This window comes from Clostridium brassicae (assembly GCF_026738875.1).
Classification (GTDB): Bacteria; Bacillota; Clostridia; order Clostridiales; family Clostridiaceae; genus Clostridium_H; species Clostridium_H brassicae.
In genome coordinates, this window is sequence record NZ_JAPQFJ010000024.1 from 1 (window position 1) to 44932 (window position 44932).

Consider the following 44932-nt stretch of genomic DNA (forward strand, 5'->3'; position numbering starts at 1 on the left):
TTCTTAAAGCAACCTTTCTCAGTATGTCCACCTCATTTCAAGTTATGAGGTTTATTGTATACTAAAATTTATATTTGGGACATAATCACATGTGTTATATTAAGACATTATCATATATCAATCAGAATAAATATTCATAAATTTCCTTTTTATTGACTTAGCAGGTAAATGATGATATTATATCATAAAAAGAGAATTAGTACCTTTAACATTAGTCCAGAGAGACTGATAAGGTCGTAGAGATAGACTTAAATTCCACATTTATAAGTTTATAATTAATATAGAGATTTTTGCGACCTTTTATAGAAATATAAAAGGTCTTTTTTATTAATTAGAATAAACTTTAAATGAAAAATTGTACTAGTTCTCCTTAAAAAGGAGGAAAACTATGAGTAAAAAACAACACGTGGACAAAGATTATTCGCTTGAATCAGTGGCAGAAAAGGATAAACGAGGATTTGTTTCAATGTTCGTAGTTATGCTAGGATTTACATTTTTCTCAGCTAGTATGCTTACTGGAGGAACATTAGGAGCAGCACTGTCCATAAAGGAATTTGCTTTAGCAGTGTTTTTAGGAAATTTAATATTAGCAGTTTATACAGGGGCACTTGCATATATAGGAGCAGATACAGGGCTTTCGATGCATTTATTAGCAAGATATTCTTTTGGAGAAAAAGGGGCATACTTACCATCTTTCTTAACGAGTTTTACTCAAATAGGATGGTTTGGAGTTGGAGTTGCTATGTTTGCAATACCAGTAAGCAAAATAACAGGAATAAATATATATTTATTAGTAGCTGTATCAGGATTATTAATGACATCAACAGCGTATTTTGGAATGAAGTCTTTAACTATATTAAGTGCAGTAGCAGTACCAGCTATAACAATATTAGGATGTACATCGGTGTTTAAAGCAATAAATTCAGTAGGTGGTATATCACAGATATTAAATATACCATCAAGTGGAAAAATGGGATTAGTTACAGCATTGACTCTATGTGTTGGATCTTTTATAAGTGGAGGAAGTACAACGCCAGATTTTGTAAGATTTGCGAAGAATAAAAAAATTGCTGTAATAACAACAGTAGTAGCATTCTTTATAGGTAACTCTCTAATGTTTTTATTTGGGGCTGTAGGGGCGATGGCTACGGGACATTCAGATATATCAGATGTTATGATATCTCAAGGATTGATAATACCAGCAATATTAGTTTTAGGATTAAATATATGGACAACTAATGATAATGCTATATACACATCTGGACTTGGAATCTCAAATATAACAAAGATTCCTAAAAGCAAGGTAGTAATATTTAATGGGATATTAGGGACTTTAGGGGCTTTATGGCTATACAATAATTTTGTAAGCTTTTTAAGCTTATTAGGCTCAATGATTCCAGCAGTTGGAGGAGTAATTATAGCTGATTATTTCTTTGTAAGAAAAAGAGAATATGAAAATTTTAAAGAAGCAAATTTTAAAGTGATAAATTATAAGGCCATAGTAGCTTGTATACTAGGAATAATAGCAGGAAAATATTTAACTGTAGGAGTTCCATCATTGAACTCATTAATAGTAACAGGGGTTACACATACTATATTAGCAAAAGTTATTAAAGAAAAAATAGAAGAAAATACAGAATGTGGTGAAAAATTAGCTTAATATTAAGGTGATTTTAAAAAAAGGATTGGTGTATAAATTTAAGGCTATGTTTTAAGAGAATGCTGTTTTAAAATTTAAAATTAGCAATTTCTTATAACATAGCTAATTTTAAAAATAATTTCAAATTTAGTTATAATTTAAGTAAAGTTAATGGGGGTTGAGTATATATGTTAATAAAAAATATAAAGCTTAAAGATGAAAGTGATTTAGTTAATATAAGGATTGAAAAAGGCATATTTAAAGAAATAAAAAGCGATTTAAAGCCATATGAAAATGAGGAAGTTATAGATGGAAATGGTGCTTTAGCTCTTCCACCTTTCATAGAGCCACATGTTCATTTAGATACAACTCTTACAGCTGGGGAACCGAGTTGGAATGAGAGTGGAACTTTATTTGAGGGAATACAAAGATGGTCTGAAAGAAAGGCTTTGTTGACAAAGGAAGATGTAAAAGCAAGAGCTAAAAAAGCATTAAGTTGGCAAATAGCTAATGGTGTACAACATGTTAGAACTCATATTGACACCACAGATGAATCATTGTTAGCGTTAATAGCTATGTTAGAAGTTAAAGAGGAAATGAAAGATTATGTAGATTTACAAATAGTAGCTTTCCCTCAGGAAGGAATTTTATCTTATCCAAGAGGTTTAGAACTTTTAGAAGAGGCCTTGAAACTAGGGGCTGATGTAGTTGGAGCTATACCACATTTTGAGTTTACAAGGGAATATGGGGTAGAATCAATTAATAAAATTTTTGAATTTGCGCAAAAGTATAATGCACTAATAGATGTTCATTGTGATGAAATTGACGATGAACAATCAAGATTTTTAGAAACTGTAGCTACTAGAGCATTAGAAACGGGGATGAAAAACAAAGTTACAGCTAGCCATACTACAGCAATGCATTCTTACAATAATGCTTATACATATAAATTATTTAGACTTCTAAAAATGTCTGATATAAACTTTGTGGCAAATCCTCTTGTGAATACACATTTACAAGGAAGATTCGATACATATCCAAAGCGTAGAGGAGTTACTAGAGTAAAAGAATTAAAAGATGCTGATATTAATGTTTGTTTTGGACATGATGATATTTTTGATCCATGGTATCCACTTGGAACTGGTAACATGCTTCAAGTGTTACATTTTGGACTACATGTGTGTCAAGTTATGGGATATAACGAGATAAATGAATCTATTAAATTTATAACAACTAATTCAGCAAAAACTTTAAATATAGAAAGTAAGTATGGAATAGAAGTAGGTAAGCCAGGTAATCTTATACTTCTACCTGCTGAAAATGGATATGATGCTATAAGGCGTCAAGTTCCTGTCTGTTACTCTATAAGAGAGGGAAGGATAATAAGCAGTACGAAACCATCATTAACCAAAGTATATTTGGAAGAAGAAATTGACATAAATTTTTCAAAAAAATAAAAATGCAAAGTATGGTAAGAGGATATCTCAAAATGAATTTTAGACACAATATATTGAAGTTTTAATTTAAAATTAATTCATGTGTTGTGTAATCTTTATGTTTAGAGATATCCTCTTATTTACACTTAATAAATAATTTTTAACAAAAAAATTTATTAAATAGTATTTTATTAAAATAATCTTTCGATATATATAAGGAGGAAAAATGAAGTATATTACTGCTAAAACAATAGTTTCCCAATATGTTAAAGAAAATTCATGGTTTGGAATCAACTATAATATGTAAATTAATAAATGAATCAATTTATAGGCAATCAAATGGTAAAATAAGTAAAATTAAATTTGACATATAAATTAATTATTTAAATTATCAAAAAAATTGACAAAATATACATAATATAATATATTATAAGAGAAAAAAATAGAATTTTATGGGGGTAAAACATGAAAAAGGTAAAAAAAAGTTTAGTAGTATTAATGTGTTTATTATTTATTCCAGTGATGTTACTTGGATGTAGTAATAAACCAAAAGTAAGTGCTGAGGAGACAGCAAAAATCTTATTTAATTTTTATATTAAAGGTGACGAAAGTGGTCTATCAAAGATTTCAATGCCTGAAGATAAGGTAAAAGAACTTTCAGAGTTTCACAAAAAAACAATTAAGAATGGAATAAAAAACGAATTTTTAAAAGAAGGTTTAACGCTTAAAGATGATCAATTAGAGCAAATATATAATGCACGTATAGATGCTCTAAAAAAGGTAACAGTTACTACAGAAAAAATCTCAGAAGATGATAAAGAGGCAGAAGTTAAGATAAAATCAACATATTTTAATGAAGGAAAGCTAAATGAAGATGCAGCAAAGGCTGCAATCGAAGAAGTTAAAAAATTAAAGCTTACAAATCAAAAAGAAGCTTTAGATAAGTTATTAGATGCATATGTTAAAAAAGCAAAAGAAGCATATAAAAATGTGAAACCATCAACTGATACGAAAGAGAAAACTTTCAAATTTAATATAGTAGAAAAAGTTTGGATGCCAAAAGATATGAATAAATTCGCTACTGAGATAGGTTCTTTAAATTTATCAAAATAAAAATTAATTAGATTAAACAATAAGGTTACTCTATAATTTATAAATACAATAAATTAGGGGGTAACCTTATTATTCATTTTTAGTCACAGATTTTCTTATAACAAATTTAATGGCTATGCATTGTTTGGAAATAATGGATAGTATAACTCCAAAAAACACAGTATGTTTATTGTGCTTAAGTTTGATTGTGATATTAATAGTAATTATTAGTAGAAGATGGATAAAAGAAAAAGAGTTAGATATAATTAGTTAAGTATAAAGCTTTTATATAGATAGATGGTGAAAGGATAAAGTTCAAAAAATGAGGATAAATAAACTTTTAAGTAATTTAGGAATTTGTTCGAGAAGAGAAACTAATAGAATTATTGAACAAAATAGAATAATGGTAAATGGAGAGCTTTGCAAGCCAGGTCAGTGGGTAGAGATGGAAGATAATATTCTTATTGACAATAATCCTATTTCAGTTAAAGAAAAAGTTTATATTGCTTTAAATAAGCCTGTAGGTATTACTTGTACAGCGGCCAAGGAAGTAGAGAGTAATATAATTAAATTTATGAATTATCCAGAATATATTTTCCCTGTAGGGAGACTAGACAAGCCATCTCAAGGCCTAATATTAATGACAAATGATGGAGAATTAGCAAATAAAATTTTAGAATCAGAAAATAAACACGAAAAAGAATATATAGTAACAGTTGATAAACCTTTTGATGAGTTTTTTATCATAGGAATGTCTAAAGGGGTAGAAATCTGTGGAACAAAAACAAAACCTTGTGAAGTTATAAGGGTTAGTGAAAATACTTTTCGTATTATATTGACACAAGGACTTAATAGGCAAATTCGTAAGATGAGTAAAGTTTTTGGATATAAAGTTGTACGTTTAGAACGTATTAGAATTATGAATATAAAAATTGATGGTATAGATACTGGAAAATGGCGCAATCTTACGGAAAGAGAAATATTAGAATTAAGAAAAAGTTAATGAGATATATAAATTAATTAACAAAATTTTAAAAAAAATTGACAAATTATTCATGACATATTATACTATAAAAGGACAAATTAGAATTTAATGGGGGTATAACATGAAAAAGGTAAAAAAAAGTCTAGTAGTATTAATATGTTTGTTATTTATTCCAGTAATATTAATTGGATGCAGTAATAAACCAAAAGTAAGCGCTGATGAAACAGCGAAAATCTTATTTAATTTTTATGTTAAAGGAGATAAAAACGATCTATCAAAAATTTCAATGCCTAAAGATAAAATAGAGGAACTTTCAAAATTTCAAAAAGATACAATTATTAAAGAAATAAGAAATGGTTTTTTAAAAGAAGGTTTAACACTTAAAAATGATCAGTTAGAACAAATATATAAGGCGCGTTTAGAAGCTTTGAAAAAAGTAACAGCTACCACAGAAAAAATTTCAGAAAATGATAAAGAAGCAGAAGTTAAAGTAAAAGCAACATATTTTGATGAAGGTAAAGTAAGTGAAAAAGCAATGACTGATGCAGTTAAGGAAGTTGAAAAATTAAAGCTTACAAATAGACAAGAGATTGTATCTAAATTATTAGATGTTTATGTTAAGAATTTAAAAGTGGAATATCAAAATGTAAAACCATCAACTGATGTGAAAGAAGGAACTTATAAATTTATTATAAAAGAAAAAGTTTGGGTACCACAAGACATAAAGAAATTTGCTTCAGATATAGGTTCTTTTAATGCAGGAAAATAAAGATTAACTTTAACATATTTAGGTTTTGGATAAAATTAAAATAATATGTTTTAGAATGTGGTTAAATGTGTTTAAAAACACATTTAACCACATTCTTGTTTTTTAAAAGATTAATTTCTAAAAAAATCTGTGTAGAATATAATTTTTAGTAAATACTATATCGTGATAATTATATTTTACATAAAAGGAGAGGTTTTATGTCTAGTAAAACAGGTATAGTAAAATGGTTTAATCAAGAAAAAGGTTTTGGATTTATATCATGTAATGATGGAAATGATATTTTTGTACACCATTCACAAGTTAAAGAAAAAGGTACAGATAAAGATTTACATGAAGGTGAAGATGTAACTTTTGATATTGGAGAAGGTCAGAAAGGACCTATGGCTATAAATGTCCAGAAGTTATAATTAATTTAAATTATAAACTACAAAGCTCATGCTAAGCATGAGTTTTTATTAATTGGGGGAATTGTGTAATTTCCTCAATTAAGCTAAAAATATATGATTAATTGTTATATACTTATATTAGCTGATTTTTAATAATACTATGACACTAGATGATGTTTTTTAAGCTTCATGTGGAGTGGAGTAAAAATGCTAAAGAAGATTAGGGTAATCTTTATGACTCATGTAGATTTAAATTTTTAGTGGAAAAAATCAAGATATTTGTTTAAATTAAAGGGGGGAACTGTAGTGAGGGATATGTAATCTCTCATTAATTAGATGATAAATTTAAAAGAGTTGGAAAAAGTTATTTTAAGCCCATCTTCTGATTTAATGAGGGGGCTTGGAAAAGATGTATTCAAAAAAAATTTAGTTACTAATATTAGAGGTAAAAAAATAGATAATATGTACCATATTTATGGAAATGTATTAAATGAACTTAAAGCAAGAGAATTTAGCACTCATATAAAGATAGATTTAATAAATAAGAATGTTACTTTTGTAAAATGTAGTTGTGATCAATTTGAAGAGTTCTCTAAGAATAAAAAATTATTCATGTGTGAGCATTTAACAGCTACTGCATATAAATTTTTAAGTGTATATTATAAGAAAAAGGAAAAGAAAGACAGGTTATCTGAAGAAGTATATACTGTTAAGAACTATGGACAAAAGGGTGTCTATAAGAAGAACAATAATATTAATAAGGGTAATAGAGATATTAACACAAATATTAATGCCAATATAAATGATGATACTAATAAATCTCAGATTATTAATAGAAATAATGGTAAATTAAATAACAACAATAAGTTAGAGAGTATAGATAAAAAAGATAATATCCATGAAAAACTTGAAGTGAGCATTGATGTGAGATTGACTTATAAATCATGGAAAATCCCCAGTGACTATGAAGCAGAATTTTTTATAGAATTTGGTCGTAAGTATCTAATTAATGATTTTAAAAAATTCATTTCAGATTTAGACGCTAGGGAAAATATATTCTTTAGTAATAAATTTATATATAGTCCTACAAAATATAGAATTTCTAGCAAGGATACAAAAATTATAGGGTTTATTAAAGATTATATTTATAAAAATAAAGGGGAATTTTTTGAAAAGAGAAAATTAATAATTGAGGAAAGTAAATTAAGGGGATTTTTAGAAGTTATAGGGGAAAGAAAAATTCAGTTTAAATATAATGGGGTAGAGTATAAACCAATTATTAACAGAAAAAATTTACCTGTTAGTTTTACATTAAAAGATAGGGATGAGCATCTTGTATTGACTACGCACAAAAAGCTTCCTGTTCCTCTGAATAAAAATAAAGATGTTTATCTTTGGGATAGGAATATTTATTTGCCATCAAAAAATCAAACTGATAAATATAACTCTTTATATGATAGTTTTAAAATTAAAGGTGAGATTTTATATAAGAAAACTTTAGACAATTATAATAAAATTCTATCTCGCATAAGTGATATTTCAAACAATATTAATCTTTCAGAAGGCGTAAAAAGGTTTTTGGTTGATTGTTTTAAGTTGGAATTCTTAATTTATAAAGAGAAAGAAATTTATTGTATTCCAATAGGAATTTATTTTGATAAAAAGATTGATATGTTAAAGGATAAATTAGACGAAAAGCTAATTATAAGGGATTTAGATAGGGAAGAAAAAGTTCTTATGCAACTTGAACAATATAAGTTTAAAAAAGATAAAGATAAACTTATATTTATAGGAGGTGATGAGGAACTTTTTCATATTTTAAATAACAAAGGATATGGCATACATTCTTTAGGAAACGTTATTTTGGGAAAAGGATTTGAAGATATAAAAGTGTATAATTCAGATTTTATTGAGATGAATTTATACGAAGAAGAGGGTTATTTTAAGTTTAGCTATAACATCGGGAATGTTGAAAGAAGAGAATTTAGGAATATTCTCAAAAGTTATAAGGAAAATGATAGATTTTATAAAACAAAAGATAATAAATTTATAGACTTTGAAGAGGAGGGGATAATAAAATTTTTTAATTTAATTGAAATACTAAATCTTGATGAAAATATAGATGATGATTCTATAACTATAGAAAAGGGCAAAATTTTATATATAGAAGATTATGTTGAAAATAGTTGCATTAAATTTAAAGATGGCTTAAATTTATTAAAAGATATAAAGAATCAGTTATATATTATAGAAAATAAACCAGCACAAATACCAGAGGATTTAAATGCTACTCTAAGAGAATATCAAGTAAGTGGATTTAAATGGTTTAAAAATTTAAGTGAGTTGCAATTTGGGGGGATTTTATCTGATGAAATGGGACTTGGAAAAACAGTCCAAACAATAGCTTTTCTTTTATCAGAGAAAAACAAAAACTCTTTAATAGTTGCCCCAACTTCGCTAATATATAATTGGAAAGAGGAAATAGAGAGATTTGCACCTACTTTAAAAATTGGAATTGTTCATGGAAGAGGTAATAAAAAAGTAATAGAAAATTTTAAGGAATATGATGTGATTTTAACTACCTATGGAACTTTAAAAAATAACATTGAAGATTATAATGATATGGAATTTGACTATTTTATTATAGATGAAGCACAAAATATAAAAAATCCTTTATCACAAAATACAAAATCAGTTAAGAAAATTAAAGCAAAAGTAAAGTTTGCTTTAACAGGAACACCTATTGAAAATAATTTAACAGAACTTTGGTCAATATTTGACTTTATAATGCCAGGGTATTTATATTCTAAGGAAATTTTTAATGAGAAATTTGTTTTGAAAAGTGAAGCTAATTTGGAAAGCCTCAAGTTGTTAATTAAACCTTTTATTTTGAGGAGAACTAAGAAAGAAGTTATAAAGGACTTACCTGACAAAATAGAAAAGAAAATTTTGGTCGATATGACACCAACCCAAAAAGCAATATATGCTTCTTACATAAGGGATATAAGGTCAAAGATAAAAAGTAATGCTCAAGATAAAATAGAAATTTTGTCTTATTTAATGAAATTAAGGCAGATTTGTCTAGATCCTTCTTTAATATTTAAGCAATACAAGAAACAAAGTGGAAAGCTTAAGATTGCTATGAAATTAGTAGAAAAGCAAATAAAGGATAATGGGAAAGTATTATTATTTTCTCAATTTACTTCTGTTTTAAAGAAAATAGGTAAGTCTTTAGAGGAAAAAGGAATTGAATATTTGTATTTAGATGGTTCCACTCATTCTAAAGAAAGGATTAGACTAGTAAATGAATTTAATAATAGTGACGAAATAAGAGTGTTTTTGATTTCATTAAAAGCAGGAGGAACAGGGCTCAATTTAACATCAGCAAATTTAGTTATCCATTTTGATCCTTGGTGGAATCCAGCAGTAGAAAATCAGGCTACAGATAGAGCACATAGAATCGGTCAGAGAAATATAGTTGAAGTAATTAAATTGGTTTCTAGAGGAACAATAGAGGAGAAAATTATTTCCATGCAAGAAGACAAAAAAGAGTTAATTGATAGTGTCCTTACAGGGGAACTTAAAAATAGCAACAATTTAACAGAGTTATTAAAAGATCCTTCATTTTTATTTTAAAGATGAAGGATTTTTATATCAGCTTAAGGTACTTGTATTCCACGAAAACTGAGTTGTTTGCTAAAATAAAGAATAATCTATTATAGTGATATAGGAATTTGGATTTCAGTAATGAATTCTTCTTCTAAACTAGTTTCGTGAACATCTATTTTATATATTTCTATAGGGTTTGATATAATTTTATATTTATTTTTATTTATAAAGAAAAATAAGCTAGAAAGATATTGTTTGTTGTAAGAATAATTTCCTTTATAGGAGATGCTTGCATAATAACCTTTTTGTAATAATAAATCGTAATTAGTTTTATTATCTTCAAGTAAGCAAAATACAGATTGATACTCATTGTAGATTCCATTTTTCAAGCTATTTAAATTATATATAGCTCCTACTTTAGTATTACCTAAAAGATAGAAGTTATCTTTATGTTTTTTTTGGAGTTTTTTCATCATATAATCTATTTCTTCATCACTAGATATTTGGGCGTTTAATTTTAATGCCTTTCTTTCTTTAATATAGTTTACTTTTATAGTACTGAGTTCTGTTAAATTTTCAGCATAATTAATATTTTCTAGTCTTTTTAAGACATTTTGCTTTAAATGTGTTAGTTCCTCTAATTTTCTATCTATAAGAGAAACCTCTTCTTTTAACATACCTTGAGTAGTTTTTACAGTCCTATTGTTTATATATTCTTTTATTTTTTTTATAGAGAAATTAAAAGTTCTTAGTTCTTTAATTAAGTTTAATTTCCAAATATCATTCATTGTATAAAGCCTATATCCATTTAAATCTCGAATAGGAGTTAGAACACCAAGCTTTTCATAATACATCAAAGAGTCACGAGATATACCATATATTTTTGAGATCTCCCCTATTTTATAGTAATCTTTCATAAAACCCTCCCAAGTTAACTGGTTAAAAATAATTTGTAATTGACCTTAGTATTATACCAAGGTTTATACTTTTAATAAAGGGGTGATAGGCGTGAATTGTGAAACGCAAAATAATAATAGCATGAGAAAAAAATTCATAAGATATGTATTGCCATCTGTTATATCTATGTGGGTATATTCCTTATATACAATGGTAGATGGAATATTTGTTAGTTGGGGAGTTGGAACTATCGCAATAGCTTCAGTAAATATTTCAATGCCTTTTATTAACTTTATATTTGCTATATCCGTATTTTTTGCTACAGGAGCATCTACTCTTGTTGCAATAGCTATGGGAAAAAAAGATTTAAAAAAAGCCAATGAAATATTTACTATGAACTTTATTGTCATGGTAGCTTTGTCCATAATAATAGCTATAATAACTCTATTAAATTTAGAGAAAATAGCTACTTTTTTAGGTGCTAGTGAATTAACGATAAACTATGTAAAAAAATATTTAAGAATAATAATTATATTTAATGGATTTTTCATAGTATCATATTGCTTAGAAGTATTTACTAAAACTGATGGATTTCCTTATTTAGCTATAGTTGGTGTAGTGGCATCGGCAATAGTAAATATAGTTTTAGATTATTTTTTTGTAATGAAATTTCATTGGGGAATAAAAGGTGCAGCTTATGCTACAGGTATTTCTCAGTTTGTAGCAACATTAATTTATATAATTCACTTTAGTATGAAAAAATCAAGATTAAAATTTGTAAAATGTAAGGTTGACTTTTCTGTCATTAGAGAAGTACTATATATAGGATTACCAGATAGTTTAACTGAATTTTCTACGGGAGTTGTTATATATATTTTTAATCAAACTATATTGGAAAGTATTGGAGATAATGGAGTTGTAACTTACAGTATAATTTCTTATATAAATTTGTTAGTTTTAATGACTATGATAGGTATAACTCAAGGAATGCAACCTTTATGTAGTTTTTATTATGGTAAGGAAGATGAAAGAGCTGTTAACATCTTATTTAATATGAGTACCAAATCTATAACTATAATATCTTTAATAATATTTGCTATAATAAATATTTTTACTCCTAATATAGTTAAAATATTTATGGATAAAGCTTCTAATGAAGAATTATTTAATTATTCTATTAAAGCTATAAGAATATTCTCACTTTCTTTTATTATAGTGGGATATAATATTTTAATTTCTGGTTTTTTTGCATCTATAGCAAAACCTAAATATGCAACTATTATATCTTTAGCTAGAGGTTTAGTGATTATAACAATAACTTTGTTTATAATGACAAATGCTTTTGGAGAAACTGGTATATGGTTGTCTACAGCTATTTCAGAATTAGTAACAGTTATAATATCAGTGTGGATTTTGAAAAACAAACAAGATTCTTGTTTTCAGATGGAACTTTCCACTTCATCTAAGGTTTAGAAAATTTTATTTAGAGTTGTAACCTCACCTTAATAAGGTGAGGTTTTGAATTTTTAGAAAAACAATGTCATTTACTTTGAATTAAAATTGTGTAATAATAGAAAGTTGTAAAATGATATTTAAATTTATTATATAAAAGTATATTAACTAATTTAACTTTCCAACTAATGAATAATTATCCAAATAAGAGGAGCTTAAAGGAAGGCTATTTTGTGATGGAAAAGTTTAAAAATTTAATATATTAGCTGTAAAACATAGAAAAATGATTTTGGATAGTGAGGAGTAAAAAAATGAAAATAGGATTTGACCCTAAGAAGTATTTAGAAGAACAATCAAAGTATATTTTAGAAAGAGTTAATAATTATGACAAGTTATACTTAGAGTTTGGAGGGAAATTATTATTTGACCTTCATGCGAAAAGAGTTTTACCTGGATTTGATGAAAATGCAAAGATTAAGCTACTACATAAATTAAAAGAAAAAGTTGAGGTTGTAATTTGTGTATATGCTGGGGATATTGAAAGAAATAAGATAAGAGGAGATTTTGGCATTACTTATGATATGGATGTTTTAAGATTAATTGATGATTTAAGAGAATATGAACTTGATGTAAATAGTGTTGTAATAACTAGATACAATGGACAACCAGCAACAACTGTTTTTATAAATAAGCTTGAACGTAGAGGTATAAAAGTATATAAACATAGTTCAACGAAAGGATATCCTACAGATGTAGACACAATTGTAAGTGATGAAGGATACGGAAAAAATCCATACATAGAGACAACAAAACCTATTGTTGTTGTAACAGCACCAGGACCAGGAAGTGGTAAATTAGCAACTTGTCTTAGTCAACTTTATCATGAATATAAAAGAGGTAGAGTTGCAGGTTATTCAAAATTTGAAACATTTCCAGTATGGAATGTTCCATTAAAACATCCTTTAAATATAGCTTATGAAGCAGCAACAGCAGACCTTAAAGATGTAAATATGATAGATTCGTTCCATTTTGATGCCTACAATAAAATATCTGTAAACTATAATCGTGACATTGAGACTTTTCCTGTACTTAAAAGAATTATAGAAAAGATAACAGGTGAAGAAGCTGTATATAAATCTCCAACAGATATGGGAGTTAATAGAGTAGGTTTTGGTATTATAAATGATGATGTTATTAAAGAAGCATCTAAGCAAGAGGTAATTAGAAGATATTTTAAAACAAGTTGTGAATATAAAAAAGGTTATGTTGATAAAGAAACTTTCCATAGAGTAAAACTTATTATGGAAGAACTTAACTTAAAGCAAGAGGATAGAAAAGTTGTTATGCCTGCAAGAGAAAGATCAGCTAAATTAAAGGAAATGCGTGATAAAAATGAAATTTGTCCAGCTGTGGCAATAGAACTTGAAGATGGTACAATACTTACTGGTAAGAGTTCAGATTTAATGGATGCAACAGCTGCTGTAATGTTAAATGCTGTTAAGTACCTTGCAAATATATCTGATGATATTCATCTTATTTCTCCAGTTATACTTGAACCAATTATAAATTTAAAGTCAAAAACATTAAGAAGTAAAAGTACGGCTTTAAGTTGTGAAGAAGTGTTAATAGCACTTAGCATTTGTGCCGCTACAAATCCAACAGCACAAGTAGCTCTTGAAAAGTTAACAATGTTAAATGGATGCCAAGCTCATTCTACTACGATTTTAAGTAGAAATGATGAACAGACATTTGGAAAACTTGGAATAGATATAACATGTGATCCTGAATATCCTTCAGAAAGTCTTTATTATAATAATTAATTACTAACTATGTACTTATAGGGTAGTATTAGATTAGAAAATTAATTATTTTATTAACCAACTGTTACTATAATTGTGGCAGTTGGTTTTAATTTAGGTTCTATTTTGAGTGGTTTAATTTATTGTGATAAATGATTAAAAAATTTGAATATACTGAAATAAATTTTTAGGGAAATTTGTTATAAAAAATACAAAGTGTGGTATAAAGACTAGAGGCATTATATCGATAATAAAAAGACAAGCTTGTTACTATTATTTTCTATAATGAGATAATAGCTTGAATTATTAAATGTATTTTAAAACTAATTGCTCGAGTAAAATGTAATTGTTATATTTGTAGGAAATTAAATACAACAATTAGGAAAAAAATATAAAAATATATATTATTTGTAATATTGGGAGGAGTAGTATGAAGTTAAAGAAATTAGTGGCAGCATCATGTATAGCAACTATGGTGTTTGCTCTTAGTGGTTGTAATAAAGCATTAGATTTGAGCCTTAACCTTAAAAAAGGTGATAAATACAATATACATGTAGTAAATGATCAGAAAACTTCAGTAACAGCTGAGAATCAAGAAATTAAGTCATCTCAGGTTATGGATATGAATTTTTCTATTGACGTAAAAGATGTTGATAAAGACAAGAACACAACAGTTGATTATAAATACGATTCTATAAAAATGTCTGCAGAATCTAATGGTCAAAAGATGGAATATGATTCTAAGAAAAATGATAGTAATAATCCTCTAGGTGCTATATATGGAGGCATTATAGGAAAAGGATTTACTGTTAAATTAGATAAAAAAGGACAAGTATTAGATATAAAAGGAATGAATGAGTTATTAGACTCATTAGTTGAAAAAATCCCAGCAAGTGATCAAGAAAAGAAAGCAGTTAAAGATGCTTTAAAAGAAAATTTCGGTGATGAAGCTATAAAATCAATGGTTAAACAGACAATGAATTATTATCCACAAAAAAGCATCAAGACTGGGGATACATGGGAAAATAAATATGACATAAAAGCTATTTTCCCAATGAGTGTTAGTAATAAATGGAAACTTATAGGTGAAAAAGATGGAGCGCTAAATGTAGAGGTGCAATCAACTATAGCTGCTGATACTAAAAATAAGCCAATAGATTTTATGGGATTAAAGGCAAACATGAAGTTAGATGGTGATTGTAAAGGAACTATAGATATTAGTAAAGATAATGGACTTATTCAAAAAGGAAGTATGACTCAAAATATGAATGGAAATATGGAAATATTAGCAAGTAACGTAACTCCTAAAAATGTTAAAATGCCAATGAAAATAACATCAAAAATAACTTATGAAACTACAAAAAAATAATTAAATTTTATAAGACCTTACTAAATTTTTAGTAAGGTCTTATGCTGTTGATAAGTATGATTTATCAACAGCATTTTAATTTTTTGTATTAGGATGTTGTTTAAGGTGTTAATTAAATATTTAGATGTTTGGTGTATTCTTCGAATAAAGATTATCTTATTTAATAATTCTGTATTTGTATAAAAAAACTTACTTAACTAAAAATAATCTTACATAGTGATAAGATTATTTACTTAATTAGATAATTTTATTATTAGTAAAGTAGTTGTTGTTGTAATAGACATATGTAAGATTAACTAAAAAATATAAGGAGATGTTAAGGTATATGAATAAAAATAATAATGATAATGATAACGATAAATGCACTACTAAAAATAATGATGATGATAATTTTAATAATAAAAAAGTTAATATTGTAATGTTTAGTGGTGAGTATGACAAAGCGTTAGCGGCCCTAATAATGGCAAACTCTGCGAAAGAATTGGGAGCAGATGTAACAATGTTTTTTGCATTTTGGGGACTGTTTTTATTAAGAGATCCTAATAAACTTTCATCGGAGGACAAAACTGTATATGAGGAGATGTTTTCTAAGATAACGCCTAAAGGGCCAGAAGAATTACCTTTATCTAAAATGAACTTTATTGGTTTAGGAAAGGAAATGCTTTTAGAAATGATGAAGGATGATGAAGCTCCCCTTTTGATAGATTTTTTAAATGGTGCGAGGAAAAAAGGTGTGAAATTTTATGGATGTAAGTTATCTATAGATATAATGGGGTTTAAAAAAGAAGAACTAATACCAGAATTACAAATTGTAGATGCAAAAGAATATTTAAAGGATGCTATGAAATCAGATATGCAATTATTTATATGAAAGAGAAAATATTAAATAAATTTAATGAAAAACAAGGAAAATGCCTGAATATGCAGTAAAACCAAGGAATATTCATTTTTGAATTAGTATTCTTATGCAAACTTAAAAACAGCTATTTTACATGAGTTAAACACTAGATACAGCATTTGAATTAAATGATTTATATTGGTATAATTTACACATATTTGATAAGACCTATTATTAGATGCCAATTCATCTATAATAGGGTTTTTCATTATATAACAATATAAGAAATTATAAAAAATTAAGTAATTGGAAGAACTTAATTTTTTGTAATTTCTTTATTTTGTATTTAGAAAAAAGTATGAAATTTTGTTTGTATTTTATGGAGGATTATACCAATGAATAATAATAAGGTGGAATTACGTCAAGAAGTTTTTAAAACGGATGCTTGGAAAATTGTTGATTGGCTAGAAGATGAGAAAGTCACAGAATATTTAAATGAAAGACAAAATGTTGGTAAAAGTATAAAGCAAATAATATATAGAATTAATATGCCTATTCTAACCCATCTATTTAATCAAGATGGGAGCTTTTTTATGGTAACAACAACTAAAAAAGAATCAATAGGGTTTTTACGTCTTATTCCTAAACAGCAAGAATCGGCTGAGATGGTGGTAGCTATTGGAGATAGAGAAAAATGGGGAATGGGATTAGGACCTAATGCAATTGTAGAGGGATTAAAACATGCATTTTTTGAATGGAGAGTGGATGAAGTAATTGCAAAAATTAATTTCAAAAATGAACGTTCTAAAAAAGCATTTAAAAAGGTAGGATTTAAGGAAGATAAGGAATTATCTAATGAAATCCAATATTCTATATCTATAAAAGAGTTTTTAGAAAAGGTAGCTTGATTATATATAATAAGTAAAAGCATAAAGGCTTAGTTTATTAAATAAGTCTTTATGCTTATTTTATTTAGGATAAAAATTCTGTTTTTATATGAAATATTTATCAAATTTGAGTGATTAAAATTTTATTGAAAATTATATTTTAGAAATCTTTAGCTAAAACTTTTTCTAAGATTGTTAATGCTTCATCTATTTCTTTAAAGGAAACATTAAGAGGAGGAAGAAGACGAATAACATTTTCACCTGCACTTACTACTAAAAGACCCTCTTCAAAACATTTATTCATAAAATGTTTTGTATCAGTATCTATAGAAAAACCAATAAGTAGCCCCATTCCTCGTATATCTTTTATTAATGAATGTTTTTCTTTTAATTTTTTTAATTTATTTATTAAATAGTTACTTTTTTTATGGATGGAGGCTATTATTCCACCATCAATTAATTCAGTTAATACTGTGTAAGCTACAGCACAAGAAAGTGGATTTCCTCCAAAGGTAGTGCCATGATCGCCTGGTACAAAAATAGAAGCTTTTTTATTGGTAATTACAGCACCAATAGGGAAGCCGCCACCTAAGCCCTTTGCCATACAAACAACATCTGGAACTACATTAAACTGTTCATAAGCAAATAAACTTCCAAGTCTGCCTATTCCACATTGTACTTCATCAAAAATAAGTAAAGCATTGAATTTATCACAAAGTGTCCTAATTTCTTTTAAATAATCTATCTTAGCAGGTATTATGCCACCTTCACCTTGTATAGGTTCTAATATTACACCACACACTTCTTTGTCAAAAATTTCCTTTATAGAAGTTATGTCATTAAAATTTACATTTATCACTCTATTCATTAATGGAGTAAAATTTTCTTGGTATTTTTTTTGCCCTGTAACAGCAAGAGCTCCTAGAGTTCTTCCATGAAAAGAGTTATTCATATATATAATTTTATTTTTATTGGAAGTGCCATGCATTTTCCCATATTTTCTAGCAAGTTTTAAAGCGGCTTCAACAGCTTCAGTACCAGTACTACAGAAAAAAGCTTTTTCATGATGACTATTTTTACAAAGTTTTGTTGCTAAATTAATAGAGGGTGTATTCCAATAGTAATTCGATATGTGTATAAGCTTGGAACTTTGATTTTTTATAGTTTCAATTATAGCTGGATTACTATGACCAAGACAATTTGTAGCAATTCCAGATACAAAATCAATATATTCTTTTCCATCTGTACTATATACTTTTGTGCCAATACCTCTTTCGAAACAAACATCAAATCTATTATATGTTTTCATTATATTATTTTTACACATGTATTAACATCATCCTTTGCCATTATTTTAGTTCCTTGACTACATAATATATTTCCTATTAAGCTATCATCTTTTCCCCCATCAATTAAGTGAATGGATTTAGTTCCATTTTCTAAAGCTTTAATACAAGACTCCATTTTAGGAATCATACCATCTTTTATAATTCCACAATTTATATAATATTTGATTTCATTTATTGTTATGGAGTTTATTAATGATGATTTATCGTTAATATTTTTATATATACCTTCTACATCTGATATAAAAATAAGCTTTTCAGCTTTTAAAGATGAACTTATAAAAGAGGCAGCATAATCAGCGTTTATATTATACTTATTACCATTCTTATCATATCCAATAGGTGATATTACTGGTACATAACCTTTTATAAGAAGATTTGATAGTAGATCAGTATTTATTGACTCTATTTCCCCTACATAGCCAATATCAATTTGTTTATTATCTACATTTAAGTATTTTTTCTTAGCTACTATAAGATTATTGTCACTTCCACTAAGACCTATAGCTTTTATGCCCTTATTGTTAAGAAAAGCTGAAATGTTTTTATTGAGTTTACCAGAGAGAACCATTTCCGTTATTTCCATAGAGTTTTTATCAGTTATTCTAAGCCCATTGACAAATTTGCTTTCTATACCTATTTTTTTTAGCCATTTAGATATTTCAGGTCCTCCACCATGTACTATTACAAGATTAATTCCTAATAGATGCATTTTTAATATATTTTCAAAAAATATTTTTTGAGCATTTGGATTTTTCATTATGCTCCCGCCAAATTTAATTACAAAAATTTTTCCTTTGAAATTTTTTAGTGATATATTATTTCTCATTTTATAGCACCACCTATTTACCAATATATGAATTATGAATAATTATACATGTATATTTATAAAAATTCAAGGCCGGATATTAAAAATATGGATTTATATACTAGTTACAGTATAAAAATAAAAAATAATATTTAAAAGTATTGAATAATAATTAATTGATGTGTATAATTATGAATAATGTTCATAGAAGATAAGGGGGAGTAATACATGAGACAAGTAGGGGTTATAGGAGCAAGTGGTTATGTAGGACAACAACTTATTTGGTTTTTAAATAATAGCAAATACGTTAATGTTAGATTCATGGCAACTTATAATTATGCAAATCAAGGGTTTTCGGAAATATATAATAGTTATTATGGATTTATAGAAGAAAAATGCATAAGCATACAAGATGCGGAAGACAGGTTAGAAGAAATAGAGGTTGTTTTTTTAGCACTACCTCATGGTAAGTCTTTTCACATAGTACAAAAGGCTTTGGAAAAAGGAGTTAAAGTAATAGATTTAGGTGCAGATTTTAGATTTGATTCTTATGAAACATATGAAAAATGGTATGGAGTAAAACATGAAGCTTATAATTTGTTAGAAGATGCTGTATATGGACTTTCAGAAATAAATAGAGAGAAAATTAAAAAAGCAAACCTTGTAGGAAATCCAGGATGTTACACAACAGCTAGTATATTAGCACTGTATCCTATATTAAAATCAGGAATTATAGATTCTAAATCTATAATAATAGATGGAAAATCAGGAGTATCGGGAGCAGGAAAAGCAATGAATATTAGTTCTTTATTTGTAGAATGCAATGAATCTATAAAAGCTTATGGAGTTGCATCTCATAGACATACTCCAGAAATAGAACAAGAATTATCAAAAGCTTCTGGAAAAGATGTAAATCTTGTATTTACACCTCATTTAATACCAATGAATAGAGGGATAATGTGTACTTGTTATGGGAAACTTAAAGGAAATGCTTCACAAGAAAAATTATATCAAATTTATAATGATTTATATGGGAAAGAAAAATTTATAAGAGTTATTGAAAAAATACCAGAAACAAAAAATGTTAGAGGAAGTAATTTGTGTGATATAGCTATAAGAGTGGATAAAAGAACCAATACAGTTATCGTAATATCTGTTATAGATAATTTAATAAAAGGGGCAGCAGGGCAGGCGATTCAAAATATGAATTTAATGCTTGGCCTAAGAGAAGAAGAAGGTATAGAGATATTACCAGTTCAGATTTAAATAAGAATAATTATTAGTAAGTATTAATTTGAAATAGATAATATAATAAAGAAGGGGATATTATGAAAATAATAAATAATAAATTTATGCAAGGGGTAAAAAAATTTAAGGGGGCTGGAATTTCAGCAGGGCTTAAAAAGAGTGGAAAGAAAGATTTGGCAATTATATATAGTGAAGAAAAAGCGGTGGTAGCAGGAACTTTTACTACTAATAGGGTAAAGGCAGCCTGTATACTTTTAGATATAGAGAATATGAAAAATGAAAATAGTCAGGCTATTATAATAAATAGTGGACACGCTAATGCATGTACTGGGGAACAAGGTTTAAAAGATGCTAAGAGTATAAATGAATCTGTTGCGAAAGAATTAAAATTAAGTTCTAAAGAAGTACTTCAGGCTTCCACAGGAGTAATAGGGGTAGCTATCCCTATGGATAAGATGAAAAATGGTATAAAGAAAATTTGCTCTGTAATTTCAGAAGAAGGTGGATCAGATGTTTCACAAGCTATAATGACAACAGATACTAAAACTAAAGAGGTAACAGTAGAGATTAATATTGACAATAAAAATGTACGTATAAGTGGAGTGGCAAAGGGGTCAGGGATGATAAAGCCTAATATGGCTACTATGCTTAGTTTTATAGTAACAGATGCTAATATAAGCAAAAAAATGTTGCAAAAGGTAGTTAAAAGCAGTGTAGAAAATTCTTATAATATGATTTCTGTAGATGGTGATACAAGTACTAATGATATGTCAATAACAATGGCAAATGGTGCAGCAGGAAATAAACTAATAGATAGTGAAAATGAAGAATTTAAAATATTTAAGGAAGCTTTAGATTATGTAAATGTAGAACTTGCAAAGAAAATAGCACGAGATGGAGAAGGAGCAACCAAGCTAATAGAAGTAGAAGTTGCTAATGCTAAAGATAAAGAAACCGCTAGAAAGTGTGCTATGTCAGTAGTATCATCTAATCTTGTTAAAGCTGCACTTTTTGGTTCAGATCCTAACTGGGGTAGAATAATATGTGCTATTGGATATTCACAAGGAGATTTTGATATAAATAAAGTGGATTTGAATTTTAAAAGCTCGTTAGGTGAAGTAAGTGTTTTTAAAAAAGGTAAAAATATTAATTTTGATGAGAAGATAGCCAGTAAAATTATTAACAATGAAAATGTAGTATTGTGTATAAATCTAAATGATGGACATTTTAAAGCTACAGCTTGGGGATGTGATCTTACTTATAAATATGTAGAAATAAATGGAGAATATAGAACATGAGTAAATAAATTATTGTATGGAAGTTTAACTTAAAAGTGGTTTCATATTAGTTTAATATAATAATCAAGGGATAACTATAAGTAAATTTTATTGAAGTTATCCTTTTTTTGTGCGTCCAGTAGAGATAACAACTTTATGGCTAATTAAATTCGTATTCTACTTGATTAAAATCTCTTAACATAAATAATGAGATAGAAACAAATACTACTAATATGATTGTTAATAGTATTTGTTTCTACCTTATTAAAATATTAGTCATAATTATTTATTTAAATATAGTGTTAAAAATACTAAATGAAATTTTAAAAGAAAATAAAATATAATATTTTTAAAAATAAACTTAAAAAGGGTAATAAGCTTTTAAGTTTACTATATTTTAAAGGCTTATTAATTAAAATAGGAGGAGATCTTAGTGAACGAAGCCTTAGTAGTGGCTGTCAGAGCTATAATAAGTTTTTTTACATTGTTGATATTTACTAGAATAATGGGTAAACAGCAGATAGGACAAATTACTTTTTTTGATTACGTATTAGGAATAACTATAGGTTCTTTGGCGGCACCACTTACTAGTGACCTGAATAGTGCTGCATGGCCTCATTGGATAGGTTTATTAGTATGGATTGTTTTAGGAATGTTAATGCAGGTGATTTCAATTAAGTCAAAGGACATATCTCAATATATAAATGATAAACCAATAATTACTGTATATGATGGAAAGGTAGTTGGTAATAATTTAAAAAAATCTAAATTTACTTTTGATGAATTGTTACAACAACTTAGACTTAAAGAAATTTTTGACATAAATGAAGTGAAATTAGCTGTCATTGAAACTAATGGCCAACTTTCTGTATTTAAAAAAGATCAATTTGAAAACTTAATAAGTAGTATGAATATTCCTTCAAGCGACAATTCTAATAATGAAGTAATATTTAATGGTATAGTAATTGATTCAAACTTATCTAAGTTTAATCTTACTGAGGATTGGCTTTTGAATGAGATAAAAAAACTGGGAGTTGATAATCCTGTAGAAATTTTTTATGCTTTTTTAGATAAAAACAAAAAATTGCGAATAAATACTTATAAAAATCAAATTGTTAGTTCAAAAGATATATTTAAATGAGAATAACGTTTTTTAACATAATAAAATTTAAAATATATATTTAGTTTGAAAAAATTAATAAGGAAATTACTTAAAGAAAATATTTAAAAGGAAAGGTGATTTCTAATGAACAAAGGAAAGGCTTATATAATACCAATAATCACAATAATTATATTTATAGGAGTAATGACTTCTGGAGGATTTTTGAAAAAATCTTTTAATGATAAGGATAATGTAATTAACTATATAGATATAATAAAACAGGACATAACAAATGAAAATTGGAATCAAGCTGGAAAAGATTTAGAATATCTTAAAAATGCATGGAATATAGTCGGGAAAAGAGTCCAATTTAGTGTTGAAAGAAATGAAATGATTATGATTAATACTAATATAGCTAGGTTAGAGGGAGCCATATGGGCTAAAGACAAGTCGGAAGGACTTATAGAAATAAGTGAAATCATTGAACATTGGAGAGATTTAGAGAAATAATATCACAAACTTGTTTTAATTTATGACAAGAGTAGGTATAAACTGATGATAGCATTTAAAATTCTAGTTTTATAAAAGTTTATCTACATTATGCTTTAAATTGTTGAGTTCATTACAAATAAGGAAAAAATTTTGTAATTATATGAACTCAACAATTTATTAAAGTTTAGTTTAAAATAGAGCTTATTTACAGAGCATAGCCTTTTCTTGATTTCTAAAAACTGTTACAAATTTAATGGAATATATGTCACACATTAATGTATTGTTGGTTCCTGCTTCCTCTATAACAACATAGCTGATACCAACTTCTTTCAAGATTCCCTCTCTATCAATCCACATATTTGTTCCAATAAGAAATTCAATTTTAACATATTTTCCTATTTGACTAGTTAGCCATCCTTGGGTATAGCTCATATCTTTTTGTATTGGAGGAGTAGGTTGAAAATTTAAATTAGTTTGACCAGTAGTAGTAGGAAATTGTTCTTGTCTTGCATTATTATCTAGATCATAAGGTGGCTGAGACATCATAGGACATGGATAATGCATAGGCATTGCATCCCAATGAGGAATTTCATCATAATCATTTAACATTCTACTAAACAAAAAAATAGCCTCCTTTTAATTATATTACATTAATTATGTTTTTTATTAATCCTTATAAATTTATACTAAATTAAATTAAATAATATTCCTTATTATATAAAAGTAATAGCATATTTAATAATATAAAATTATATATCTATGGATTGATAAACTAAGTTTGGGCATAAAGTTCAGTAGGATTATAGAAACAATGTTGAGCAATCCTAGTTTGAAATCTGCCTGAGCCATTGTATGGAAAAAGATAAGGACAAGACGGTTTAAACGGATTAAAATACCACAATGCATTTCCGGTGTTATATAACCTATTGCCAGATAAAGCCCAATCAGCTATTTGATAATGTATTTCTTCTGGTGGACTAGCCCAAATGGTTTGTGGATTAGGTATTCCTCTTAAGACAGAAGTTGCACAATCGAATTGCCCCGGTTGAAATACAACTTTTCTTAAATCCCCTTGACCTGTTCTAAGGTATTCACCGTAAGCCACATTAACTCTATTCATAACTACTGAAGCTACACCCTTCATACCATTTTCACCTTCGCCACCAGCTTCACATTTTATGATTCTGGCTAACAATTCTCTAGCGCTATAAGCCACAGCATTCATCTCCTTAAGTTACTTACAAGATTAGTATATTTAATATGCAAATAAAAAGTTCTTAAAAATTATCTATATTTAAAAAATCATTATTAGATATAGTTTCAAAAATAATTTAAAGAAAATAAAAGATTTTTAAATTTAGTAACATCTGTTACATATTAAAGTGGACTTACTTAGTATAATTTAAACTGTAAAAAGGAACAAGAAATCAATAATACTTAAAAATATAAATAATAAAAAGTCAATAGGAGGAATTAAGAATGAGTATGTTTTGTTATCAATGTCAAGAAGCAGCAGGATGCAAAGGCTGTACAGTAAGAGGGGTTTGTGGTAAAACTGAAGACTTAGCAAAAGCGCAAGACTTATTAATATATGTATTAAAGGGAATAGCAGTTTATAGTGTAAAAGGAAGAGAAGTTGGTGTAATAAACAAAGAAGTAGATAAATTTATAATGGAAGGATTATTTGCTACCATAACTAATGCTAACTTTGATAGAAATGTTTTTATTGAAAGAATTAAAAAGGGTTTAAGATTAAGGGAAGAGTTAAAAAGACAAGTTATTAAAGCTGGTGGAATTTTAGGAGAATCTAATTCAAATGAAAATTGGTTAAATAAAATGCTTTCTTTTGTAGGATTAAAGAAAGAAGAAGAGTCTAAGCTTCCAGATGCAGCTACTTGGTTTGCAGATAATGTTGAAGAATTTAATACAAAAGCAGATACTGTTGGGGTATTAGCAACACAAAATGAGGATGTAAGATCTCTAAGAGAACTTATAACTTATGGACTAAAAGGATTAGCGGCTTATGTTAAGCATGCTGTTCATTTAGGATATGATAGTGATGAAATACATGGATTTATGCATAAAGCATTAGCAGCTACTTTAGATGATACTCTAACTTTAAATGATTTAGTAGCGCTAACTTTAGAAACTGGTAAATATGGTGTAGATGGTATGGCTTTATTAGATAAGGCTAATACTGAAAGCTATGGAAACCCAGAAATAACAAAGGTTAATATAGGAGTTAGAAATAATCCTGGAATATTAATAAGTGGACATGATTTAAAAGATTTAGAACAATTATTAGAGCAAACAGAAGGCACAGGAGTAGATGTCTATACACATAGTGAAATGCTTCCAGCACATTACTATCCAGCTTTCAAAAAATATTCAAACTTTGCAGGAAATTATGGAAATGCATGGTGGAAGCAAACAGAAGAATTTGAAAAATTTAATGGACCAATATTAATGACAACAAACTGTTTAGTGCCACCAAAGGCTTCATATAAAGATAGAGTCTACACAACAGGTGTAGTTGGATTTGAAGGGGTAACACACATAGAAGCTAATGAAAAAGGCAAAAAAGATTTCTCAAAAATAATAGAACATGCTAAAAGATGTAAAGCTCCTATTGAAATAGAAAAAGGAGAAATTATAGGTGGATTTGCACATAATCAAGTATTTGCATTAGCTGATAAGGTTGTAGAAGCTGTAAAAACTGGTGCAATAAGAAGATTCTTTGTTATGGCAGGATGTGATGGAAGAGCTAAAAGCAGAAACTACTACACAGAGTTTGCTGAAAGGCTTCCAAAAGATACAGTGATTTTAACTGCTGGATGTGCTAAGTATAAATATAATAAATTAAACTTAGGTGATATTGGAGGAATTCCGAGAGTATTAGATGCAGGTCAATGTAATGATTCATATTCATTAGCTCTTATTGCATTAAAATTAAAAGAGGTATTTGAATTAGAAGATGTAAATGAGCTTCCTATATCATATAATATAGCTTGGTATGAGCAAAAAGCTGTAATAGTATTACTTGCGTTATTACATTTAGGAGTTAAAAATATTCATTTAGGACCAACTCTACCAGCATTTTTATCACCAAATGTAGCAAAAGTTTTAGTTGATAACTTTGGAATAGGTGGAATAACTAATGTAGATGATGATATAAAAATGTTTTTAGGATAATAGCATAGGTTAAAAAATACTAATAAAACTAAAGTATTCCCTTGATAAGAATATTTTGAATTTAGCTTGAAATCTACCCTATGGAATAGATGATAAGAAAAGTCTATTCATAGGGTATTTTTGTTGTAATTTATTTTAAATGGTCTCTTGATATTATACTAAATCAATATTTTTCACATATATTATTTTAAATTCATTCATTTATAGTGTATGTGGAAAAATTAGAAAAAAATTGAATGTTAATTTTTAATAAAATATAATATAATTGATTATTGATGTAATTATAATTTTGTATTTAGGGGGATTGTTATAATGGGATTATTTGATGGATTAATAGGAAATGCTTCAGAAGTTGATATATTAGATATACAAAAAGAATATTCAGAGATTTTATATTCGGGTGAAAAAATCGAAAAGGCATATAAGTTAATTCGTGATATGATTATTTTTACAAATAAGAGGCTGATTTTAGTTAATAGGCAAGGAATGACGGGTAAGAAAACAGAGTATTATTCTATTCCATATAAATCTATAACTCATTTTAGTATAGAAACAGCAGGAAAGTTTGATTTAGATGCTGAACTTAAAATTTGGATTTTAGGAACTAAAAATCCAATAGAAAAACAATTTAATAAGAGCTTAAATATTTATGAATTTCAAAGTGTACTAGCTGAATGTGTTTTAAGGTAATAATATGTTTCTAAAAATTTATAAATCTGTAGAATTAGATTGCCCTATGATTTATTTTTAACTATAAATCATAGGGCAATCTAATTCTAAACACAAAAATTAATTTTATTATAAAAAAAAATAATTTAATAGATATAATAGTTGATAAAATAATTAAAGAAGATTATAAAATTTCTTATGATGAAGTGTTTAAGATATTACAGATAGATGTTCCAAAACTTTTAAAAGGGGCAGATAAACTTAGAAGAATTTTTAATGGGGATAAGGTGGACTTATGCTCAATAGTTAATGGTAAGTGCGGGAGATGTTCTGAAGACTGTAAGTTTTGTTCTCAATCAGCCTATTATAATACAGAAATACAAAGCCATCAATTAATAGATTATGAAAAAATTCTTAATTTAGCTTTAGAAAATGAAAATGAAGGTGTAAATAGGTATTCTATTGTAACCTCAGGAAGAGGGCTTCAAGGAGAAGAGTTTAAAGAGATAGTTGGTATGTATATAAAATTAAAGAAAGATACAAATATAAGTCTTTGTGCTTCACTTGGAATAATAAGTAAAGAACAATTAAAAAAATTAAAGGATATAGGAGTGGAGAAATATCATCATAATTTAGAAACAAGCAGGAGATATTATTCTAAAATATGTAGCACTCATTCCTATGATGAAAGAATTGAAACTTTAAAAAATGCAAGAAAAGTAGGATTAAAACTTTGTTGTGGAGGGATTATAGGAATGGGGGAAACTATGAGAGATAGAATAAATTTAGCATTTCTTTTGAAAGAATTAGAAATAGAATCTATTCCTATAAATATATTAACTCCAATAAAAGGCACACCCCTACAAAATATTGAACCTTTACAAGAAGAAGAAATATTAAAAACAATAGCTATATTCAAATTTATAAATCCTAGGGCAACTATAAGATTTGCAGGGGGGAGAGGATATTTAGAAGACTATGGAGAAAAAGCATTTTTAGCAGGGGTGTCAGCTACAATAACACGGAATTACTTGACTACGTCTGGTAATAAAATTAAAGATGATATAAGACCTATAAATAAAGTGAGAACTAAGAATAAACAAAATTAGATGTAAGGCATATTAAAATAAAAACTTTATATTGAAAAAAATACTAAATTGTTATATAGTTAAAATGAAACCGGTCACACAATCATGAGAGAATATTACTGCTTTTAAAGGGTTAGGAGGAGCTAAGATGACAGCAACAATAAATGATATAGCTAAAGCTGCAGGAGTATCTCAGGCTACAGTATCAAGGGTTTTAAATAACTCAGGATATGTAAAGGATGAGACAAGAAATAAGGTTTTAAAAGTTATAAAAGAATTAAACTATGCTCCTAGTGCTATAGCAAGAAGTTTATCAACAAGCAAAACCAATACAATAGGTGTTATAGTTCCTGACATAAACAACCCATTTTTTGGAGAAGTAATAAAAGGTATTAGCGAAGTTGCAGATAAACATAATTTAAATATAATACTTTGTGATACGGATGAAAGTATGCAGAAAGAATTAAAGGCGTTAAAACTTCTTAAAGAACAAAGAATAAGGGGAATAATCATAACTCCAACCTCTGCAGAAGATGAATACAATAGTGAGTATTTAACTACTCTTGAAAATTTAGGAATTCCAATTGTGTTAGTAGATGGTCATGTTAAATATGCTACCTTTAGTGGCGTATTTGTAGAGAATATTAAAGGATCTTTTGAAGCAACAGAGGCTTTAATAAAGGCAGGTCATAAAAAAATAGCTATAATAACAGGACGTATGAATTCTAAGCCTGCAAAAGATAGATTTTTAGGATATAAAAAGGCCTTAACAATACATGGTATTCCTGTAGAAGAAAAATATATTTTTTATGGAGATTATAAACAAGGAAGTGGGTATAGGTATACAAAACAAATTCTTCAAATGGAGGATAGACCTACAGCCATATTTACTAGTAGTAATATGATGACATTGGGTTGCTTAAAAGCCATTTATGAAGAAAAATGTAAAGTACCAGATGATATTGCACTTATAGGATTTGATAAAATAGATATATTAAGTATAGCAGGAATCAACATAAGTTTTGTTAATGGACCTACTCATGAGATGGGTAGAAAGGGTATGGAAATGTTAGTTGATATATTAAATAATAATCATAATAGAGAAATAAAAAGAATTACTCTTTTACCTGAACTTATATTAAATGGATCTGAAAAATACATAAACAAATAAATGTTTATGTATTAGATTTTATATTTTGTGTAAGCGCTTCCACTAAGTTATTAAAAAAATGTTTTGTATATAAAATTAGAGTTATAAACAGGATTTTTAGTTTCAGATGGAGTTTTTATTCCATCTAAAAGTTATTAACAGAATTCTTAGGAGTTTTACTTCTTAGAAACCGTTATCCAGGGTTGTGACATTCTCTATTCCCACTAAAAAGAGGGAATATTAGAATGGCTAGACATCGGATAAACAGTATTCTTAGGGGTTTTACTCCTTAGAAACCGTTATCCAGGGTCGTGACATTCTTTATTTCCGCTAAAAAGAGTGAGTATTAGAATGACTAGACATCGGATAAAATAATAATGATAACTATGTTAAAGGAGAGGGTATTAATGGAATTAAAGAGCTACATAGACCACACATTATTAAAGCCACAGGCAACAGAAGAACAGGTAATAAAAATTTGTGAAGAAGCTAAAAAATATAATTTTGCTTCAGTATGTGTAAATGCATATTATACCTCATTAGTAAGTGAGAAACTTAAAGGTACAGAAGTTAAAACTTGTGTAGTTGTTGGATTTCCATTAGGGGCTACTACAAAAGAGGTAAAAGCTTTTGAAGCAAAGCAAGCAATTGAAAATGGTGCCCAAGAAGTAGATATGGTAATAAATGTAGGTGCATTAAAAGATAAAAAATATGATGTTGTTAAAGATGATATAAAGGCAGTAGTAGATGCAGCAAAAGGTAAAGCATTGGTCAAGGTTATAATTGAAACATGTCTTTTAACTAGAGAGGAAATAGTAAGAGTATGTGAAATTTCAAAGGAAGCTAAGGCTGATTTTGTTAAAACTTCTACTGGATTTTCTACAGGTGGGGCTACTCCAGAAGATGTAAAGTTAATGAGGGAAACTGTGGGAAATGAAATGGGGGTTAAAGCTTCAGGGGGTATTAGAACTACAGAAGATGCAGAAAAAGTTATTAGATCAGGGGCTAATAGGATAGGTGCCAGTGCTTCTATAGCAATTGTTGAAGGAACTAAATGAAAACACACAGGTTACTAAAAGAGAAAACAAGTTTTAAAATAAATAATTTATAGATTGGTAATTAGAGATTTTATATTAAAGAATTGGTTATTATAATAGAATTAATTATTATTATATATTTAGAAAAAATTTCAAATTACAGGAAGGAAGGTGTTTTTTATGATAGATAGAGTTATTTGGATTGTTTTAGATAGTGTTGGAATAGGAGCTATGCCAGATGCAGCAAAGTACGGAGATGAAGGGAGCAACACAGTAGGAAATATATCTAAATTTTTAGGGGGACTAAAACTTCCTAACATGGAAAAGTTAGGTTTGGGAAATATTGATGGAATATCAGGAGTAAACAAAGTAGAAAATCCCATAGGATGCTACGGACGTTTTGAAGAATTATCAAATGGTAAAGATACTACAACAGGTCATTGGGAAATGTCAGGGGTGGTTTTAGAACAAGCATTTCCAACTTATCCAAATGGATTTCCAAAAGAGGTTGTAGATAAATTTGAAAAGGCAATAGGAAGAAAAATAATAGGCAATAAACCAGCCTCTGGTACTGTCATAATAGATGAACTTGGAGAAGAGCATATAAAAACAGGAAGTCCTATAGTCTATACTTCTGCTGATAGTGTATTTCAAATAGCAGCTCATGAGGATGTTATTCCATTAGAAACGTTATACGAAATGTGTAAAACAGCACGTAATATGTTAAAAGGAGAACATGCAGTTGCTCGTGTTATTGCAAGACCCTTTGTAGGAGAAGTAGGAAACTTTACTAGAACTCCAAATAGAAGAGATTTTTCTATTGTACCACCTCATGAAATTGTTCTTGATATATTAAAGAAAAACAATTTAAATGTGATGGCAGTTGGAAAAATAGAAGATATATTCTCTGGAAGAGGAATTACAGAGGCTGTTCATACTAAAGATAATATGGATGGAGTAGATCAAACTCTAAATTATATGAAACAAGATAAAAAAGGACTTATTTTTACAAATCTAGTTGATTTTGATATGAAATGGGGACATCGTAATGATGCAGAGGCATATGGAAGAGGTCTAGAGGCTTTTGATAAAAGACTTAAAGAAATAGTAGAAGCTATGAGGGAAAGTGATGTATTATTTATAACAGCTGATCATGGGTGTGACCCAACAATGCCAGGCACTGACCATTCAAGAGAATATGTTCCTTTTTTAGCTTATGGTAAGGAGTTAAAGGCTAACATAAACCTTGGAACAAGAAAAGGTTTTGGTGATATGGGTCAAACAGTAGCAGATATATTTTCAATAGAACCAATTAAGAATGGTAAAAGTTTTTTAAATGAGATTATAAAGAAATAATCTTATGTTCTAGAAAGTGTTGATTTAATGCGGAAGTTTTAAATAAATATAAAGGTAACATTAATTCAAAACAGATTCAAAAATAAAATATGTTTTAGTTGGAAATTAAGATTATGACTAAAATATGTTAAGGGGAGATTAAATTTATGGACTTACAACACAAGATAAGCGAATCAGCTAAATATGTTTTAAAAAAGACACAATATAAACCTGAAATAGCTCTTATTTTAGGCTCAGGTCTTGGTGCTATTGCAGACCAAATAGAAGATCCAGAATATTATCCATATAACAAAATACCAAATTTCCCAGTATCTACTGTAGAAGGGCATGCAGGACGTCTAGTTATAGGTAAGTTAGAAGGCAAAGTTGTTGTAGCAATGCAAGGTCGTTTTCATTATTATGAAGGGTATAAAATGCAAGAAGTAACTTTCCCTGTACGTGTAATGAAGCTTTTAGGAGTTAAAACTTTAATAGTTACTAATGCGGCTGGAGCTGTAAATACAGATTACAAACCAGGGGATTTAATGCTTATAGAAGATCATTTAAATTTAAGTGGAAATAATCCATTAATAGGGAAAAATTTAGATGAGTTTGGAGTTCGCTTCCCAGACATGTCAAACCCTTACGATAAAGAATTGAGAAAGAAAGTTAAGGAAATGTCTAAAGCTTTAAATATAGACCTTAAAGAGGGAGTTTATGCTTGTATGAGTGGTCCAACTTATGAAACTCCTGCTGAAATAAGAATGTTAAGAACTTTAGGAGCCGATGCTGTTGGAATGTCTACAGTGCCAGAAGTGATAGTTGCTGTTCATAGTGGAATGAAGGTTATAGGAGTTTCATGTGCTACTAATATGGCAGCAGGAATTTTAGATAAACCTTTAAATCATCAAGAAGTAATGGAGACTTCGGCAATAGCAAGGGAAAAGTTTATAAAGCTTATGAGAAATATAATAAATAGAATGTAATAAATGGATATGTTTCTAGAAATTGTCGATCTTGGATAATTCAAAAATAATGCTCTTTTAAAGCAGAACCAATTAATTACTTGAGAGAGAAATTTAAAGATAAGAGTTTTAAATGGATAGTTAAATAATAGTTTGATTTAAGGAACATAAATTAAGTGTGTGGGGAGGCAAGTCCTATGAGAATGTATGATATCATCATGAAAAAAAGAAATGGCGAAGAACTTACCACAGAAGAAATTAATTTTTTTGTAAGTGGATATACAAAAGGGGAAATACCAGATTATCAAGTGTCAGCACTTATGATGGCTATATACTTTCAAAAGATGAATAAAAGGGAAACAGCTGATCTTACAAAAGCAATGGTTGATAGTGGAGAAACTATAGACCTTTCTCTAATAGAAGGTATTAAGGTAGATAAACATAGTACAGGTGGAGTTGGAGATACAACAACTTTAATTTTAGGGCCTATAGTTGCAGCAGCTGGAGCACCTGTAGCAAAAATGTCAGGAAGAGGACTTGGGCACACTGGTGGAACAATTGATAAATTAGAATCTTTTGATGGTTTTTCAGTAGAAATGCCTGTTGAAAAGTTTATTAAAAATGTAAATGAAAAGAAGATAGCAATAGGTGGCCAAACAGCAAATTTAGCTCCTGCAGATAAAAAATTATATGCACTTCGCGATGTAACTGCTACTGTAGATAACATGTCATTAATTGCTTCAAGTATTATGAGTAAGAAGATAGCTTCTGGAGCAGATGCTATAGTACTTGATGTGAAAACAGGTAGTGGAGCTTTTATGAAAGATGAAGATAGTTCTTTTGAACTTGCAAAGGAAATGGTTGATATAGGCACACATGTTGGAAGAAATACAATAGGTGTAGTAACAGATATGGATCAACCTTTAGGATTTGCTATTGGAAATGCTTTAGAAGTAAAAGAAGCTATAGATACGCTAAACGGAGAAGGACCAGAAGATCTTACAGAATTGTGCTTAACTTTAGGTTCACATATGCTTGTTTTGGGAAAAAAGGCTAAGAATGCTGAAGAGGCAAGAGAAATATTAAAAGAAATAATAAGATCTGGTGAAGGGATTTCTAAATTAAGAGAGTTAGTAGAAGCTCAAGGCGGAAACCCTGAGTTTGTAGATAATCCATCTTTATTTACAAATCCTAGCATAGTTGAAGAAATAGTATCACCGATAGAGGGATATGTTAAAGAAATAAAAGCTGATGATATAGGCTTAGCTGCTCTCGTTCTTGGAGCAGGACGTGAAACTAAGGAAAGTGAAATAGATTTATCTGTTGGAGTGGTACTTCATAAGAAAATAGGAGATTTTGTTAAAAAAGGAGAATCTATAGCCACTATTTATGCCAATAATGAGGATAAAAAGAAATCTTCAGAAGAAATTATTTTAAAGGCATATGGAATAGTTGATGAAAAAATTAAACCAAAACAATTAATAAAAGGTATAGTAACTAAAGATGGGATAAAGAAATTCTAAATTATTAATTTAATAATATTCACCTATTTTAATTAAAAAGATCAGAAGGATTACAAAATTAAAAGAGTTGAATATTAATCTGGGTATATGCTGTAAACAAAATAAAATGTGTAACATGAATAGCTAGAGTTGACTTGCACTAGAAAGACGTCATGAAATTGCAAAATTAGGAATAAGAGCTTTGGTGGATCATTATTTGCCTTTATGACAGCTATTCTAGCAAGTGTCTTAGTAGAAAATAGATTTATTAAAGTAAGAAGAACTTAGTGAAAAGGTAATTGGATGCATTCCTTTTAAGAGAGACAGATTAAGAAATAAAAATCTGTTACTAAAAGGAATGCACATCATAATCTGTTCACTAGGTTTTTTGTGTATTATATTTGTAATTATAAACATCACTAATATGGTTATTAGTACTTTGTTAATCTATTATTTCAAACTAGTCAATAGACTAATAGTATATATATAATAGGATAGTTTTATTTATTTAATACTATGAGTTTATGTATTTAATGGGCTAATAGCTGTCATCTTAAAGGCTAAATGGAGTTATATTTTAAGGTTGGGTAATTGGTATAAAGCCGCATAAATAGCGCTATAAAAGGGTATTGATTTGCCAAAAACTGCAAATGTTTACAGCTGATTTGTATATTGAAAGTAAAAATATAAAGTGCTATCATTAATGAATACTAAAGAATAAAATGTTTAATTAAAAGACTTATAGAAGGAGGAAAATAAATGGAGTCTACTGCAATTGTTGGAAGTAAAATGTTGTTAGAATTATTAGTATTAGTTTTAGTATCAGGAGTTGTTTTTGGGAAATTAAGCGAAATACTTCATTTACCGGATGTAGTTCTTTTTATAGTAGCAGGAATAATATTAGGGCCATATGTTTTAAATTTAATTAATGTGGACAAGTTCCCGATAGGAAATCAGTTTATACTAACCTTTGGTGCTGCGTATATACTCTATGATGGAGGAAGAGAAGTAGAATTAGATGTATTAAATAAGGTTAAGTACACTGTTATAAGTTTAGCTACTATAGGAGTTATATTATCTACATTTATAACAGGGTATTTTGCTCATAAGATACTTAATATTGATTTTATATATGCCCTTTTGTTAGGGTCTGTTATAGCTTCTACTGACCCATCAGTATTAGTGCCTTTATTTAAAAATATGAATATAAGCAATAAACTAAAGCAGACAATAATATCTGAGTCAGCTTTTAATGATGCTGCTGGAGCGATAATAACTTTTTCTATTATAACAATTATTCAAGGGGGAAGTTTTTCGCTAGGAAGTAGTTCTTTAAAACTATTAATAACTTCTATTGGTGGAATAGCGGTAGGAGTAGTAGTTGGTTCTTTAGTATCTATACTAATAACAGATAATAAATATGGGTTTTTAAAACAATATCCTTCACAAATGGCAATTGTTGGCGTAGGAGCCTCATACCTTATAGGAGAAGAACTTGGAGTTAGTGGTTTTATGGCGGCATTTATAATGGGAATGATTTGTGGAAACAAAGCTATGGCAAAGCTTACACTTGCCGAGGAAAGTTATATAACTCATCTTAGATTTAAGGAAGTTCTAACTGTTATATTGAGAATGATGATTTTTATATTATTAGGAACTCACGTACAATTTAATGTATTAGCTCAATATTGGAAGCCATCCTTAGCTATAGTTTTTGTTCTTATATTTATAGCAAGACCTATATCAGCATTTATATCTATTTCTATTGATAGAAAAGCAAAATGGAATTTAAAAGAAGTTTTATATATGATGTCTATAAGAGAGACAGGGGTAATACCTGCAGCTTTAGCAGGTATGATGATTACGATGAAAATTCCTAATGCAGAAATTATATCATCAGTAACCTTTATGGCTATAATTATAACACTTACTTTCCAAGCTAGTACGGCCAACTTATTAGCAAAATTATTGAAGCTAGATAAAGATACTAGTGATGCGAAAAGTGTAGCATAAAAAACATTATGCAGGACTTAACAATTTAAAATATACATTAGTAAATACTAAAGGAAGTTTAAAACAGTGTAAAAAATAGCATTTTTTTAAGAAAAAAATTTAGATTTAAAGGTAGTATTGTAAATTTATTAAGAATAAATTTACAATACTACTTTTTTATTTTACAACATAACTAGCTTAACAAGTATTATAATTGTTACTATTTTGTAAATAAATAATATTTATATAATGTTAAAATTTATAGGGTAAATTTACAAATGAAGTAATTTGAAGGTGGATTGAATATGAGAAAAAAAATAGCATCAGTCATACTTGCAATTTCTATGGTATTAAGTCCAGTTATTGGATCAAGTTCTTTAGTAAAAGCTTTAAGCAATACAAAAGGGATCGTAAATACTAGTAGCAATTTAAATGTAAGAAAGTCACCAAGTTTAAATTCAAGTATTATAGGAAAGCTATCACCTAATGTACCTGTAGAGATAGTAGAAACTGTTGGAGAGTGGTACAAAATAAAACTAGGTTCTTCCTATGGGTATGTATATAAGAAATATGTAAAAATTGATACAAGCTCCCAAGAAAAATCAGAAGAAATTAAAAAGATATATGATAGAATTGTTGAACCAGATAAGACATGGAAAATTAATTTTAATCATAAAATTAATCTAGATGAAACAGTAAAGAAAGAGATAAAAATAAAGAATAGTAAGGGCGTTGATTTACCTTTAAAACTGGAATTAAGTCAGGATTTTAAAAGTATACTTATTAGTCCACCAGAAGATGGGTATGAATTAGGAGATAGTTATACTTTAACACTTGGAACTGGTATTAAAAGCGCCTCTGGATTAAAATTAAAAGAAGGTAAAAAATTAAATTTTGGTATTAAAAGATTAGTAAATAAAACATTAGGACTTGGAAAATATGAAACAGAGTATGTTCATAATGATAAAGAATATGATTGGTATATAGATCAGTATGATACTGGAGAATATAATTATGAAAATTGTGGCCCATCTAGTGTTACGATGGCTATAAAATGGGCCAAGCCTTCTTTTAATAAGACAGCACAAGACGCTAGAAATACATATAGAAGCCAAGGTGGATGGTGGTTCACATATGATATTCAAAATTATTTAGATAAATACAAAGTAAAAAATTGGACTTTGGAAGATACAAAGGAAAGTACTTTTAAGAAGGAATTGAAGAGTGGGAATATAATAATACTTTGTATAGATAGTAATTATATAACCTATAACGATAAAGAAGAGGAACATGTAGGAAAACATTATCAAGGAGGAGGCGGCCATTTTATAGTAGTTAAAGGATACAGAGTTGTAGATGATAAAACATATTTTGAAGTATATGATCCTAATAGTTGGGGTGAAGTTTATAAAGACGGTGTTAAAAAAGGAAAAGATAGATATTATTATTCAGAAGATGTTAAAAAATCAATGGAAAATTGGTGGCCTTATATGATTGTAGTAAATGGCAGTGATAATGGAGGATATGCAAAACAAAGTTATGGAGTAGATACTAGCAAAATAGAGCATGCACAAGGAAAATAATAATTTAAATAAAAGCATAAAAAATGATCAGCTTAAAGGCTGACCATTTTTTATGCTTTAAAATAATATAAGTAAAAAATACTCTACAAAGTAGATAAAAGAGTCTACTTGTAGAGTGTTTTATTATTTTAAAAGAATGTAAACAATAGCTTTTTAAATCAAAGGCAAGATATTAAATTCAATATTGTAAACCTAAAAATAAATAATAGTTGACAATATAATAAGTTTTTTTTATACTTAAATAAAATACGAGGTTAAGAAATTTTTAAATTTAGTAACAATAAAACATATTATATAACATTGGAATCATCTAATTAACATGATTTATTGATTAAATTAGTCAAGGGGTAGGAGGAATTTAAATGACAAAAAAAATAAATATAAGGGATATTTTATATTCAGCTATGTTTGCTGCAATTATTTCAGTCTTAGGATATGTTATAATACCACTTCCATTTAGTCCTGTGCCTATAACAGCTCAAACTCTTGCAGTTATGCTGGCTGGATGTGTTTTAACACCTATTCAAGCAGGGTTAAGTATTGGTACTTTCTTATTTTTGGGTATAATAGGGATACCAGTATTTTCTGGGGGAAGAGCAGGAATTGGAGTTATAGCGGGACCTACTGGTGGATATTTAATTGGATTTTTAATAGGAACCATTGTTATAAGTTTAATAAAGGGGAAAGGAGACTCTATAGTACGTTTAATTTTCTCATCTATCTTAGGTGGAATTATCATTGTGTATTTAATAGGAGTTCCATGGCTTGGAAAAGTTTCAGGTATTGGAGTATATAAAGCTTTTATTTCTGGGGCATTACCTTTTATTTGGGGAGACTTATTTAAGGCACTAGCAGCAGGTTTTATAGGAAGAAAGATAAATAAGATTCGTGAATATAGATGATATTTTTGTTACATTAGAAGGTTATGAATTATTTATTATATAATGAAAAGTAACTAATTTTTTATAATTAAAAATTAAATGGTTTAGTATGGAATAAAAATAAAATTCTGTACTAAGCCATTTTTTATGTTATATTTTGATAAGGTATTAATTTTATATAGTATGAATAAAATCAAAAGATGATAAATAAAGGATAATAATATAATGATTAGGAGGAAGAAAAGTGAAAAATATTTTTAAAGTTATTTTAGCATTAATACTTATTATACTAGTTATTTTTATAGGATATCTTATATTTATGACAGTAACTGACTATAGACCAAAAGATGTAACAAATCTAAAAGTAGAAAATAATAAGAATGAAACTTTAAATAAGAACAAGCCTTTATCGGTATTAACCTACAATATAGGGTATTGTGGATTAGATGAAGGAAGAGATTTTTTTATGGATGGAGGAAGTCAATCACGTTCAGAAAGCAAAGAAAAAACTTTAGGAAATCTTAAAGGAATTATAGATTTTTTAGATAAGGATAAGAGTGACTTTATATTACTCCAAGAGGTTGACATAAAAGCTACAAGGAGCTATGAGATAGATGAATACTCAGATATAAAGAATGCATTTAAAGAGTATGGTTCAAACTTTGGGGTTAATTATAAAGTACCTTGGGTTCCAGTACCTATTTTAAAACCACATGGAAAAGTAGAAGCTGGATTAGTTACACTTTCTAAATACAACATTAAAAAGAGTGATAGATATCAATATCCAGGAAAAGAAAAATGGCCTAGACAGCTTTGTGAATTGGATAGATGTTTTACTGAAAATAGATTAAAGGTTGATAATGGAAAAGAACTTATATTAATAAATTCTCACTTGTCTGCTTATGATAAAGGCGGATTAATAAGGAAGCAACAGTTAGGGTTTTTAAAGGAACATATTAAAAAGGAATATAATAAAGGAAACTATGTAATTGTGGGAGGAGATTGGAATCATGTGGTTCCAGGAACTGATCCTAACATTTTTGAAAATAGTGGAAAATGGCCCGAATGGCTTAAAGAAATTCCAGACAGTTTTAAACCTGAAGGATTTAAATGGGCAGCTGATGATTTAACTCCTTCAAATAGGACTGTAGATAAGCCTTATAAAAAAGGTGAAAATTATTTATCTGTTATAGATGGTTTTTTGGTTTCGCCAAATGTTAATGTTAAAAGTGTTAAAGGATATTCTTTAGAATTTAAAAATTCAGATCATAATCCAGTAAGAATGGAATTTGTACTTGAATAGAATGTAAAAATTGTGACCTAACCTCCTTATTTGTAATAAAGTTATATAATTGAGCATATAAATTAAAAAATAGAATAGCAAGACATTTTCAAAAGAAAGCTTGTCTCATGACTTATATAAATTTTTTTATTTTAAGGAGGGGATCCTTTGGAGTTTAAGGAGATTATAGAAAAAGATAGGGATAATAAAAAAAGAAAGGAATTTAAGGGGACTTTTTTAGAATATCTTGAAATAGTAAAGAATAATCCTGAGGTAGTTAAACTTGCTCATAAGAGAATGTATGACATAATAACAGAACAAGGATTTCAGCTTTTAAGACCAGAAGAAAATATCAGAATAAGAAAGATATATGGTAATGAAGTTATAAAAAAATATAATTTTTTTGAAAAAGATTTTTTTGGAATTGATAAAGTTTTAATGAAATTAGTAAGCTATTTTTACTCAGCAGCTATGCAAGGCGAGGAAGCAAGGCAAGTGTTATATTTAGTAGGGCCTGTTGGAGCTGGTAAATCTTCTTTAGTAGAGGCACTAAAAAATGCATTAGAAAATAGTCCACCTATATACGCTATTGAGGATTGTCCTATGAGAGAGGAACCGCTTCATTTAATTCCAAAGCATCTAAGAGGCGAATTTGAGGAGATGTTAGGAATAAAAATAGAAGGAGATTTATGTCCAAAATGTAGATATAGATTAAAACACGAGTTTAACGGAAAATATGAAAAATTTCCAATAGTTACTACAGATTTCTCTATAAGATCAAGGAAAGGAATAGGTGTTGTTCCACCTGTTGACCCTAATAATCAAGATACTTCTGTTTTGACGGGTTCTGTGGATATATCAAAAATGGATTTATACCCAGAAGATGACCCTAGAATACTATCATTAAATGGAGCCTTTAATGTAGGAAACAGAGGTATGGTAGAGTTTATAGAGGTATTTAAGAATGATGTAGAGTATCTTCATACAATAATTACTGCTACTCAAGAAAAATCAATACCATCTCCAGGTAAAAACTCAATGATATATTTTGATGGAGTAATAGTTGCTCACTCAAATGAAGCTGAATGGGATAAATTTAAATCAGATCATACTAATGAAGCTATACTTGATAGAATTGTAAAAATAGAAGTGCCATATTGTCTCGAATTAAATGAAGAGATAAAGATATATGAAAAGATTCTAAAAAAGAGCAATTTTAATGCCCATATTGCACCTCATACTATAGAAGTTGCAGCAATGTTTGCAATACTTTCAAGAATCTCACCTTCAACTAAAGTAGATTCCCTAACAAAATTAAAGATATACAATGGAGAAGAGATAGTAGAAAAAGGCACAACTAAAAAAATTGATAATATAGAGCTTAAAGAAGAGGCTGGTATTAGAGAAGGGATGTCAGGTATCTCTACTAGATTTATAGTAAAAGCTATTGATAATGCTCTCTCAAATTCTGAATATGATTGTATAAATCCATTAAGTGTTATGGAGAGCATAATAAAATCTGTTAAAGATTTGGATATAAATGATGAAGATAAGAATAGGTATTTAGCGTTTGTTCAAGATACTATAAGAAAAGAATATAATAAGATTTTAGAAAAAGAAGTAACAAGAGCTTTTATAAGTAGTTTTAGAGAGCAAGCTGAAAGTCTTTTCAATAATTATATAGATCATGCAGAAGCTTATGTAAATAAAACTAAACTAAAGGATGGATATACAGGAGAAGAGTTGGAACCAGATGAGACTTTTATGCGTTCTATAGAAGAGCAAATTGGAGTTACAGAAAGTTCTGCAAAAGGTTTTAGAACAGATGTTACATCATATATGTTCTATATAATTAGAAATGGTGGAGATATAAACTACACATCTTATGAACCTTTAAAAGAAGCTATAGAAAAGAAGTTAGTACTTTCTGTTAGAGATTTGTCAAGAGTTATAACTCAATCAAAAGTTAGAGATAAGGAGCAAAGTAAGAAATATAATGCTATGGTGGAGGAAATGAAGTTAAACGGATATTGTGATCACTGCTGTGATGTTATTTTGAAATATTCAGCAAATAATCTTTGGAAGGATTGATAGTATGACAATATTTAGAGATTTCAATCCTATAGATCATGATAGAGCAGTAGAAGATAGAAGAAGACACAAACAGCTAATAGAAGGTGCTATAAAAAAAAATCTAGTAGATATATTATCAGAAGAAAGTATAATAGGTCAGAGTAAGGATAGAAAAATAAGAATTCCCATAAGAGGAATGAAAGAGTATCAATTTATTTATGGTGAAAATACCGGCGGAGTTGGAAGTGGAACAGGTGAAGAAAAGAGAGGAGACAGAATAGCCACTGGAAATGGTGAAGGAAGTGGTAAGGGAAACCAAGGGGCAGGAAATCAGGATGGAGAAGATATATATGAAACAGAAGTAAGTATAGAAGAAATTATGAATTATTTATTCGAAGAATTAGATCTTCCTAATTTAGATAAAAAGAAATCGGCAGAGATAATATCAGATAAGGCAAAGAAAAAAGCTGGTTATCAGAAAAATGGGATAAGACCTAGGCTTGCAAAAAAACGAACAGTTATGGAAAAGTTAAAAAGAAAACAAGGGTATAAGAGAGCTTTAATGGAAGAAGGAAAGGAAGAGGAAATAGAGAGATTTCCATTTAAGGAAGATGATTTAAGATATCATAGACTTAAAAATACTGTTAGGCATGAATATAATGCCGTTGTTGTGTGTATAATGGATACCTCTTCTTCTATGGATAGAACTAAGAAATATCTTGCACGCTCTTTCTTTTTTCTATTATATCAATTTGTAAAAATGCGATATGAGAAAGTAGAGGTTGTGTTTATTGCCCATTCTACAAAAGCTAAAGTTGTAAGTGAACATGATTTTTTTTATAAAATGGAGTCTGGTGGAACTTATATTTCAAGTGGATATGAAAAAGCGCTTGAAGTAATTGAAAGAGAGTATAGGCCAGAACTTTGGAATATATATGCTTTTCATGTAAGTGATGGAGATAATTGGAGTGAAGACAATGAAAAGGCTGTACAAAAGGCAAAAGAACTTTGTGAGGTATGTAACCTTTTTGGATATGCAGAAATTATGCCTGGTATGACTTTTTCAACTATGAAGAAAAAATATTTAGATGAAGTAAAATACAAAAATTTTGCTACATGTACTATTAAAAATAAAGAAGAATTATGGAGTTCATTAAAAAATATTTTAATACCCGATGTAAAAGAGGGGTGATGTTTTGGAATATACAGTAAAGGATTTAGAGAAATGGAATGAAAAGATAGAGGTTATAGCTAATGAAGTTGGGCTGGATTATTACCCTCAAGAATTTGAAATTATAAGCTATAATGATATGTTAGCTTATGAAGTTTATGTGGGGATGCCTTCTAGGTATCCTCATTGGAGTTTTGGTAAAGCTTATGAAAGGCTTAAAACTTTATACAAATACAATTTGACAGGACTTCCCTACGAGATGGTTATAAATTCAAATCCTTGTATAGCATATTTAATGAAAGATAACACACTTCTTTTACAAATACTTACTATTGCTCATGTTTATGGACATAATGATTTTTTTAAAAACAATCGATTGTTTAGAGAAGGTACTCATGCAAAATACACTATAGAAATGTTTAAAAATCATGGCAATATGGTAAGTAGCTATATAAATGACCCAAGTATAGGATATGAAGGTACAGAAAAAATCATAAATGCTGCTCATGGTATAAGATTTCAAACTTCTAGAGCAATAGGGGAAGTAAGAATAAGTGATGAAGACTTAAAAAAGAGAATGTTAGATGAATATAAGAAAAAAGTTTCTAATTATGATATTTTAAAACCTTATGTTAAAGAAGAACCTCCAGAAGTTGATAGGATACCACTTCAGCCTGAAGATGATATTCTTTACTTTATTAGTAAGTATGGAGATTTGGAGGAATGGGAGAAAAATATACTAGAAATTGTAAGAAGTGAAACAAGGTATTTTATTCCACAAGTAGAAACAAAAATTATGAATGAAGGATGGGCAAGTTATTGGCACTATAATATCCTAAAAAAACTAAATTTAGATCCATCTCTTCATCTTGAATTTATAAAAAGACATAATGATGTAATAGCTCCAACAGTAGGCAGAATAAATCCTTATTATATAGGATTTAAGATATATGAAGATTTAGTACAAAAACATGGTATAGAAAAAATATTTGAAGTAAGACTTCTAGATAGGGATGAGTCTTTTATAAGAAGATATTTAACAAAAGAATTATGTGAGGAACTTAACCTTTTTGAATATGGTAAAAAGAATTTTGATTATTATATTACAGAGATATCAGATGAAGAGGGATGGGAAAATATAAGAGATACTTTAGCAAAATCATGTGGAATGTCAATGATGCCTCATATAAGGGTTATAGATGTATTAAAGAAAGACAACACATTAATGTTAGAGCACGTTTATGATGGAAGAGAAATAGATTTTGATTATGCAAAAGAAACTCTAAAATATATAGTAGATTTATGGAAACATAAAGTTTCTTTGAAGACTTTCTTTAGAGGAAAATTAATAACAATTAATTGTAATGAAAATAAATTGATAACTTATGAGTAAGAAAAAAAGTGCGGTGACGCACTTTTTATAGTTAGTGACTAAGACTAGAGATTAGAATGGGGGAGTCTGTCAAGAATTTTGTGTAAACTTCCATAAAAATTTTAGAATTAAATTATTTAAGAATAACTAGGTAAAAGTATTATTATGCTAACACCTAGTTATTTTAATTTCTTTAATATTTTTACAAT

36 protein-coding genes are annotated in these 44932 nt (G+C 28.3%); 31 read left to right on the forward strand and 5 right to left on the reverse strand.

Features of this window, described 5'->3' with window-relative positions; genetic code table 11:
* The first annotated feature begins 388 nt into the window (after positions 1-388).
* The 7 genes from codB (at position 389) to OW729_RS16840 (ending at position 9943) form a co-directional block, all read left to right on the forward strand.
* Positions 389-1660 carry a cytosine permease gene (gene codB, locus OW729_RS16810; RefSeq protein WP_268062717.1) on the forward strand — a complete coding sequence of 424 codons (1272 nt, stop codon included), beginning with the start codon at positions 389-391 and terminating at the stop codon, positions 1658-1660.
* Positions 1661-1827: 167 nt separating this feature from the next.
* Positions 1828-3096, forward strand: a complete 1269-nt coding sequence (locus tag OW729_RS16815; RefSeq protein ID WP_268062718.1) for a cytosine deaminase — start codon at positions 1828-1830, stop codon at positions 3094-3096.
* Between the two features lie 444 nt (positions 3097-3540).
* On the forward strand, positions 3541-4188 hold the full coding sequence (locus OW729_RS16820) for a DUF5105 domain-containing protein (RefSeq protein ID WP_268062719.1): 648 nt from the start codon (positions 3541-3543) through the stop codon (positions 4186-4188).
* 301 nt (positions 4189-4489) lie between these two features.
* A complete protein-coding gene (locus OW729_RS16825) occupies positions 4490-5170 on the forward strand; it encodes a pseudouridine synthase (RefSeq protein ID WP_268062720.1) in 681 nt (226 codons plus the stop codon).
* Between the two features lie 103 nt (positions 5171-5273).
* Positions 5274-5921, forward strand: coding sequence for a DUF5105 domain-containing protein (locus OW729_RS16830; RefSeq protein WP_268062721.1), 648 nt, complete (start codon positions 5274-5276; stop codon positions 5919-5921).
* Positions 5922-6118: 197 nt separating this feature from the next.
* A complete protein-coding gene (locus OW729_RS16835; RefSeq protein ID WP_268062722.1) occupies positions 6119-6328 on the forward strand; it encodes a cold-shock protein in 210 nt (69 codons plus the stop codon).
* A 333-nt stretch (positions 6329-6661) separates the two neighbouring features.
* Positions 6662-9943: a DEAD/DEAH box helicase gene (locus tag OW729_RS16840; RefSeq protein WP_268062723.1), complete on the forward strand. Its 3282-nt coding sequence runs from the start codon at positions 6662-6664 to the stop codon at positions 9941-9943.
* An 80-nt stretch (positions 9944-10023) separates the two neighbouring features.
* On the opposite strand, the gene OW729_RS16845 is transcribed toward OW729_RS16840, so the two are convergent.
* Entirely contained in the window at positions 10024-10833 is an 810-nt protein-coding gene (locus OW729_RS16845) for a MerR family transcriptional regulator (protein WP_268062724.1), read from the reverse strand.
* A gap of 91 nt (positions 10834-10924) precedes the next feature.
* Here OW729_RS16845 and OW729_RS16850 point away from each other — a divergent pair, with 91 nt between their 5' ends.
* The 5 genes from OW729_RS16850 (at position 10925) to OW729_RS16870 (ending at position 17179) form a co-directional block, all read left to right on the forward strand.
* Positions 10925-12286, forward strand: coding sequence for an MATE family efflux transporter (locus OW729_RS16850; RefSeq protein ID WP_268062725.1), 1362 nt, complete (start codon positions 10925-10927; stop codon positions 12284-12286).
* Positions 12287-12576: 290 nt separating this feature from the next.
* Positions 12577-14085, forward strand: coding sequence for a DUF1846 domain-containing protein (locus OW729_RS16855; RefSeq protein ID WP_268062726.1), 1509 nt, complete (start codon positions 12577-12579; stop codon positions 14083-14085).
* A 409-nt stretch (positions 14086-14494) separates the two neighbouring features.
* Positions 14495-15433, forward strand: coding sequence for a DUF6263 family protein (locus tag OW729_RS16860; protein WP_268062727.1), 939 nt, complete (start codon positions 14495-14497; stop codon positions 15431-15433).
* Between the two features lie 325 nt (positions 15434-15758).
* Positions 15759-16304, forward strand: coding sequence for a DsrE/DsrF/DrsH-like family protein (locus OW729_RS16865; protein ID WP_268062728.1), 546 nt, complete (start codon positions 15759-15761; stop codon positions 16302-16304).
* Positions 16305-16666: 362 nt separating this feature from the next.
* Positions 16667-17179 carry a GNAT family N-acetyltransferase gene (locus tag OW729_RS16870; RefSeq protein ID WP_268062729.1) on the forward strand — a complete coding sequence of 171 codons (513 nt, stop codon included), beginning with the start codon at positions 16667-16669 and terminating at the stop codon, positions 17177-17179.
* A 139-nt stretch (positions 17180-17318) separates the two neighbouring features.
* Here the strand turns inward: OW729_RS16870 and OW729_RS16875 are convergent, their stop codons facing one another.
* Both OW729_RS16875 and argB read right to left on the reverse strand, forming a co-directional pair.
* Entirely contained in the window at positions 17319-18485 is a 1167-nt protein-coding gene (locus tag OW729_RS16875) for an aspartate aminotransferase family protein (RefSeq protein ID WP_268062730.1), read from the reverse strand.
* Complete coding sequence (gene argB, locus OW729_RS16880) at positions 18467-19333, reverse strand: acetylglutamate kinase (RefSeq protein ID WP_268062731.1); 867 nt, start codon at positions 19331-19333, stop codon at positions 18467-18469. The genes OW729_RS16875 and argB overlap by 19 nt, the downstream gene beginning before the upstream one ends.
* A gap of 207 nt (positions 19334-19540) precedes the next feature.
* Here argB and argC point away from each other — a divergent pair, with 207 nt between their 5' ends.
* The 4 genes from argC to OW729_RS16900 all read left to right on the forward strand — a co-directional run bounded on the left by argC (position 19541) and on the right by OW729_RS16900 (position 23449).
* Positions 19541-20578, forward strand: coding sequence for an N-acetyl-gamma-glutamyl-phosphate reductase (gene argC, locus OW729_RS16885; protein ID WP_268062732.1), 1038 nt, complete (start codon positions 19541-19543; stop codon positions 20576-20578).
* 62 nt (positions 20579-20640) lie between these two features.
* Entirely contained in the window at positions 20641-21858 is a 1218-nt protein-coding gene (gene argJ, locus OW729_RS16890; RefSeq protein WP_268062733.1) for a bifunctional glutamate N-acetyltransferase/amino-acid acetyltransferase ArgJ, read from the forward strand.
* 412 nt (positions 21859-22270) lie between these two features.
* Positions 22271-22978, forward strand: coding sequence for a DUF421 domain-containing protein (locus tag OW729_RS16895; RefSeq protein ID WP_268062734.1), 708 nt, complete (start codon positions 22271-22273; stop codon positions 22976-22978).
* A gap of 105 nt (positions 22979-23083) precedes the next feature.
* Positions 23084-23449, forward strand: a complete 366-nt coding sequence (locus OW729_RS16900) for a DUF4363 family protein (protein ID WP_268062735.1) — start codon at positions 23084-23086, stop codon at positions 23447-23449.
* Positions 23450-23632: 183 nt separating this feature from the next.
* Here the strand turns inward: OW729_RS16900 and OW729_RS16905 are convergent, their stop codons facing one another.
* Together OW729_RS16905 and OW729_RS16910 are read right to left on the reverse strand one after the other, a co-directional pair.
* On the reverse strand, positions 23633-24052 hold the full coding sequence (locus tag OW729_RS16905; protein WP_268062736.1) for a hypothetical protein: 420 nt from the start codon (positions 24050-24052) through the stop codon (positions 23633-23635).
* Positions 24053-24203: 151 nt separating this feature from the next.
* Positions 24204-24647: a cell wall hydrolase gene (locus OW729_RS16910; RefSeq protein ID WP_268062737.1), complete on the reverse strand. Its 444-nt coding sequence runs from the start codon at positions 24645-24647 to the stop codon at positions 24204-24206.
* Positions 24648-24910: 263 nt separating this feature from the next.
* Between OW729_RS16910 and hcp the strand changes: the two genes are divergently transcribed.
* From hcp to OW729_RS16985, 15 genes are all read left to right on the forward strand, one after another.
* Positions 24911-26623, forward strand: a complete 1713-nt coding sequence (hcp, locus tag OW729_RS16915) for a hydroxylamine reductase (protein ID WP_268062738.1) — start codon at positions 24911-24913, stop codon at positions 26621-26623.
* A gap of 312 nt (positions 26624-26935) precedes the next feature.
* Positions 26936-27313 carry a PH domain-containing protein gene (locus tag OW729_RS16920; protein ID WP_268062739.1) on the forward strand — a complete coding sequence of 126 codons (378 nt, stop codon included), beginning with the start codon at positions 26936-26938 and terminating at the stop codon, positions 27311-27313.
* Between the two features lie 128 nt (positions 27314-27441).
* Positions 27442-28401 (forward strand): biotin synthase BioB, encoded by a 960-nt coding sequence (bioB, locus tag OW729_RS16925; protein WP_407647703.1) that lies wholly within the window; start codon positions 27442-27444, stop codon positions 28399-28401.
* 127 nt (positions 28402-28528) lie between these two features.
* Positions 28529-29551, forward strand: a complete 1023-nt coding sequence (locus tag OW729_RS16930; RefSeq protein ID WP_268062741.1) for a LacI family DNA-binding transcriptional regulator — start codon at positions 28529-28531, stop codon at positions 29549-29551.
* A gap of 386 nt (positions 29552-29937) precedes the next feature.
* Entirely contained in the window at positions 29938-30588 is a 651-nt protein-coding gene (gene deoC, locus OW729_RS16935; protein WP_268062742.1) for a deoxyribose-phosphate aldolase, read from the forward strand.
* A gap of 159 nt (positions 30589-30747) precedes the next feature.
* The gene (locus OW729_RS16940; RefSeq protein ID WP_268062743.1) at positions 30748-31923 is read left to right on the forward strand and encodes a phosphopentomutase; all 1176 of its coding nucleotides are present in this window, start codon (positions 30748-30750) and stop codon (positions 31921-31923) included.
* A 146-nt stretch (positions 31924-32069) separates the two neighbouring features.
* On the forward strand, positions 32070-32888 hold the full coding sequence (locus OW729_RS16945; protein ID WP_268062744.1) for a purine-nucleoside phosphorylase: 819 nt from the start codon (positions 32070-32072) through the stop codon (positions 32886-32888).
* Between the two features lie 176 nt (positions 32889-33064).
* Positions 33065-34390: a pyrimidine-nucleoside phosphorylase gene (locus OW729_RS16950; protein WP_268062745.1), complete on the forward strand. Its 1326-nt coding sequence runs from the start codon at positions 33065-33067 to the stop codon at positions 34388-34390.
* A 738-nt stretch (positions 34391-35128) separates the two neighbouring features.
* Positions 35129-36382, forward strand: coding sequence for a cation:proton antiporter (locus OW729_RS16955; RefSeq protein ID WP_268062746.1), 1254 nt, complete (start codon positions 35129-35131; stop codon positions 36380-36382).
* A gap of 284 nt (positions 36383-36666) precedes the next feature.
* Positions 36667-37944: an SH3 domain-containing protein gene (locus tag OW729_RS16960; protein WP_268062747.1), complete on the forward strand. Its 1278-nt coding sequence runs from the start codon at positions 36667-36669 to the stop codon at positions 37942-37944.
* Positions 37945-38306: 362 nt separating this feature from the next.
* Positions 38307-38846, forward strand: coding sequence for a biotin transporter BioY (locus tag OW729_RS16965; protein ID WP_268062748.1), 540 nt, complete (start codon positions 38307-38309; stop codon positions 38844-38846).
* Between the two features lie 223 nt (positions 38847-39069).
* The gene (locus OW729_RS16970; protein WP_268062749.1) at positions 39070-40128 is read left to right on the forward strand and encodes an endonuclease/exonuclease/phosphatase family protein; all 1059 of its coding nucleotides are present in this window, start codon (positions 39070-39072) and stop codon (positions 40126-40128) included.
* Between the two features lie 147 nt (positions 40129-40275).
* A complete protein-coding gene (locus OW729_RS16975; protein WP_268062750.1) occupies positions 40276-42198 on the forward strand; it encodes a PrkA family serine protein kinase in 1923 nt (640 codons plus the stop codon).
* Positions 42199-42202: 4 nt separating this feature from the next.
* Positions 42203-43372, forward strand: coding sequence for a sporulation protein YhbH (gene yhbH / locus OW729_RS16980; protein WP_268062751.1), 1170 nt, complete (start codon positions 42203-42205; stop codon positions 43370-43372).
* Positions 43373-43376: 4 nt separating this feature from the next.
* Positions 43377-44744 (forward strand): SpoVR family protein, encoded by a 1368-nt coding sequence (locus OW729_RS16985; protein ID WP_268062752.1) that lies wholly within the window; start codon positions 43377-43379, stop codon positions 44742-44744.
* Positions 44745-44932 lie beyond the last annotated feature (188 nt).

Bases quoted from the DNA above. Each gene is read 5' to 3' on its own strand.
- codB (WP_268062717.1), top strand. From the start codon at position 389: ATGAGTAAAAAACAACACGTGGACAAAGATTATTCGCTTGAATCAGTG.
- OW729_RS16815 (WP_268062718.1), top strand. From the start codon at position 1,828: ATGTTAATAAAAAATATAAAGCTTAAAGATGAAAGTGATTTAGTTAAT.
- OW729_RS16820 (WP_268062719.1), top strand. From the start codon at position 3,541: ATGAAAAAGGTAAAAAAAAGTTTAGTAGTATTAATGTGTTTATTATTT.
- OW729_RS16825 (WP_268062720.1), top strand. From the start codon at position 4,490: ATGAGGATAAATAAACTTTTAAGTAATTTAGGAATTTGTTCGAGAAGA.
- OW729_RS16830 (WP_268062721.1), top strand. From the start codon at position 5,274: ATGAAAAAGGTAAAAAAAAGTCTAGTAGTATTAATATGTTTGTTATTT.
- OW729_RS16835 (WP_268062722.1), top strand. From the start codon at position 6,119: ATGTCTAGTAAAACAGGTATAGTAAAATGGTTTAATCAAGAAAAAGGT.
- OW729_RS16845 (WP_268062724.1), bottom strand. From the start codon at position 10,833: ATGAAAGATTACTATAAAATAGGGGAGATCTCAAAAATATATGGTATA.
- OW729_RS16855 (WP_268062726.1), top strand. From the start codon at position 12,577: ATGAAAATAGGATTTGACCCTAAGAAGTATTTAGAAGAACAATCAAAG.
- OW729_RS16860 (WP_268062727.1), top strand. From the start codon at position 14,495: ATGAAGTTAAAGAAATTAGTGGCAGCATCATGTATAGCAACTATGGTG.
- OW729_RS16865 (WP_268062728.1), top strand. From the start codon at position 15,759: ATGAATAAAAATAATAATGATAATGATAACGATAAATGCACTACTAAA.
- OW729_RS16870 (WP_268062729.1), top strand. From the start codon at position 16,667: ATGAATAATAATAAGGTGGAATTACGTCAAGAAGTTTTTAAAACGGAT.
- OW729_RS16875 (WP_268062730.1), bottom strand. From the start codon at position 18,485: ATGTGTAAAAATAATATAATGAAAACATATAATAGATTTGATGTTTGT.
- argB (WP_268062731.1), bottom strand. From the start codon at position 19,333: ATGAGAAATAATATATCACTAAAAAATTTCAAAGGAAAAATTTTTGTA.
- argC (WP_268062732.1), top strand. From the start codon at position 19,541: ATGAGACAAGTAGGGGTTATAGGAGCAAGTGGTTATGTAGGACAACAA.
- argJ (WP_268062733.1), top strand. From the start codon at position 20,641: ATGAAAATAATAAATAATAAATTTATGCAAGGGGTAAAAAAATTTAAG.
- OW729_RS16900 (WP_268062735.1), top strand. From the start codon at position 23,084: ATGAACAAAGGAAAGGCTTATATAATACCAATAATCACAATAATTATA.
- hcp (WP_268062738.1), top strand. From the start codon at position 24,911: ATGAGTATGTTTTGTTATCAATGTCAAGAAGCAGCAGGATGCAAAGGC.
- OW729_RS16920 (WP_268062739.1), top strand. From the start codon at position 26,936: ATGGGATTATTTGATGGATTAATAGGAAATGCTTCAGAAGTTGATATA.
- OW729_RS16930 (WP_268062741.1), top strand. From the start codon at position 28,529: ATGACAGCAACAATAAATGATATAGCTAAAGCTGCAGGAGTATCTCAG.
- deoC (WP_268062742.1), top strand. From the start codon at position 29,938: ATGGAATTAAAGAGCTACATAGACCACACATTATTAAAGCCACAGGCA.
- OW729_RS16940 (WP_268062743.1), top strand. From the start codon at position 30,748: ATGATAGATAGAGTTATTTGGATTGTTTTAGATAGTGTTGGAATAGGA.
- OW729_RS16945 (WP_268062744.1), top strand. From the start codon at position 32,070: ATGGACTTACAACACAAGATAAGCGAATCAGCTAAATATGTTTTAAAA.
- OW729_RS16950 (WP_268062745.1), top strand. From the start codon at position 33,065: ATGAGAATGTATGATATCATCATGAAAAAAAGAAATGGCGAAGAACTT.
- OW729_RS16955 (WP_268062746.1), top strand. From the start codon at position 35,129: ATGGAGTCTACTGCAATTGTTGGAAGTAAAATGTTGTTAGAATTATTA.
- OW729_RS16960 (WP_268062747.1), top strand. From the start codon at position 36,667: ATGAGAAAAAAAATAGCATCAGTCATACTTGCAATTTCTATGGTATTA.
- OW729_RS16965 (WP_268062748.1), top strand. From the start codon at position 38,307: ATGACAAAAAAAATAAATATAAGGGATATTTTATATTCAGCTATGTTT.
- yhbH (WP_268062751.1), top strand. From the start codon at position 42,203: ATGACAATATTTAGAGATTTCAATCCTATAGATCATGATAGAGCAGTA.